Annotated in this window: 50 protein-coding genes and 1 pseudogene (2 of these 51 running past the window's edge); 25 read left to right on the top strand and 26 right to left on the bottom strand. The window is 71.7% G+C overall.

What is annotated here, in order from left to right; all coding sequences use genetic code 11:
• Positions 1-1,560, bottom strand: partial view of a glycoside hydrolase family 35 protein gene (locus QQM39_RS02145; protein WP_301994862.1) — the 5' portion only. 207 nt of this gene lie to the left of the window's left edge; 1,560 of the gene's 1,767 nt are visible here — the first part of the coding sequence; it begins with the start codon at positions 1,558-1,560; its stop codon lies off the left edge, out of view.
• Between the two features lie 37 nt (positions 1,561-1,597).
• Complete coding sequence (locus QQM39_RS02140; RefSeq protein WP_301994861.1) at positions 1,598-2,779, bottom strand: sugar MFS transporter; 1,182 nt, start codon at positions 2,777-2,779, stop codon at positions 1,598-1,600.
• Positions 2,780-2,949: 170 nt separating this feature from the next.
• On the opposite strand from QQM39_RS02140, the gene QQM39_RS02135 reads away from it, so the two are divergent.
• The 3 genes from QQM39_RS02135 to QQM39_RS02125 all read left to right on the top strand — a co-directional run bounded on the left by QQM39_RS02135 (position 2,950) and on the right by QQM39_RS02125 (position 5,239).
• Positions 2,950-3,765 (top strand): transcriptional regulator, encoded by an 816-nt coding sequence (locus QQM39_RS02135; RefSeq protein ID WP_301994860.1) that lies wholly within the window; start codon positions 2,950-2,952, stop codon positions 3,763-3,765.
• Positions 3,762-4,739: a pyridoxal-phosphate dependent enzyme gene (locus tag QQM39_RS02130; RefSeq protein WP_301994859.1), complete on the top strand. Its 978-nt coding sequence runs from the start codon at positions 3,762-3,764 to the stop codon at positions 4,737-4,739. Before QQM39_RS02135 ends, QQM39_RS02130 begins: the two co-directional genes overlap by 4 nt.
• A 143-nt stretch (positions 4,740-4,882) precedes the next feature.
• A complete protein-coding gene (locus tag QQM39_RS02125; RefSeq protein ID WP_302003447.1) occupies positions 4,883-5,239 on the top strand; it encodes a cupin domain-containing protein in 357 nt (118 codons plus the stop codon).
• A 51-nt stretch (positions 5,240-5,290) separates the two neighbouring features.
• Here the strand turns inward: QQM39_RS02125 and QQM39_RS02120 are convergent, their stop codons facing one another.
• The 5 genes from QQM39_RS02120 to QQM39_RS02100 all read right to left on the bottom strand — a co-directional run bounded on the left by QQM39_RS02120 (position 5,291) and on the right by QQM39_RS02100 (position 10,958).
• The gene (locus QQM39_RS02120; protein ID WP_301994858.1) at positions 5,291-6,265 is read right to left on the bottom strand and encodes an NAD(P)-dependent alcohol dehydrogenase; all 975 of its coding nucleotides are present in this window, start codon (positions 6,263-6,265) and stop codon (positions 5,291-5,293) included.
• Between the two features lie 230 nt (positions 6,266-6,495).
• Positions 6,496-7,854 carry a VWA domain-containing protein gene (locus QQM39_RS02115; protein ID WP_301994856.1) on the bottom strand — a complete coding sequence of 453 codons (1,359 nt, stop codon included), beginning with the start codon at positions 7,852-7,854 and terminating at the stop codon, positions 6,496-6,498.
• Entirely contained in the window at positions 7,851-8,726 is an 876-nt protein-coding gene (locus QQM39_RS02110) for a MoxR family ATPase (RefSeq protein WP_301994855.1), read from the bottom strand. Before QQM39_RS02110 ends, QQM39_RS02115 begins: the two co-directional genes overlap by 4 nt.
• Before the next feature lie 126 nt (positions 8,727-8,852).
• Positions 8,853-10,163 (bottom strand): FtsX-like permease family protein, encoded by a 1,311-nt coding sequence (locus tag QQM39_RS02105; RefSeq protein WP_301994853.1) that lies wholly within the window; start codon positions 10,161-10,163, stop codon positions 8,853-8,855.
• A gap of 3 nt (positions 10,164-10,166) precedes the next feature.
• Positions 10,167-10,958 (bottom strand): ABC transporter ATP-binding protein, encoded by a 792-nt coding sequence (locus QQM39_RS02100; RefSeq protein ID WP_301994852.1) that lies wholly within the window; start codon positions 10,956-10,958, stop codon positions 10,167-10,169.
• A gap of 252 nt (positions 10,959-11,210) precedes the next feature.
• Here QQM39_RS02100 and QQM39_RS02095 point away from each other — a divergent pair, with 252 nt between their 5' ends.
• The gene (locus QQM39_RS02095; protein ID WP_301994851.1) at positions 11,211-12,749 is read left to right on the top strand and encodes an FAD-dependent oxidoreductase; all 1,539 of its coding nucleotides are present in this window, start codon (positions 11,211-11,213) and stop codon (positions 12,747-12,749) included.
• 17 nt (positions 12,750-12,766) lie between these two features.
• On the opposite strand, the gene QQM39_RS02090 is transcribed toward QQM39_RS02095, so the two are convergent.
• The 6 genes from QQM39_RS02090 to rhaI all read right to left on the bottom strand — a co-directional run bounded on the left by QQM39_RS02090 (position 12,767) and on the right by rhaI (position 20,519).
• Positions 12,767-13,417, bottom strand: a complete 651-nt coding sequence (locus QQM39_RS02090) for an LUD domain-containing protein (RefSeq protein ID WP_301994850.1) — start codon at positions 13,415-13,417, stop codon at positions 12,767-12,769.
• Entirely contained in the window at positions 13,414-14,892 is a 1,479-nt protein-coding gene (locus tag QQM39_RS02085; RefSeq protein WP_301994849.1) for a LutB/LldF family L-lactate oxidation iron-sulfur protein, read from the bottom strand. Before QQM39_RS02085 ends, QQM39_RS02090 begins: the two co-directional genes overlap by 4 nt.
• Positions 14,889-15,644 (bottom strand): (Fe-S)-binding protein, encoded by a 756-nt coding sequence (locus QQM39_RS02080; protein ID WP_301994848.1) that lies wholly within the window; start codon positions 15,642-15,644, stop codon positions 14,889-14,891. Before QQM39_RS02080 ends, QQM39_RS02085 begins: the two co-directional genes overlap by 4 nt.
• Before the next feature lie 87 nt (positions 15,645-15,731).
• Positions 15,732-17,168, bottom strand: coding sequence for a rhamnulokinase family protein (locus QQM39_RS02075; protein WP_302003446.1), 1,437 nt, complete (start codon positions 17,166-17,168; stop codon positions 15,732-15,734).
• A gap of 8 nt (positions 17,169-17,176) precedes the next feature.
• Complete coding sequence (locus QQM39_RS02070) at positions 17,177-19,216, bottom strand: bifunctional aldolase/short-chain dehydrogenase (RefSeq protein ID WP_301994847.1); 2,040 nt, start codon at positions 19,214-19,216, stop codon at positions 17,177-17,179.
• A 142-nt stretch (positions 19,217-19,358) separates the two neighbouring features.
• Complete coding sequence (gene rhaI / locus QQM39_RS02065; RefSeq protein ID WP_301994846.1) at positions 19,359-20,519, bottom strand: L-rhamnose isomerase; 1,161 nt, start codon at positions 20,517-20,519, stop codon at positions 19,359-19,361.
• 282 nt (positions 20,520-20,801) lie between these two features.
• On the opposite strand from rhaI, the gene QQM39_RS02060 reads away from it, so the two are divergent.
• The 10 genes and pseudogenes from QQM39_RS02060 (at position 20,802) to sigJ (ending at position 31,585) form a co-directional block, all read left to right on the top strand.
• The gene (locus QQM39_RS02060; protein ID WP_301994845.1) at positions 20,802-22,319 is read left to right on the top strand and encodes a sugar ABC transporter ATP-binding protein; all 1,518 of its coding nucleotides are present in this window, start codon (positions 20,802-20,804) and stop codon (positions 22,317-22,319) included.
• Complete coding sequence (locus tag QQM39_RS02055) at positions 22,316-23,356, top strand: ABC transporter permease (RefSeq protein WP_301994844.1); 1,041 nt, start codon at positions 22,316-22,318, stop codon at positions 23,354-23,356. The genes QQM39_RS02060 and QQM39_RS02055 overlap by 4 nt, the downstream gene beginning before the upstream one ends.
• Positions 23,349-24,338: an ABC transporter permease gene (locus QQM39_RS02050; protein ID WP_301994843.1), complete on the top strand. Its 990-nt coding sequence runs from the start codon at positions 23,349-23,351 to the stop codon at positions 24,336-24,338. The genes QQM39_RS02055 and QQM39_RS02050 overlap by 8 nt, the downstream gene beginning before the upstream one ends.
• Before the next feature lie 121 nt (positions 24,339-24,459).
• Positions 24,460-25,539, top strand: coding sequence for a rhamnose ABC transporter substrate-binding protein (gene rhaS / locus QQM39_RS02045; protein WP_301994842.1), 1,080 nt, complete (start codon positions 24,460-24,462; stop codon positions 25,537-25,539).
• A gap of 17 nt (positions 25,540-25,556) precedes the next feature.
• Positions 25,557-25,877: an L-rhamnose mutarotase gene (locus QQM39_RS02040; RefSeq protein WP_301994841.1), complete on the top strand. Its 321-nt coding sequence runs from the start codon at positions 25,557-25,559 to the stop codon at positions 25,875-25,877.
• A gap of 51 nt (positions 25,878-25,928) precedes the next feature.
• Complete coding sequence (locus QQM39_RS02035; protein ID WP_301994840.1) at positions 25,929-27,359, top strand: BNR repeat-containing protein; 1,431 nt, start codon at positions 25,929-25,931, stop codon at positions 27,357-27,359.
• 87 nt (positions 27,360-27,446) lie between these two features.
• Positions 27,447-28,472 (top strand): LacI family DNA-binding transcriptional regulator, encoded by a 1,026-nt coding sequence (locus QQM39_RS02030; RefSeq protein ID WP_301994839.1) that lies wholly within the window; start codon positions 27,447-27,449, stop codon positions 28,470-28,472.
• 101 nt (positions 28,473-28,573) lie between these two features.
• Positions 28,574-29,877 (top strand): annotated as a pseudogene (locus QQM39_RS02025) (alpha/beta fold hydrolase).
• A 28-nt stretch (positions 29,878-29,905) separates the two neighbouring features.
• A complete protein-coding gene (locus QQM39_RS02020; RefSeq protein ID WP_301994838.1) occupies positions 29,906-30,649 on the top strand; it encodes a PIG-L deacetylase family protein in 744 nt (247 codons plus the stop codon).
• A gap of 33 nt (positions 30,650-30,682) precedes the next feature.
• Positions 30,683-31,585, top strand: a complete 903-nt coding sequence (gene sigJ / locus QQM39_RS02015) for an RNA polymerase sigma factor SigJ (protein WP_301994837.1) — start codon at positions 30,683-30,685, stop codon at positions 31,583-31,585.
• 11 nt (positions 31,586-31,596) lie between these two features.
• Here the strand turns inward: sigJ and QQM39_RS02010 are convergent, their stop codons facing one another.
• Positions 31,597-31,797 carry a DUF5999 family protein gene (locus tag QQM39_RS02010; protein ID WP_301994836.1) on the bottom strand — a complete coding sequence of 67 codons (201 nt, stop codon included), beginning with the start codon at positions 31,795-31,797 and terminating at the stop codon, positions 31,597-31,599.
• A 140-nt stretch (positions 31,798-31,937) separates the two neighbouring features.
• On the opposite strand from QQM39_RS02010, the gene QQM39_RS02005 reads away from it, so the two are divergent.
• A complete protein-coding gene (locus tag QQM39_RS02005) occupies positions 31,938-32,780 on the top strand; it encodes a pentapeptide repeat-containing protein (protein WP_301994835.1) in 843 nt (280 codons plus the stop codon).
• On the opposite strand, the gene QQM39_RS02000 is transcribed toward QQM39_RS02005, so the two are convergent.
• Positions 32,742-34,277, bottom strand: a complete 1,536-nt coding sequence (locus tag QQM39_RS02000) for a cytochrome P450 (protein WP_301994834.1) — start codon at positions 34,275-34,277, stop codon at positions 32,742-32,744. The two genes, QQM39_RS02005 and QQM39_RS02000, sit on opposite strands and share 39 nt — an antisense overlap.
• Positions 34,278-34,384: 107 nt before the next feature.
• Between QQM39_RS02000 and QQM39_RS01995 the strand changes: the two genes are divergently transcribed.
• Both QQM39_RS01995 and QQM39_RS01990 read left to right on the top strand, forming a co-directional pair.
• Positions 34,385-34,993 (top strand): TetR/AcrR family transcriptional regulator, encoded by a 609-nt coding sequence (locus QQM39_RS01995; protein ID WP_301994833.1) that lies wholly within the window; start codon positions 34,385-34,387, stop codon positions 34,991-34,993.
• A gap of 118 nt (positions 34,994-35,111) precedes the next feature.
• Positions 35,112-35,837 (top strand): DUF2470 domain-containing protein, encoded by a 726-nt coding sequence (locus tag QQM39_RS01990; RefSeq protein WP_301994832.1) that lies wholly within the window; start codon positions 35,112-35,114, stop codon positions 35,835-35,837.
• Here the strand turns inward: QQM39_RS01990 and QQM39_RS01985 are convergent.
• The 3 genes from QQM39_RS01985 to QQM39_RS01975 form a co-directional block, all read right to left on the bottom strand.
• Positions 35,805-37,025 (bottom strand): lactonase family protein, encoded by a 1,221-nt coding sequence (locus QQM39_RS01985; protein ID WP_301994831.1) that lies wholly within the window; start codon positions 37,023-37,025, stop codon positions 35,805-35,807. The genes QQM39_RS01990 and QQM39_RS01985 overlap by 33 nt on opposite strands.
• Before the next feature lie 144 nt (positions 37,026-37,169).
• Positions 37,170-38,228: a hypothetical protein gene (locus QQM39_RS01980; protein ID WP_301994830.1), complete on the bottom strand. Its 1,059-nt coding sequence runs from the start codon at positions 38,226-38,228 to the stop codon at positions 37,170-37,172.
• 46 nt (positions 38,229-38,274) lie between these two features.
• A complete protein-coding gene (locus QQM39_RS01975; protein ID WP_301994829.1) occupies positions 38,275-39,528 on the bottom strand; it encodes an aromatic acid exporter family protein in 1,254 nt (417 codons plus the stop codon).
• Positions 39,529-40,017: 489 nt separating this feature from the next.
• On the opposite strand from QQM39_RS01975, the gene QQM39_RS01970 reads away from it, so the two are divergent.
• On the top strand, positions 40,018-41,166 hold the full coding sequence (locus QQM39_RS01970; protein ID WP_301994828.1) for an erythromycin esterase family protein: 1,149 nt from the start codon (positions 40,018-40,020) through the stop codon (positions 41,164-41,166).
• A 14-nt stretch (positions 41,167-41,180) separates the two neighbouring features.
• Here the strand turns inward: QQM39_RS01970 and QQM39_RS01965 are convergent, their stop codons facing one another.
• Positions 41,181-41,675, bottom strand: a complete 495-nt coding sequence (locus QQM39_RS01965; protein ID WP_301994827.1) for an FBP domain-containing protein — start codon at positions 41,673-41,675, stop codon at positions 41,181-41,183.
• 93 nt (positions 41,676-41,768) lie between these two features.
• Here QQM39_RS01965 and QQM39_RS01960 point away from each other — a divergent pair, with 93 nt between their 5' ends.
• Positions 41,769-42,692 carry a DUF3626 domain-containing protein gene (locus QQM39_RS01960; protein ID WP_301994826.1) on the top strand — a complete coding sequence of 308 codons (924 nt, stop codon included), beginning with the start codon at positions 41,769-41,771 and terminating at the stop codon, positions 42,690-42,692.
• Here QQM39_RS01960 and QQM39_RS01955 read toward each other — a convergent pair.
• Positions 42,623-43,267, bottom strand: coding sequence for a PAS domain-containing protein (locus QQM39_RS01955; protein ID WP_301994825.1), 645 nt, complete (start codon positions 43,265-43,267; stop codon positions 42,623-42,625). The genes QQM39_RS01960 and QQM39_RS01955 overlap by 70 nt on opposite strands.
• 141 nt (positions 43,268-43,408) lie before the next feature.
• Here QQM39_RS01955 and QQM39_RS01950 point away from each other — a divergent pair, with 141 nt between their 5' ends.
• From QQM39_RS01950 to QQM39_RS01935, 4 genes are all read left to right on the top strand, one after another.
• Complete coding sequence (locus tag QQM39_RS01950; RefSeq protein WP_301994824.1) at positions 43,409-46,585, top strand: cytochrome P450; 3,177 nt, start codon at positions 43,409-43,411, stop codon at positions 46,583-46,585.
• 24 nt (positions 46,586-46,609) lie between these two features.
• Positions 46,610-47,572, top strand: coding sequence for a phosphotransferase family protein (locus QQM39_RS01945; protein WP_301994823.1), 963 nt, complete (start codon positions 46,610-46,612; stop codon positions 47,570-47,572).
• 59 nt (positions 47,573-47,631) lie between these two features.
• Entirely contained in the window at positions 47,632-48,921 is a 1,290-nt protein-coding gene (locus QQM39_RS01940) for an ROK family transcriptional regulator (RefSeq protein ID WP_301994822.1), read from the top strand.
• 83 nt (positions 48,922-49,004) lie between these two features.
• Positions 49,005-49,244, top strand: a complete 240-nt coding sequence (locus QQM39_RS01935; protein ID WP_301994821.1) for a hypothetical protein — start codon at positions 49,005-49,007, stop codon at positions 49,242-49,244.
• 60 nt (positions 49,245-49,304) lie between these two features.
• Here the strand turns inward: QQM39_RS01935 and QQM39_RS01930 are convergent, their stop codons facing one another.
• The 5 genes from QQM39_RS01930 to QQM39_RS01910 form a co-directional block, all read right to left on the bottom strand.
• A complete protein-coding gene (locus QQM39_RS01930; protein ID WP_301994820.1) occupies positions 49,305-50,333 on the bottom strand; it encodes an SDR family oxidoreductase in 1,029 nt (342 codons plus the stop codon).
• Between the two features lie 77 nt (positions 50,334-50,410).
• Positions 50,411-51,373 (bottom strand): SDR family NAD(P)-dependent oxidoreductase, encoded by a 963-nt coding sequence (locus tag QQM39_RS01925; RefSeq protein ID WP_301994819.1) that lies wholly within the window; start codon positions 51,371-51,373, stop codon positions 50,411-50,413.
• A 291-nt stretch (positions 51,374-51,664) separates the two neighbouring features.
• On the bottom strand, positions 51,665-52,804 hold the full coding sequence (locus QQM39_RS01920) for an aromatic acid exporter family protein (protein WP_301994818.1): 1,140 nt from the start codon (positions 52,802-52,804) through the stop codon (positions 51,665-51,667).
• Positions 52,805-52,893: 89 nt separating this feature from the next.
• Complete coding sequence (locus QQM39_RS01915; RefSeq protein ID WP_302003445.1) at positions 52,894-53,583, bottom strand: HAD family hydrolase; 690 nt, start codon at positions 53,581-53,583, stop codon at positions 52,894-52,896.
• A 57-nt stretch (positions 53,584-53,640) separates the two neighbouring features.
• Positions 53,641-54,687, bottom strand: a complete 1,047-nt coding sequence (locus QQM39_RS01910) for a PHP domain-containing protein (protein WP_301994817.1) — start codon at positions 54,685-54,687, stop codon at positions 53,641-53,643.
• A gap of 112 nt (positions 54,688-54,799) precedes the next feature.
• Here QQM39_RS01910 and QQM39_RS01905 point away from each other — a divergent pair, with 112 nt between their 5' ends.
• The gene (locus tag QQM39_RS01905; RefSeq protein ID WP_301994816.1) at positions 54,800-55,036 is read left to right on the top strand and encodes a hypothetical protein; all 237 of its coding nucleotides are present in this window, start codon (positions 54,800-54,802) and stop codon (positions 55,034-55,036) included.
• 6 nt (positions 55,037-55,042) lie between these two features.
• Here the strand turns inward: QQM39_RS01905 and QQM39_RS01900 are convergent, their stop codons facing one another.
• Positions 55,043-56,272: a family 16 glycosylhydrolase gene (locus tag QQM39_RS01900; RefSeq protein ID WP_301994815.1), complete on the bottom strand. Its 1,230-nt coding sequence runs from the start codon at positions 56,270-56,272 to the stop codon at positions 55,043-55,045.
• Positions 56,273-56,491: 219 nt separating this feature from the next.
• On the opposite strand from QQM39_RS01900, the gene QQM39_RS01895 reads away from it, so the two are divergent.
• Positions 56,492-56,663, top strand: the beginning of a protein-coding gene (locus QQM39_RS01895) for a sulfite exporter TauE/SafE family protein (RefSeq protein WP_301994814.1). It continues 605 nt past the right edge of the window; 172 of the gene's 777 nt are visible here — the first part of the coding sequence; its start codon is at positions 56,492-56,494; its stop codon lies off the right edge, out of view.

Below are 56,663 nucleotides of genomic sequence, written 5' to 3'. Positions count from 1 at the left end.
CAGGGCGAGGAAGGTGTCGGCCGGGGCGTCCACCTCGAAGGTGCCGTGGTGGAAGGCGGGTTCGGCGGCCGCGGTCGCCTCGGACGGCTCGAACGGCACGGCGTCCAGGGTGTCGAGGGGCAGGGGGTGGCAGTCCCAGCCGCGCAGGGCCGTGCCGTTGAAGGAGACAGGGCCGAGGAGGCCTTTGGGAGCGCCGATGCGGGGGCCGTAGTTGACGCCGCCCATGTTCTCGACGAGGACCTCCAGCGTGGCGCCGGGGCGCGGGACGCGTACGGGGAGGGCCTCGTCGTGCCGTTCGCGTTCGAGGACGCCGACGGGGGCGCCGTCGACGAAGACCTGGGCGCGGTCGCCGACACCGCCCGCGAAGTGCAGCAGGCCGTCGCCCGCCGCCTCGAAGGTCGTGCGGTAGAGGGCGTAACCGGTCTGCAGGCCCAGGTCGTTCATCGTGGCCGGGTCGTCGGAGCGGACCGGCTCGGCGAGGGTGGACGCGTGCGGGAGGAGCGGGGCCCGGCGGTCCAACTCGACTGTCGTGGGCGGGAGTTTGGGCGCGGGCGCGGGGGCCGGCTCGTCGGGGACGGGCGCGTGGCGGGCGATGACCTCGCGGAAGGCGTGGTACTTGGGGCCGGGGTCGCCGCACTCGGTGAGGGCCGCGTCGTAGTCGTAGGACGTGACGGTGGGCTCGTAGGCGTGCTTGTGGTTGGCGCCGTTGGTGAAGCCGAAGTTGGTGCCGCCGTGGAACATGTAGATGTTGACCGAGGCACCCGCGGACAGCAGCCGGTCCAGATCGGCGGCGGCGTCGGCGGCGTCCCGCACATGGTGGGGACCGCCCCAGTGGTCGAACCAGCCGATCCAGAACTCCGCGCACATCAGGGGGCCCTCGGGCTGGTGCCGGCGCAGCTCCGCCAGGTTCTGGTCGACCCGGCTGCCGAAGGTGGCCGTGGCCAGGACCCCGGGGAGGCTTCCGGTGGCCAGGTGCTCCGGGTCGGCCTGGTCGCAGGTGAAGAGCAGCTCCTCGACACCGCGGGAGCGGAAGGCCTGTTCGAGGTGCTTGAGGTAGGCGGAGTCGTCGCCGTAGGCCCCGTACTCGTTCTCCACCTGTACGGCGATCACCGGGCCGCCCGCCGCGGCCATGTGCGGCAGCAGCGCAGGCAACAGAGCGTCGAGGTAGCGGTCGATCGCCCCGGTGAAGCGCGGGTCGCCGGTGCGCAGCCGGATGTCGTGGTCCGCGATCAGCCACGCGGGCAGACCGCCGTCGTCCCACTCGGCGCAGATGAACGGCCCCGGGCGCAGCAGGACGTGCAGGCCCTCGTCGCGGGCGAGGCGCAGATAGCGGGGCAGGTCGAGGAAGCCGTCGAGGACGAGGGGGCCGTCCGGATCGGGCTGGTGGAGGTTCCACGGCACATACGTCTCCACCGAGTTGAGCCCCATGAGGCGGGCCTTGCGCAGTCGGTCGGCCCACTGGTCGGGGTGGATCCGGAAGTAGTGCATCGCGCCGGAGATGATCCGGAACGGCTCGCCGTGCAGCAGAAAACCGTCGGGGGACGTCGTCAGAGCGGACATACGGAAGCTTCCCTTCACCATGAAGTGCGCAGCGGGTTCAGCGAGTTCGGGTACTGCGGATCAGCCAGAGCGTGGCGGCCAGGCACAGTGCCGAGACGCCGGACAGCAGGAGCGGGACCGCGCGGATCCCGGACCACTCGATGGCCTTGCCCAACGCCGGACCCGCCACCACGCCGCCGGCCATGGAGGCGGCGATGACCACCGCTCCCGCCCTGCGAGCCTGCGGGGCCGCCCGGTTGAGCCACGGCAGGCCGGTGGGGAAGATCGGCGCGATGAACAGGCCGACCCCGGCGTACGCGTACGGGGCCAGTGCCGGGATGGTGGCGAGCAGCAGGCACACCGTCATGCCCGCGCAGGAGACCGTGATGATGGCCTGGGCCGAGAAGCGCAGCGCGATCGGGGCGACCAGGAAGCGGCCGACGGTCATCATCAGCCAGTACGCGGACGTGGCCGTGGCGGCGAATCCGGCGCTGTGGCCGACGGTCTGCAGATGGGTCGGTTCCCAGCCGCCGACACCGGCCTCGATGCCGACGTGCAGGACATACAGGGCGACGAAGACGGCGAGTACGGAGCCGAGGCTGCGGGCGAGGACCTGGCCGCCGTAGGACTCGCCGGTCGTCTCGGACGGCTGCGGTGCCCGGTCGCGCACGCCGCGCAGGCACAGCAGCAGCGGCAGGTTGGCCAGCGCGAAGCCGAGGAAGACGGCCGGGTAGTGCTGGGCACCCACCACACCGATCAGCACCGGGCCGAGGATCGCGCCGATGCCGAAGTGGGCGTTGAGGATGTTGAGCATGGCGGTTGAGCGGTGGCCGAAGCCGACGGCGAACAGCTGGTTGAGGCCGTAGTCGATACCGCCGAAGCCGAGCCCGGCCAGCAGGGCCATGGCCAGGGCGGCCGGCCAGTTCGGCGCCAGCGCGAAACCGGCCGCGCCGGCGGCCATCAGCAGATACGAGGCGCCCAGGATCCGCCGGTTGCCGATGCTGCCGTAGAGCCGGTCGAAGAGCAGCACGCCGGCCACCCCGCCGACGAAGTGCGCGCTCAGCCCGAGGCCGGCCGCCGACGGTGACAGGCCGAACTCCTCGCGGAAGGCGGGGATCGCGGGGCCGTACAGGGCCTGGAGGACGCCGATGAGCATGAAGCCCACGCAGGAGGCGACTACGGCGGCGGGGCTGAACACCCGGGGCGCCCGGGGGTGCGGGGGTGCCGACGTCACTGTCATGGGCGTGATGTTACCGGTAACATCACGGCGCTCGTCAAGATCCGTGCCGTACTCCGGGGGAGATGGCATCCTGGACTGTGCGTACAGGATCTGGACATGTAGTCTAGAGGCGGCTTGATGGACGGCTGGAGGGGCGGAACGCCGGCCCGACGGCGGACGGGGAGTGCGCGATGGCGGCCGAACAGGCCCTGGAATCCGAGCGGGACGCGATCGTCGCCGCGCTGACGCCGGTCGCAGACGGGCTCGCGGCCACGTTCGGGCCGATGTGCGAGGTGGTCCTGCATGACTACCGGCGGCCGGAGAAGTCCGTGGTCGCCGTGGCCGGTTCGGTGACCGGGCGGGCCGTGGGCGGGGCGATGAGCGAGATCGGCATGCGGATCGTCGCGCGCGGCGACGGGGCGGGTGACGAGCTGAACTACGTCACCCGGACCCGTAACGGCAAGCTGGTCAAGGCGTCCACCATGGTGCTGCGGGACTCCACCGGCACCGTGTTCGGCGCCCTCTGCGTCAACCTCGACGTCACCGCCGTCAGTGACGCCCACGCCCTGCTCGGCGCCCTCGCCGGCATCGGCGGCACCCCGGCCGAGGTGCCGGTCACCACCTTCGGCAACGACATCGACTCCGTCGTCGACGCCATCCTCGACGCCCACCAGCTCCGGCAGAACGGCAGTTGGGCCGCTCTCGACCGCGCCCACCGCCTGGAGCTGTTCCGTGGCCTGGACGAGCGGGGCGTCTTCGGGGTGCGGCGCGCGATCGAACAGGTCGCGGCACGGCTCGGCATCTCCCGTGCGTCCGCGTACAGCTATCTGTCGCAGGCGCGGGCCGATGCCCGGACGGCGACGGACCGGGTGACGGACCGGGTGACGGACCGGGCGGCGGCAGACGGAGCGACCGATCGAGCGCCGGACCGCGCGACCGACCGCACAACCGACCGCGTGACCGACCGTGCAGCCACCGACAAGACATCCCCTGGAGGACACGCGTGACGACCACCACCCCGCCGGTCACCCTCGACGACGTCCGTGATGCCGCCGCGCGCCTCAAGGGCGTCGCGCACCGCACGCCGGTGCTGCGCTCGCGGACACTCGACGAACTCGTCGGTGCCGAGGTCTTCCTCAAGTGCGAGAACTTCCAGCGCGTCGGCGCCTTCAAGTTCCGCGGCGCCTACAACGCGGCCTCGCGGCTGACGCCGGAGCAGCTCACCCGCGGAATCGCCGCCTACTCCTCCGGGAACCACGCCCAGGCCGTCGCCCTGGCCGCCCGGGAACTCGGCACCACCGCGGTGATCGTCATGCCCGAGGACGCCCCGCCGTCGAAGCGGGCGGCGACCCTCGGCTACGGCGCCGAGATCGTCACGTACGACCGCTACACCGGGGACCGCGTCGCGATCGGCGAGGCCCTGGCCGCCGAGCGCGGCCTCGCCCTCATTCCGCCCTACGAGCACCCGCATGTCATCGCGGGTCAGGGCACCGCGTCCCTCGAACTGCTCGAAGAGGTGGGGGAGTTGGGCGCACTCATCACGCCGGTCGGGGGCGGCGGACTGATCGCCGGCAGCTCCACGGTGGCCAAGGGCCTGCACCCGGACATCCGGATGATCGGCGTCGAGCCGGAGGCCGGCGACGACACCAAGCGATCCCTGGAAGCGGGGCGGCGCATCAGCATCCCGGTGCCGCACACCATCGCCGACGGGCAGGCCCTGCACACACCCGGGGAGCTGACCTTCTCCGTGAACCGGCGGCTCGTCGACGAGATCGCGCTGGTCGGCGACGACGACATCCGGGACGCGATGCGGTTCGCGTTCGAACGCCTGAAGATCGTCGTCGAGCCGAGCGGGGCCACCCCGCTGGCCGCCCTGCTCACCGGCCGGGCGGGTGCGCTGCCGCGCCGGGTCGGCGTGATCGTCTCCGGCGGCAACGTCGACGCCGAGCGCTTCGCCGAACTCTGCGGGAAGCGGGCCTGAGCGGGCGTTCCCCGATTGGCGGCTCCGGATGGACGGGCGGACGATGGAGTGGTAGGGGGCCGACCGCCGACGGCGATGCCCAGGGCCGCCGGGGAGACCGGCCCAGGCCGCGGTGAACCGCGGCCGGAAGGGAGTGCGTCATGGTGTTGGAAGTGAAGCCGCTCGAGAAGCCCGACGAGCGCCGTGATTTCCCCCGCGGCCACCTCGAAGCCGTCCACATGACGGATCTCGACTTCGCCGTGGCGACTTTCGAGCCCGGCTGGCGCTGGTCGGAGTCCGTGGGCCCGATCGCGGGCACCGAGAGCTGTCAGATGCACCACAACTGCTACATGGCCCAGGGCCGTCTGCACATCCGCATGGACGAGGGCGGCGAACAGGAAGTCGGCCCCGGAGACGTCTTCGTCTGCTCCCCCGGTCATGACGCCTGGGTCGTGGGTGACGAGCAGGTCGTGGTCTACGACTTCCAGGGGCAGACGGCGAGGGAGTACGCGAAGAAGTAGCCGGCGAGGGAGTACGCGAAGAAGTAGTGCCGGCCGTCCCGCGCCGGCTCGTCACACGGTGACGACGACCTTCGCGCGCGCGTGCTCCACCTCCACGTACCGGATCGCCTCGGCCGCCTCGCTCAGCGGATACGTCCGCTCGACGACCGGGGCGATTTTCCCGGACTCCGCGAGTTCGCGCAGCGCCGCGAGGTTCGCCCTGCTCTGCCTGGCCGGGAGTTCGAGCAGCCGCTGGCGGGCGAAGGGCGCCGCCAGCCGCCTCTTGAAGAAGAGCCCCATCGGTCCGACGACGCTGCCGCCCTCGTACACGCCGCCGCCGGACAGCACGAGCGTGCCGGTGGGAGTGATCGCGCGCCGGAACTCGGCCAGCGAGTGGTTGCCCACCAGGTCCAGTACGACGTCGTACCGCCGGCCGCCCCGGGTGAAGTCCTCGCGGGTGTAGTCGATGACGTGATCCGCGCCGAGTGAGCGGACCAGGTCCACGTTCCTCGTGCTGCACACCGCGGTCACCTCGGCGCCGTACGCCTTGGCGAGCTGCACGGCGAACGTGCCCACACCGCCCGACGCACCGTTGACCAGGACCGTCTGGCCCCGCTGCACCCGGCCCACGTCCCGCAGTCCGATGAGGGCGGTGTTCCCCGCCAGGGGTATCGCGGCCGCCTGCTCGAAGGTCAGGTTGGCCGGCTTCGGGCCCACCATGCCGTCCTTGGCGCACACGAACTCCGCGAAGGCGCCGTCGGCCTCGCCGAACACCTCGTCGCCGGGCTCGAGCCCCACGACCCCGCTGCCCACCGCTTCGACGCGGCCGGCGAAGTCCCGGCCCCGGACCCTGGCCTTCGGCCTGGAGAGTCCGAACGCCAGACGGGCGATCTTCGGGTCGCCGTGCATCAGGTGCCAGTCGTAGGCGTTGACCGAGGCCGCGTGCACCCGCACCAGCACCTCGTCGGCCGCCGGCACCGGAGTGTCGAAGTCCCTGAACTCCAGCGTGTCCGCCGAGCCGTAGCGGTCCTGCACCACTGCCTTCATGGAGTCCCCCTCTGTTGCCGGCGACAGTACGCAATGCCCACGGAACCGGATATCGGGGATGAACCCTGATTTTCTCCGGGGCCGATCCCGGCCTTACCCCGGGGAACCGATCGGTTTACACTGCCTCCGAGTCGCCCCATCTCGCGGCAGGTCAAGGCCGGCCCGGCGGCCGGTCCGGTCGCCGTCTCCCCACGGCTCGCCGCCGCCTGACGCCCCCTGATCGCCCCTGATCACACCGGCAGCAGGCGCGCCACCAGCGTGCTGAGCTGCCGGGCGGTGCGGCACTCGTGCATCTCGACCAGCTCGGCGTAGGCGGGCGCGGCGGAGTCACCGGTGCCCCAGCGGGAGCGCTGTTCGGGGTTCAACCAGTAGACGCGGCGCGCCCGTTCGGCGATCTCCCGGACGGCCGGCAGGTTCGGGTCGCTCATGTTGGTGCGGGCGTCGCCGAGGACGAACACGGTCGTGCGCGGGCCGACCGCGTCGCCGTAGCGCTCGGCGAATTCGCCCAGCGCCATGCCGTAGTCGCTGCTGCCGTGGTAGCCGGTGAGCGTGGCCTCCGCCTCGATGCGAGCACTGAGCCCTTCCGGGTCGGCGGTGCCGCGCTCGAGCAGCCCGGTCACCTCGTCGATCCGGTTGACGAAGGCGAACACGCGCACCTTGCTGAACTGGTCGTGCAGAGCCTGCACCAGCAGCATCGTGAAGTCCGAGAACCCGGACACCGAGCCCGACACATCGCACAGCAGCACCAGTTCGGGCCGGACGGGACGCCGCCGGCGCAGCACCGGCTTCATCGGCACCCCACCCGTCGACAGCGACCCGCGCAGGGTCCGCCGTAGATCGATCGAGCCCCTGGAGGCACGGCGGCGACGGGCCGCGAGCCGGGTCGCGAGCTTGCGGGCGAGCGGCTGAACCGCCCGGCGCAGCTCGGCCAGTTGAGCCTTCCCGGCGAACAGGAAGTCCACCCGGTCGGCGGTCGGCGTCACTGCCCGCCGGGCGATCTCGTCGCGGCCGCGCCGCTCGGCGACCCGGCGCCGCGCCTCCGCGGCCACCATCGCCCGGAACACCTCGATGCGCTGCCGGATCTCGTCCTCCAGCAGCCGGTCGGCGAACCCCGAACTACCGCCCCGCGACCGGACGTTGTCGCGGACGCGGGCGAGCAGGGTCTGCGGGCGCAGCCGTTCCAGTGCCTGGTACGACGACCAGCCGTCCGACTCCGGCGAGGAACCGTAGCCACCGAAACCGTCGACCGCCTCGACCGCCAACCGGCTCATCATCGCCCGGTCGTCGGCGGTGAGTGCGGCCGCCAGCCGTTCGCGCAGATCGTCCCGTCCGGCGGCCTTCTGCTCCGGACCGCCGACCCCGCGCGGAAAGTACAGGTCGAAGACCGGGTCGAACACCTGCCGCTGGCCGGTGCCGTGCAGCAGTGTCGCCGCCAGCCCCTCGCGCAGCAGCTCCCGGTCCGCGAGGCCGAGCGCCTCCACCGCCCGCGCCGCGTCCACGGTCTCGCCGGTACCGATCCGGACGCCGTGCGCGCGCAGGGCGCCGACGAGGGACGTCAGCCGCTCGGCGACGCCCGCGGGTGTGGTCACAGGGCGTCCAGGGTGTCCAGGGTGTCCAGGTCCAGCTTGGCGGACGCCTTGAGGATGTCGTCCTGGTGCTTGAGGAGCACGCCGAGGCTGGCCTGTACGACCGTCTCGTCCAGGGTGTCGGCGCCGAGCGCGAGCAGCGTGCGCGCCCAGTCGATGGTCTCGGCGACCGACGGCACCTTGCGCAGGTCCATCGCCCGCAGCGCACCCACGACCCGTACGACCGAGCGGGCCAGCGTCTCGTCGAGCCCCGGCACCTTCAGCCGTACGATCCGGCGCTCCAGCTCCTCGTCGGGGAAGCCGAAGTGCAGGAAGAGGCAGCGGCGGCGCAGCGCCTCGGACAGCTCCCGGCTCGCGTTGGAGGTGAGGACGACGAACGGGCGGCGCGTCGCGGTGATGGTGCCCAGCTCGGGCACGGTCACCTGGAAGTCGCTGAGCACCTCCAGGAGCAGGCCCTCCACCTCGACGTCCGCCTTGTCGGTCTCGTCGATCAGCAGCACCTTGGGGTCCTCGCCCCGGATGGCCGTCAGCAGCGGCCGGGTGAGCAGGAACTCCTCGCTGAAGATGTCCGTGCGCGTCTCGTCCCACGTCTCGTCGCGGCCCGCGCTGATGCGCAGCAGCTGCTTGGCATGGTTCCACTCGTACAGCGCCCGGGACTCGTCGACCCCCTCGTAGCACTGCAGGCGCACGAGCCGCGCCCCGGCGACCTCGGCGACGGCCTTGGCCAGCTCCGTCTTGCCGACCCCGGCGGGGCCCTCCACCAGGAGTGGCTTGCCGAGACGGTCGGCGAGGAAGACGGTCGTGGCGACGGCGGACGAGGCGAGATAGCCGGTCTCGGCCAGACGTGCGGAGACGTCGTCGACGGATGTGAACAACGGGGCCTCCAACTCGGCGGCGACAGTCGGAGCACCTATCTAAGCGCTTGTTCAGCGATGTTGTCACGGGGGTTCCGCGTAAGGGGCGGCCGCCGAAGCAGCCGCCCCCCCCCGTGGTCGCTCTCCTCATGACGCCACCGCGACCGCCCCGACCGCCGCAGTGCGCAGCATCCGCCGGGCCGTGACCAGGCTCGTCCCCAGCGTCACCGCCGCCGCGGCCGCGACCACCGCGGCACCGATGCCGTAGACCTCGCCCGGCAGCACCCCGTCGGTGCGGACCATGGTGAACGGGACGATCCCGGCCAGCGCGGCCACCATGCCGAAGAGGACTCCGGTGACGGTCAGGATCAGCGTCTCGGCGCCCACCATCCCGAGCACCTGTCCCGGGGTCGCGCCCGCCAGGCGCTGTTGACCGAACTCCCGGACGCGGTAACTCGTCGCCGCGTAAAGCGAGTTGATCAGCATCACCCAGACGAAGACCACGATGATGCCGACGACCGTGAGGTTGAGCGTCTCGAGGTTCTTGGCGTCGACCGACTTCGTCAGGCCGGAGGCCTCTACGGCGTCGCTCTCCACCGCCTGCATGGTGAGCGTGGCCGTGGCCACCGCCGTGAACAGGATCAGCGACACCAGGATCCCGGCCAGTTGACCGGCCCGCTCCCGCAGATTCCGTACGGCCAGCCAGCCGCTCGCCCCGCTCAGCGGCAGCCGGGCCGACACGCCCTCCAGCAGCCGCGGCGCCATCAGCGCGAAGCCCACCGACAGCAGGATCGCCCCGTAGGCGGGCGGCGCCATCAGGGCCGCGTCCGTCGCCGAGAAGACGAAGGTGGAGGAGACGGACACCGCACCGGTGAGCAGCGCGGCGTACGCGAGGAACTTCCGTGCCCCGCCTCGCCGTTCTTGCCCGCGCGTCGCCCGCCGTACGGCGAGGAAGGCGGCGCCCGCCGACGCGAGCAGCGTGATGTCGATGCCCGTGATGAGCGCGATCGGGCCGAAGGAATGGTCGACGGACTCGGCGACCTGGCCGCTGTCCTGGAACACCTTCAGCAGCGCCCGACCCCCCAGCATCGCCGGGCCGATCGCCAGCGCCGCGCCCACCACCGCCACGACCACCGCCTCGCCGACCACCATCCGCTTGAGCTGCGCCGGAGTCGCCCCCGAGCAGCGCAGCAGCGCCAACTCGGCAGCGCGCTGACGGACGTTGACCGTCAGGGCCGAGGCGACGGCGAAGAACACCAGCAGGGTGCCGTAGCCGCCGACGACGCCCGCCGCGGTGGACAGCGTCTCCGCGCTGGTCGCGTCGACGCCGTCCTGCGCCGCCGTGTCGTGCATCGAGTTGAACGTCATGATGATCGCCGCGCCGAGGAACGCGGACAGCAGGGTCGCGAGGAACCGCCCGGGACGGTGCCGTATCGACCGCATGGCCGGCAGGAACATCGTTCAGACCCCCGTCCCCACGTTGTCGCCCAGGTGCGCGAGGCGTTCGGCCACCGCGTCGGCCGCCGGGGCGTCCATCCGGCCCGCCAGCCGGCCGTCCGCCAGGAACAGCACCGAGTCCGCGTACGAGGCGGCGACGGGGTCGTGGGTCACCATCACCACGGTCCGGCCGTGCACCCGCACCGCCTGCTGGAGCAACCGCAGTACGTCGCGTGCGCTGCGCGTGTCCAGGGCGCCGGTCGGCTCGTCAGCGAAGATCACCCGGGGCGCCGTCACCAGGGCACGGGCGATCGCCACGCGCTGCCGCTGACCGCCGGACAACTGGCCGGGGCGGTGCCCGAGCCGGTCGCCGAGGCCGACGGAGGTCAGGACCTCCTTGGCCCGCTCGCGGTCCACGCGCTGCCCGGCGAGCTTGAGCGGCAACACCGTGTTCTGCGCGACGGTCAGCGTCTCCAGCAGGTTGTACTGCTGGAACACGAATCCGATCCGCCCCCGCCGGAACTTCGTCAGCTCGGCCTCGCCGCCCCCGGTCAGCTCGGTGCCGTCCACCCGCACGATGCCGCTGTCGGGCCGGTCGAGCCCGGCCGCGCAGTGCAGCAGCGTGGTCTTGCCGGACCCCGACGGCCCCATCACCGCCGTGAAGGTGCCCCGCCCCAGACCGAGGGTGACCCCGTCCAGAGCGGTCACGGCGCTGTCGTGTGAACCGTAGGTCTTGGTGACCTTGACGAGCCGGAGCGCCTCGGCGGCGGGCTCCTTGTCGTGCGTCGTTCGCGAGCCTGCGCGAAACATCGTCATCACTCTCCGTCCGGCACTCCCTGTGCCCTGCCGAAGAAGCTACGGAGGCGGCGACGTGACCACACTGGGCGCAGAACCCGTGTTGCGGGGTGTACTCAACGACACCCCGGACCTGGGGTCAGCCGCTGCCGCGGCGGCTGCGGGGCAGCGTGGACCAGTGGGCGCGGCGGAAGACCGACGGGCGCGAGGTTGCATCGTTCAACCGGTCGGCGCCGCCGTGTGGCCCGGCCGGTCCGGGGGAACCCGGGAGCCATGGACGATCAGGCCCGCACCCACACCTCGTACTGGATCGAGACGGCACCACCCGGCGACCTCGCGCCCCCACCGGACGGCGACCTCACCGTCGAGGTCGCCGTGGTGGGCGCGGGCATCGCCGGGCTCAGCACGGCCTGGGAGCTGGCCCGGCGGGGCCACGAGGTCGCCGTACTGGAGGCGGACCGCGTCGCCACCGGCGTCACCGGGCACACGACGGCCAAGCTGAGCGCCCAGCACACCTTGATCTACGACCGGCTGCGCCGCACCCGCGGCAAGGAGGGGGCGCGTCTGTTCGCGGCCTCGCAGATGGACGCGATCCGGCACGCCGCCGAGACCGCGGACGCGCTCGGCGTGGACTGCGACTGGGAGGGCACGGCGGCGTACACCTTCGCCGAGGAGGGCGACCGCACCGACGAGCTGCGGGCCGAGGCCGCCGCGGCCCGGGAGGCGGGGCTGCCCGCCGAGTACGTGACCGACACGGACCTGCCGTTCCCGGTCGCGGGCGCGGTGCGGGTCGAGGAGCAGGCGCAGTTCCACCCCCGCAAGTACCTGCTGGCGCTGGCCGAGGACCTGCGCCGCCTGGGGGGCCGCGTGCACGAGCACACGCGTGTGGTCGGTCTCTCCGAGGGCGATCGGTGTGTCCTCACGACCGAGGACGGGGTGAAGGTGACCGCGCGATCCGTCGTGGTCGCCACCCACTACCCGATCTTCGACCGGGCCCTGCTGTTCACCCGGCTCTCGCCCCGCCGCGAACTCGTGGTCGCCGCTCCCCTCGACGCGGCCGCCGCTCCGACCGGCATGTACATCACCCCCGAGCAGAACACCCGCTCCGTCCGCACGGCACCCTACGAGGACGGAAAACGCCTGCTCATCGTCACCGGAGAGCACTTCACCCCGGGCACCGGCGGCGATGTCGAGGCGCGGTTCGAGACCCTGTCCGCGTGGGCGGTCGAGCGCTTCGGAGACCTCGACTTCACGCACCGGTGGGCCACGCAGGACAACGACCCCACCGACTCCGTACCCCTGGTCGGCCCGCTGCACCCCGCGAGCCGGCACACCTACGTGGCCACCGGCTTCGGCGGCTGGGGACTGGCGAGCGGAGTCATGACGGGCCGCCTCCTGTGCGATCTGATCACCGGCCGCGAGAACACCTGGAGCGACCTGTACGACCCGCGCCGCGTGACGTCCGTCCTGCGCGAGGGGAAGGACTTCCTCAGGCACCAGGCCGACGTGGCACGCCACTTCGTCGGCGACCGGCTCCAGCACCTGCCGGGCCCCTCGGCCACGTCGGTGGACGAGATCGCCCCCGGCGACGGCGCGGTCGTCCATGTGTCCGGGAAACGCTGCGCCGTCCACCGCGACGAGGACGGCAAGGTGCACGCCGTCTCCGCGAAGTGCACGCACCTGGGCTGCATCGTGGCGTTCAACCGCGCGGAACGGGCCTGGGAATGCCCGTGCCACGGCTCCCGCTTCGATCCGGACGGCCATGTGGTGCAGGGCCCGGCGGTGCGGCCCCTGGAGCCGCGGGACATCTGAGGCCCAGGGGCACGGCCTCAGCCGACCAGGACGACCTCCAGCGTGCGCGGACCGTGCACTCCCTCGACCCGGTCCAGCTCGATGTCGCTGGTCGCCGACGGACCGGAGATCCACGTCAGCGGGCGACCCGGGTCGAGGCGTTCGAGTGCCTGCGGGACGGAGGAGACGACCTGTTCGGGGACCCGTACGACACAGATGTGGTGGTCGGGGACGAGGGTGATACGTCGACGGCCCTGGTCGGCCGAGCCGTCCAGGACGATGGTGCCCGTCTCGGCGACGGCCACCGCGCACGCCGTGATCACACTGTCGACGCGGTCCAGTTCGTGCGGGGTGCTCTCCGTCCGGTCCGGGACCGGCTCCGCGTCGGTCGCCGAGAGCCACTCGGGCTCCAGCCCCGGCGGCACGAGCACCGTCTTCGCACCCCGCGCGGCGAGCATCCCGGCGATCGTCGCCGGAAGATCGGCGGCCGAGCAGCGGTGCACGACGGCCCGGTAGTCCGCCAGGTTCTCCGCCAGCAGCTCGACGGTCTCCGCGACAGTCCGCTCCCCGTGCTCGCGCAGATAGTCACGCGGAACCGCCTGCTCGTACGGCGTGTCGTCCTGCCGTACGTCCGCCACGTCCGCCAGCGCGCGCCGCACCCGGCCCAGGATCCGTTCCCTGCTGCTCACTTCGCACCGTCCTTTCCGCCCCGCGTACGCTGCCACCAGTCCCGGAAGGGCTCCGCGGGCACCGCCGGCAGATCCCGGCTGCCGCTCCACGCCTTGCCCGGACCCGGCAGCGACCGCGGATGCAGGCGCCGGGTGCGCGAGGCGAGCCGCTGACCGGTGCGCAGGACACCCGGGTGGCGGAAGGCCCAGCGCGCCGCCCGCATCGCGGCCCGCTCGGCGGCATGCCCCTTCGCGGGCTTCAGCACCACCTTGTTGCCCTGCGAGGTGACTTCGCCGCCCTGTACGACCCGCTCCCGCAGATGCACCAGCACCTCGGGGATGTCGATGGCGACCGGGCACACCTCGTAGCAGGCACCGCACAACGACGACGCGTACGGCAGCGAGGCGTCGATCTCGCTTGTCACGCCCCGCAGTTGAGGGCTGAGGATGGCGCCGATCGGACCCGGGTAGACCGAGCCGTACGCGTGCCCGCCGGCCCGCTCGTACACCGGGCACACGTTCAGACACGCCGAGCAGCGGATGCAGCGCAGGGCCTGGCGGCCTACCTCGTCGGCGAGGGTGTCGGTGCGGCCGTTGTCGAGCAGGACGAGGTGGAAGTGCTTCGGCCCGTCGCCGTCCGTCGTACCGGTCCACGTCGACGTGTACGGGTTCATGCGCTCGGCCGTCGAGGAGCGGGGGAGCGTCTGCAGGAACACCTCCAGGTCCCGCCACGTCGGCACGATCTTCTCGATGCCGACGACCGAGATCAGCGTCTCGGGCAGCGTCAGGCACATCCGCCCGTTGCCCTCGGACTCGACGACCACCAGCGTGCCGGTCTCGGCGACCATGAAGTTGGCGCCGGAGACGCCGACCTTGGCGCGCAGGAACTTCTCGCGCAGGTGCAGGCGGGCCGCCTCGGCGAGTGCGGCGGGCGTGTCCGTGAGGCCCTCGGGGGCCGGGCGGCCCCACTCGCTCATCTCGCGTTCGAAGATGTCCCGGATCTCGCCCCGGTTGCGATGGATGGCGGGGACGAGGATGTGCGAGGGCCGGTCCTTGCCCAACTGCACGATCAGCTCGGCGAGATCGGTCTCGTAGGCGCGGATGCCCTCCGCCTCCAGGGCCTCGTTCAGCCCGATCTCCTGCGTGGCCATCGACTTGACCTTGACGACCTCCGACTCACCGGTCGCCTTGACGAGTTCCGTCACGATCCGGTTGGCCTCGTCGGCGTCGGCGGCCCAGTGCACCGTGCCGCCCGCCGCCGTGACCGCGTCTTCCAACTGCACGAGGTAGCGGTCGAGATGACGCAGCGTATGATCCTTGATCCGCTTCCCGGCCTCCCGCAGCTCCGCCCAGTCGGACACCTCCGCGACGGCGCCCGCCCGCTTGGCGCGGATCGTGTGCGTGGCATGCCGCAGATTGCCGCGCAGGGTCTGGTCGTGCACGGCCTCGTGCGCGGCCTTCGGAAAGGCCGGCATCCCTACGAACGTCCCGCTCATACGGCCGGCTCCTCCTCCGTGCTCGCCAGGATCTCCGCGATGTGCACGGGCCGCATGCCGGTGCGCAGCCGGGCCATGGTCCCGCCGATGTGCATCAGACAGGAGTTGTCGGCCGCGCACAGCACCTGGGCGCCGGTCGACTCGGCGTTGCGGACCTTGTCGGCACCCATCGCCGCCGAGACATCGGCGTTCTTCAGGGCGAAGGTGCCACCGAACCCGCAGCACTCGTCCGCACCCGGAAGCTCGGCCAACTCCAGCCCCTTGACGGCCTGGAGCAGCCGCCGGGGCCGCTCGCCGAGCCCGAGCCCGCGCAGTCCGTGGCAGGTCGGGTGATAGGTCACCTTGTGCGGGTAGTACGCCCCGACGTCCGTCACCCCCAGCACGTCCACCAGGAACTCCGTCAGCTCGTACGTCTTCGGCACCACCGGCGCGAGAGTCGCCGCGAGCGTGTCGCCACGCCCCTCGGCCCGCGCCCGCTCACCCATCCGCGGATACAGCTCCCGCACCATCGCCCCGCATGAGCCGGACGGGGTGACGATCGCCTCGTACTCGCCGAAGACATCGGAGAAATGCCGGGCGAGAGGCTCGGCCTCATGCCGGTATCCGGTGTTGTAGTGCGCCTGCCCGCAGCAGGTCTGGGCCATCGGGAAGTCCACCTCGACGCCCAGCCTGGTCAGCAGTTTCACCACGGCGCGCCCGGTGTCCGGATAGAGCGTGTCGTTGACACAGGTCAGGAACAGGGCGACACGCATCGCGGCTCCTTGTGATCGATCATCGGATGAGTGCAGGGTAGTGCGGGCGCGCGGCCCGGGGGAGCCCCCGCTCACCGTCGGGTGAGTTCACCCTCGGACGAGCCGGGCCTCCGCCTCGCTCCAGCGCGCCGCGTCCCCCTGCGGCTCGTACCGGGTCAACGGCTGCGTACGAGTGAGCAGCCGCCGCCCGTCGGCAAGGTCGCCGACCAGCCCGTGGGCCCGTGCCTGGACCAGGACGTTCCCCAGGGCGGCGGCCTCGGTCGGACCGGCCACCACCGGCAGCCCGCAGGCGTCGGCGGTCAGCTGGCACAGCAGAGCGTTGCGCGTGCCGCCCCCGACGACGTGCACGACGTCGACCGGATGGTCGGCCAGCCGCTGGGCCTCGGCGATCGCCCTGCGGTGGGCGAGGGCGAGCGAGTCGAGGATGCAGCGCGTGATCTCGGCGGGCGAGGCGGGCACCGGCTGCCCCGAGGCACGGCACGCCTCGGCGATCCGCTCCGGCATCCGCCCCGGTGCCAGGAACGCCGCGTCCCCCGCGTCCACGACCGACCGCAGCGCCGGCACCTTGGACGCGTCGAGCAGCAGTCCGCCCAGATCGGGGGCGTCCCAAGCCCGTACGCACTCCTGGAGCAGCCACAGCCCCATGATGTTCCGCAGATACCGGACCGTGCCGTCCAGCCCCAGCTCATTGGTGAAGTTGGCGGCCCGGCTCTCCTCGGTCAGCACGGGGGCGCTCAGCTCCAGCCCCGCCAGCGACCAGGTGCCGGTGCAGATGTACGCGAACCGCTCGCCCCCGGCCGGGACGGCGGCCACGGCGGAGGCGGTGTCGTGCGACCCGACCGCCGTCACCGGCACGGGACCGGTGAGCCCGGTCTCCTCCAGCACCGCGCCGCGCAGCAGCCCCGCGGAATCGCCGGGTTGCCTGAGCGGCGCGAACAGGTCCAGGTCGATGCCGAGCCGGGAGGCGATGTCGTACGACCACTCGCGCGTCCGGGGATCGATCAGCTGGGTGGTGGAGGCGTTGGTGAGCTCGGTGCCCTGCTCGCCGGTGAGCCAGTAGGTCAGCAGATCGGGGATGAGCAACAGGCGCTTGGCGTACGGCAGTTGGGCCGAGCTCCGAGCCGCGGCCAGCTGGTACAGCGTGTTGAAGGGGGCGTACTGCAACCCGGTGGCCGCGTACAGCTCCTCCGCCGGGACGGTCGCCCACACCTTCTCGGCGACCCCTTCCGTCCGGGAGTCCCGGTAGTGCACGGGATTGCCGAGCAGCGCCCCGTCGGCGTCCAGCAGCCCGTAGTCCACGGCCCAGCTGTCGATGCCGACGGAGTCGACCTGCCCGGCGGCCTTCAGCCCCTCCAGGACACCCGCGTACAGCGCGAGCACGTCCCAGCGCAGCCCTTCCGGCACCCGAACCGGGCGGTTCGGGAAGCGGTGCGCCTCGCTCAGCTCCAGCGAGTCCGGGCCCACGCGGCCGACCATGACCCGCCCGCTGGAGGCGCCCAGGTCGACCGCGGCGTACGACTTCACGGACGCGCTCACCGCAGGAAGGCGGCCGCGACGCCGGCGTCGACCGGGATGTGCAGTCCCGTGGTGTGCGTGAGGTCCCCGCCGGTCAGGGCGAAGACGGCGTTGGCGACGTGGGCGGGGAGCACCTCGCGCTTGAGGATGGTGCGCTGGGCGTAGAACTCGCCAAGCTTCTCCTCCTCGACCCCGTACACGGCGGCCCGCTTGGCCCCCCACCCACCGGCGAAGATCCCGGACCCGCGCACCACACCGTCCGGGTTGATCCCGTTGACGCGGATGCCGTGCTCACCCAGCTCGGCGGCGAGCAGCCGTACCTGATGGGCCTGGTCGGCCTTGGTGGCGGAGTAGGCGATGTTGTTGGGTCCGGCGAAGACGGCGTTCTTCGAGGCGATGTAGACGATGTCACCGCCCAGCTCCTGAGCGATCATCACCCGCGCCGCCTCCCGCGACACCAGGAAGGAACCGCGCGCCATGATGTCGTGCTGGAGGTCCCAGTCCTTGGCCGAGGTCTCCAGCAGCGGCTTGGAGATGGAGATACCGGCGTTGTTGACCACCAGATCGACCCCGCCGAACGCCAGCACGGCCGCCTTGAAGGCCTCGGTGATCTGCTCCTCGGACGTGACGTCGACCGTCACCGCGACGGCCTTGTCCGGCCCGCCCAGCTCCTCGGCGACGGCCTGGGCGTTCTCGGCGTTGAGATCGGCGACGACCACACACGCGCCCTCGGCGACGAGCCGCTGCGCGATGGCCTTCCCGATCCCGCTGCCCGCGCCCGTCACCAGCGCGATGCGCGTCGCGAGCGGCTTGGGCTTCGGCATCCGCTGAAGCTTGGCCTCCTCAAGCGCCCAGTACTCGATACGGAACTTCTCGGACTCCTCGATGGGCGCGTAGGTGGAGACGGCCTCGGCGCCCCGCATGACATTGATGGCGTTGACATAGAACTCGCCGGCCACGCGCGCGGTCTGCTTGTCCTTGCCGAAGCTGAACATGCCGACCCCGGGGATCAGCACGATCGCCGGGTCGGCGCCGCGCATGGCGGGGGAGTCGGGCAGGGCGTGCCGCTGGTAGTAGGCGGCGTACTCCTCGCGGTACTCGGCGTGCAGCTCCTTGAGCCGGGCGACGGCCTCGTCGAGGGGAGCGGTGGGCGGCAGGTCGAGGACGAGCGGCCGGACCTTGGTCCGCAGGAAGTGGTCCGGGCACGAGGTGCCCAGGGCCGCGAGACGCGGGTGCTCGGCGCTCGCGAGGAAGTCGAGGACGACCTCGGAGTCGGTGAAGTGACCGACCTGCGGCCGGTCCTGGGAGGCGATGCTGCGGATGACCGGCGCCAGCGCCGCGGCCCGCTCCCGCCGCTCGACGGCGCCGAGCGCCGCGTACCCCTCGATCACCGGCCCGAAGGGCTCCGGCTTCCCGCGCTCGGCGAGAAACGCCTCGGCGGTGCGGATGATGTGCAGCGAGTTGCGCTCGCACTCCTCCGAGGTGTCACCCCAGGCGGTGATGCCGTGCCCGCCGAGGATGCACCCGATCGCCTGCGGGTTGGCCTCCTTGACCGCGGCGATGTCGAGCCCGAGCTGGAACCCGGGCCGCCGCCACGGCACCCACACCACGGTGTCACCGAAACACTCGGCGGTCAGCTTCTCGCCGTCGGCGGCACAGGCCAGCGCGATCCCGGAGTCGGGGTGCAGATGGTCCACGTGCGCGGCCTCGACGAGCCCGTGCATGGCGGTGTCGATGGACGGAGCCGCCCCACCCTTCCCATGCAGGCAGTAGTCGAAGGCGGCGACCATCTCGTCCTCACGCTCGACGCCCGGGTACACGTCGACGAGCGCCCGCATCCGGTCCAGCCGCAGCACCGCCAGCCCCGCCTCGGTGAGCGTCCCGAGGTCACCACCGGACCCCTTGACCCACATCAGCTCGACGTCACCACCGGTGACGGGATCGGTGTCGGTGCCCTTGGCGGACGCGTTTCCGCCGGCGTAGTTGGTGTTGCGGGGGTCGGAGCCGAGCCGACGGGAACGGGCGAGGAGGGCGGCGGCTTCGGGGTGGGGTGCCATTAGTGTTCAGTCCTATCTGAGAGAGGGTGCGGGGAGCGCCCCACAGGGGCGGGGGGCTGTGTTGAATTTGCGGCTACCGCCGCGCGGGCGCGACCGGCCACATCCGGCCCGCAGCCCGAAGACAACAGAACTTGGCAGACGCTTACGCCCCCCACCCGGCCTGCTCCCCACCAACCCGCTCGGCCACGATCTTCTCGGCCCACCCGGACCGGCGGTACGCGGCAATGGGGTCGGCATCGAGACCCATCTCTTCCCGCACCTCACCCAGCAACGGCCGCACATCCGTGTTGTACGCGTCCATCAGCACGGCATTCGCCTCCAGCACGTCACCAGAGGCCTGCGCCTCGGCCAGAGCGACGCGGTCAACCAGCAACGCCTTCGCCGTGGCCTCCTGCACATTCATCACCGACCGGATGATCGCCGGGATCTTCGCCTCGATGTTGTGACACTGATCGAGCATGAACGCGACCTCGGGCGAGAACCCGCCCCCACGCACGACCTCGTACATGATCCGGAACAGCTGGAACGGGTCCGCGGCCCCGACCATCAGGTCGTCATCGGCATAGAACCGAGAGTTGAAGTCGAACCCCCCGAGCTTCCCCTCCCGCAACAGCGTCGCGACGATGAACTCGATGTTGGTCCCCGGCGCATGGTGCCCGGTGTCCACGACGACCTGCGCCTTCGGCCCGAGCTTCAGACAGTGCGCATACGCCGTCCCCCAGTCCGGTACATCCGTCGAGTAGAAGGCCGGCTCGAAGAACTTGTACTCCAGCAGCATCCGCTGCCCGTCCCCGAGCCGCTCGTACACCTCGGCCAGGCCCTCGGCCAACCGGTCCTGCCGCGCCCGGAGGTCGTCCTGCCCGGGGTAGTTCGTACCGTCCGCGAACCACAGCTTCAGATCGGCGGAGCCCGTCGCGTCCATGATGTCGACGCACTCCAGCAGATGGTCGACGGCCTTGCGTCGCACAACCGCGTCCGGATGGCAGATGCTGCCCAGCTTGTAGTCGTCGTCCTGGAAGGTGTTGGAGTTGATCGCGCCCAGCTTCACGCCGCGCTCCTCGGCGAACTTGGCCAGCGCGCCGTAGTCCTCGACCTTGTCCCACGGAATGTGCAGCGCGACGGTCGGGGCCACACCGGTGAACGCGTGCACCTGGGCCGCGTCCTCCAGCTTCTCGCGCGGCGTACGCGGAACGCCCTGCTGGGCGAAGACCTTGAACCGCGTCCCCGAGTTCCCGTACGCCCATGACGGCGTTTCGACTGCCTGGGACTTGAGTGCGGCCTTCACCGCGGCGAGCTCGGTCACTGAGGGCTCCTGTGACGTCGGGACGGAAGTCGGACGGTAGACATCTGAACGGCTTCGCTGTGAAACGATTCAAGAGGGGAACGTATGAGCCGTCCGGTGGGGTGTCAAGCCCTGTGGCCAAGGCTGTTTCCCGTGACTCCCCCGTGACCTTGTCTCATCGAAATTTTTTCGACACGGACCCATTGACGTGACATGCGCTCCATGCCTAACGTCCCGGCAACCAAGTTGAAACCTTTCACGACGCCGAGAGGGCCGTCCCGCCGGCGTCGTCGAGGAGCCCCCATGACCCACCCGTCCAAAACGGGTCCGGCCCCGGTTCTGGCGCTCAGGGACATCTCGAAGTCCTTCGGCGCGGTCCGTGCCCTGCGGGACGTCTCCCTGGAGCTGTTTCCCGGGGAGGTGCACGCCCTCGCCGGCGAGAACGGCGCGGGCAAGTCGACCCTCATCAAGACACTCGCCGGAGTGCACCGGCCCGACGCGGGCCAGGTGCTGCTCGACGGTGCGCCCGTCGTCTTCCACGGCCCCGGTGACGCCCGCGACGCCGGTATCGCCGTGATCTACCAGGAGCCGACTCTCTTCCCGGACCTGTCGATCGCCGAGAACATCTTCATGGGCCGCCGGCCGCGGCGCGCGCTCGGCCGGATCGACCACAAGGCCACGCACGCCGCGACCCTGGCCCTGATGCAGCGCCTCGGCGTCGAGCTCGACCCCGACCGCCCCGCGCGCGGCCTGTCCATCGCCGACCAGCAGATCGTCGAGATCGCCAAGGCGCTCTCCTTCGACGCCCGCGTCCTGATCATGGACGAGCCGACCGCCGCCCTCACCGGCAGCGAGGTCGCCCGCCTCTTCGGCGTCGTCCGCGCCCTGCGCGAACAGGGCGCCGCCGTCCTGTTCATCTCCCACCGGCTGGAGGAGATCTTCCAGATCTGCCAGCGGGTCACCACCCTGCGCGACGGTGCCTGGATCGGCAGCGAACCGCTGGACGGCATGACCGAGGACGACCTCGTACGCCGCATGGTCGGCCGAGACCTCGACGAGCTCTACCCCAAGCAGGACGTGAAGCCGGGCGAGGTCGCCCTGAGCGTGCGCCGGCTCACCCGCGAGGGCGTCTTCACCGACGTCTCCTTCGACGTACGACGCGGTGAGATCGTCGGCCTCGCCGGGCTCGTCGGCGCGGGCCGTACCGAAGTCGCGCGGGCCGTGTTCGGCATCGACCGCTGGGACGCCGGCGAGGTCACCATCGACGGCAGGGCCCTGACCAACGGCGCCCCGTCCACCGCCATGGCCTCCGGCCTGGCCCTCGTCCCCGAGGACCGGCGCGCCCAGGGCCTGGTGATGGACATGTCCATCGAGCGCAACATCGGCCTCACGGGTCTTCGTACGACCGTCAAGGCGGGCCTGATGGACCGCGGCGCCGAACGCAGCCGCTCCCTCGACTGGGCCGTCAAGCTCCAGGTCAAGTACGCCCGGATCGCCGACACCGTCTCCACCCTGTCCGGCGGCAACCAGCAGAAGGTCGTCCTCGCCAAGTGGCTCGCCACCGGCCCCAAGGTGCTGATCGTCGACGAGCCCACCCGGGGCATCGACGTCGGCACCAAGGCCGAGGTGCACCGGCTGCTCAGCGAACTGGCCGCCGACGGCGTCGCCGTCCTGATGATCTCCTCCGACCTGCCCGAGATCCTCGGCATGGCCGACCGCGTGCTCGTGATGCACGAGGGCCGCCTGACCGCCGAGATACCGCGCTCCGACGCCACCGAGGAAACCGTGATGGCCGCAGCAACCGGGAGGGCCGCCGCATGACGGTGATCACTCCCAAGCAGGCCCCTGTCACCGACGTACCGAAGTCCCACGGCACCCGCCTGGTCGACCGCGTCTTCAAGATGCGCGAACTCGCCATCCTGGTCGTCTTCGTGGTGATGATCGCCGTCACCCAACTCGGCAACAGCGAGTTCCTCACCGAGCAGGGCATCAAGGACCTGCTCCTGAACGCGACGATCCTCGTCCTGGTCGCCACCGGCCAGTCCCTGGTGGTGATCACGAGGAACGTCGACCTGTCGGTCGGCTCGACCCTCGGCATCAGCGCCTTCGCCGCCGGCATGTATCTGCAGGGCGGCGGGAACCCCGTCGTCGCCGTGCTCCTGGCGGTCCTGATGGGCATCGCCTTCGGTCTGCTGAACGGCCTTCTCGTCAGCCTCGGCCAGGTACCGGCCCTCGTCGTCACCTTGGGCACGCTCTACATCATCCGCGGCATCGACTCGATCTGGGTCGGCTCCCGGCAGATCACGGCGGCCGACCTCCCGGACGGCTTCGTCGACTTCGGCTCCGGCGGCATCTCCGCGGTGCCCTGGCCGGCGCTGATCGCCCTCGCCGTCCTGGTGGCGACCGCGTACTACCTCAAGCACTTCGGCAGCGGCCGCGAGCTGTACGCCCTCGGGTCCAACCCGGAGGCCGCCCGCCTCGCCGGCATCCCGGTGCGCAAGCGGATCCTCGCCGCGTACACCTTCTGCGGTGCGCTGGCCGGTCTCGCGGGCGCCATGTACCTGGCCCGCTTCGGCAACGTCGACTCCGGCACCGGCAACGGCTACGAACTCACCGTCGTCAGCGCGGTCGTCGTCGGCGGCGTCGTCTTCACCGGCGGCTCCGGCAGTGTCTACGGCGCGGCGCTCGGCGCGCTGCTGCTGACCTCCATCAACAGCGTGCTGCCCGCCCTCGGTGTCAGCTCCGTCTGGGTGCTCGCGATCAACGGCATCCTGCTCCTCCTCGCCATCGCGGTCGACCGGATCGTCGCGCTGCGCGTGGCCTCCGCCCTGAAGAAGAGGAACGCTCGCCATGGCTGACTTCTCCCTGAGCCGAGCGATCCGCTGGGACACGGTCGTCGGCGCGCTGCTGATCGTCGTGCTCCTGCTGTCCTTCGGAACGGTCGATGGTTTCGGAAACGCTCTCAACCTGTCCTTCCTGATCGGAAACACCCTTCCGATCGCCTTGATCGCCCTGCCGATGACGCTTCTGGTCGTCTCGGGCGAGATCGATCTCTCGGTCGCCTCCACCGCCGGTCTCTCGGGCGCGGTGATGGGCGCCCTGTGGAACCAGGGCATGACGATCGAGACGATCATCCCGATCTGTCTGGTGCTCGGCGTGGTGTGCGGACTGATCAACGGTCTGCTGGTGACCAAGCTGGGGCTGCCGTCGCTCGCCGTCACCATCGGCACTCTCGCCGCCTACCGCGGCATCGCACAGATCATCCTCGGTTCCGACGCGGTGACCGACTTCCCCACCCAGTACCTGGACTTCGCGGCCGGACGTATCGGGGACACCTTCATCCCGTACGCCTTCCTGCCCTTCCTGGTGCTCCTCGCGATCGCCGTGATCGCCCTGCACGCCACCCCGTTCGGTCGGTCGGTCTTCGCGACCGGCGCGAGCGAGGAGGCCGCGAGGTTCGCCGGTATCCGGGTCAAGCGACAGAAGCTGATCCTGTTCACGGTCACCGGGCTGATGGCCTCGCTCACCGGGATCTTCTGGGCCCTGCACTACGCCAGCGCCCGCTACGACAACGCCACCGGCCTCGAACTCTCCGTCGTCGCCGCCGTGTTGCTCGGCGGCATCGACTTCGACGGCGGCAAGGGCACGTTGGGCGGTGCGATCGCCGGAGTGTTCCTGCTGGGGGCGCTGCAGAACGTGATGAGTCTGCAGGACGTTTCCGCCCAGTCGCAGATCGTCGTGACCGGCGTACTGCTTGTTCTCTCGGTTCTCGGTCCTCGGGTTGCGCGTCAGATCGCCGTCACGAGGGCGGGCCGTAGAGCGCAATCACTCGGCTCATAGGGCCGTCCTCAATCTGCCGGCCGTCTGTGGCTGGTCGCGCCCACGCGGCGGAGCCGCATACCGATACAGACCCGCGCCCCTTTCGGGGCGCTCCACCTCACCACCGTAAAAGGAACCCAGCATGCGCAAGTCATCCCTCCGCCGTACCTGCGCGGCCCTCGCCGCCGTCACATCCCTCGCCCTGGCCGCCACCGCCTGCGGCGGCACCACCAAGGAGGACGTCAAGAGCGAGGGCGCCTCCGCCGCCACCGGCGGTTCCGCGAACCCGAACGCCGAGCTGAAGAAGGGCCTGACCGTCGGCTTCCTGCCCAAGCAGGTCAACAACCCCTACTTCACCTCCGCCGACAAGGGCGGCGAGGCGGCCCTGAAGGAGCTGGGCTCCAGCTACAAGGAGGTCGGCCCGTCCAGCGCCACCGACACCGCCGGCCAGGTCTCCTACGTCAACACGCTCACCCAGCAGCAGGTCGACGCGATGGCCGTCTCCGCGCAGGACCCGGGCGCCCTGTGCACCGCGCTCAAGCAGGCCATGAAGAACGGCATCAAGGTCGTCACCTACGACTCCGACACCACCGCCGACTGCCGCAACGCCTTCGTCTCGCAGGCCTCCGCCGAGGACCTCGGCCGCACCGAGGTGCAGCTGCTCGCCGAGCAGATCGACTACAAGGGCGAGATCGCGATCCTGTCCGCCGCCCAGACCGCGACGAACCAGAACATCTGGATCGACTTCATGAAGGACGAGCTGAAGGACCCCAAGTACAAGGACATCAAGCTCGTCAAGGTCGCCTACGGTGACGACGACGCCCAGAAGTCCTTCCAGCAGACCCAGGGCCTGCTGCAGGAGTACCCGAACCTGAAGGGGATCATCTCCCCGACCACCGTCGGCATCAAGGCGGCCGCCCAGTACCTGTCGGGCTCCAAGTACAAGGGCAAGGTCAAGCTGACCGGCCTCGGCACCCCGAACGACATGCGCAAGTACGTCAAGAACGGCACCGTCGACGCCTTCGAGCTGTGGGACCCGTCGAAGCTCGGCGACCTGGCCGCCCGCACCGCCGTCGCCCTGGTCTCCGGCCAGATCACCGGCAAGGAGGGCGAGACCTTCAAGGCCGACGGCACCACGTACACCATCGGCAAGGACGGCGTGATCAGCCTCGGCAAGCCGACCGTCTTCGACGCCAAGAACATCGACCAGTTCAACTTCTGACATCCGGAGGGTTGTTGATGCAACGCGTGTGCTTCCTGCTGAAGGTCAGGGCGGACCGCCTCGACGAGTACCGTGAGCGGCATGCCGCCGTGTGGCCCGAGATGCTCGAAGCGCTCTCGGCCACCGGCTGGCACAACTACTCGCTCTTCCTGCGCGAGGACGGCCTGCTCGTCGGCTACCTGGAGACCGAGGACTTCGCGGCGGCCGTGGCCGGCATGGAAGCCACCGACGTCAACGCCCGCTGGCAGGCGGAGATGGCGCCGTTCTTCGAGTCGCTGGACGGCGCCCGGCCCGACGAGGCCATGAAACCGCTCACGGAAGTGTTCCACCTGGCCTGACCCCTGAATGTCCCCCTTCCCCGCACCTCGCCGACAACGGAGTCCCCCGAGATGAAGAGACGTACGCTGCTGGGCGCCGCCCTCGCTGGAGCCGTCATGACCCCCGCCCTCGCATCCGGAACCGCCCGTGCCGCCGACCCCGGCCCGTCCCTCACCCTGACCGGCACCACCACACTCGACACGCAGGCCATCTTCTTCGTGTCGTACGACGGCCTGGTCAACAACAACGCCTTCCAGAAGAACGGCCTGCTGACCTACAAGGGCTACCAGTACGCCGTCTGGTACACCGCCGACCGCAACGCCGTCGTCGGCCGCCGCGTCCTCGGCTCCAGCACCTGGTCCACGGTCAAGGTCGGCCACACCCTGCGCTACAACGACTCCCACAACGTCATATCCATGGGCCTCTCCAAGATCGACGGCCGCCTCCACCTCAACATGGACTCGCACAGCGACGGCTTCACCTACGTCAAGTCGGTCGCCGGGCTGATGGACAACCCCGCCGGGCTCAGCTGGGACGCGAGCCGCTTCGGGGCACCGCAGTCCACCCTGGACGGGCTGGCGCTCACCTCGCAGTTCACCTACCCGCAGTTCATCTCGATGCCCGACGGCAAGCTCCAGCTCAGCTACCGCGTCGGCATCTCGGGCAACGGCCGCAACGCGATCGCCGAGTACAACGGCACCTCGTGGTCCAACCTCGGCGAGTGGACCAGCTCCACCGGCACGTACACCAGCGAGCACGGCTCCTCGACGGCCCGCAACATGTACCTGCACGGCATCGACTACGACAAGAACGGCCGACTGCACTCCTTCTTCACCTGGCGCGAGCAGAACGGCGCCGTGATGTGCAACGGCGGCGGCATCACCAACCACGACACCGGCTACGTCTACTCCGACGACCGCGGCCGCACCTGGCGCAACAACGCCGGCGCCGTCGTCGGCACCACGGGCGGCTCCGACAAGGTCGCCGTCACCGACAGCGGTCTGGTGATCGACGCGCTCAACCCGGACCACTCCCTGATGAACCAGGAGAGCCAGTTCACCGACTCCGCGGGCCTGCCGCACGCGATCATCAGTTACGTCCCCGGCCGCTTCGGCCAGTGCACGACGAACTACGTCGCCGACCGCACCGCCAACGGCCGGGCCTTCCACGTCCGCAAGAACTCCTCGGGCACCTGGCAGAAGACCGAGATCCCGGTCCCGCTCAACTCCAGCCAGCGCACCAAGCTGATCCTGGACAAGTACGGCAACGCGTACGCGATCTTCCCGTTCTGCCGGATCGCCGGGGCCTCCAAGGCCTCCGGTTACACGGACTGGTCGGTCCTGTACGACGGTGTCACGGCCGGGCTGAACGCCTTCGGCGAGGTCGTCATCGACGAGACGCGTATCGCGCAGGACAACTTCCTGTCGATCATGTACCAGGAGAAGTCCAGCGGTACGACGCCCTCGGCGCTCCGTAACCTCAACTTCCGCCTGCCTGCCTGATCGAAGCTGTTGTGGGCGGCATGACGGTAATGTGAAGGCCTTCCCGCCGCCCCGCGTCTTACAAGTCTTCCTGGAGGTCCCTGCCCGATGGCCCAGTCGGTGGGTATCAAGGACGTCGCCCGCGCCGCCGGAGTCTCCGTCGGCACGGTCTCGAACGTCATCAACCGTCCGGACACGGTCGCGACCGAGACCCGGGCGCGGGTGCAGTCCGCGATAGACCGGCTGGGCTATGTCCGCAGCGAGTCCGCGCGCCAGCTGCGCGCGGGCCGCAGCCGGATCATGGGGCTGCTCGTCCTCGACATGGGCAACCCCTTCTTCGTCGACGTGGCGCGCGGCGCCGAGCGGGCCGCGCGCGAGGCCGGGCTCGGCGTGATGGTCTGCAACAGCGCGCAGAGCGCGAGCGAGGAGGCCGACTACCTGTCGCTCTTCGCCGAACAGCGGGTGCGGGGCGTCCTGCTGACCCCCGCCGACGCCACCGGCCGCAACATCGAGACGTTCCGGCGGCACAACATCCCCTTCGTCCTCGTCGACCGCGTCGCCGAGGGCACCACCGAGTGCTCGGTCTCCGTCGACGACGTCGCCGGCGGCGCCCTCGCCGTACGGCACCTCGTCGACGCCGGGCACCGCTCCATCGCCTACGTCAGCGGCCCGCCCGGCCTCAACCAGGTCCGCGACCGCCGCACCGGCGCCCTGCACGCGCTTCAGGAGGCCGGCCTCGGCCCCGAGCACCTGCGCGAGCTGCCCACCGAGCGCCTCGACGTCGCCGCGGGCCGCGACGCCGGCGCCCGCCTGCTCGGCCTCGCCGAGCGCCCGACCGCCGTCTTCTGCGCCAACGACCTGCTCGCCCTCGGCGTCCTGCAGGCCATGTACGCGGCCGGCATAAAGGTCCCCGACGACCTCGCGATCGTCGGCTACGACGACATCGAGTTCGCGGCCGCCGCGGCCGTCCCCCTCACCTCCGTACGGCAGCCCGCGGTCACCATGGGCACCCTCGCGGCGGAGATGCTGCTGGAGGAGACGGAGGAGGAGACCGCGCCGAAGAAGCACGAGCACCGGCGGGTCGTCCTGCAGCCGGAGCTGGTGGTCCGGCGGTCCAGTCTCTCGGCCCGCTGATCCGCCGTTCAGTACGATTTCATGATCCCGGGGCTCGGTCGGCGGACGAACATGTGCTGAACTGGGACGCGGACCGAAAACCCTCCGTCCCGGGAGCCCTGTTGACCGTCAGCTACCGCCAGCCCGGCGTCGTCCTCACCGACCGCCACTTCACCGTGCCCCTCGACCACGACGCCCCCAAGGGCGAGACGATCGAGCTCTATGCCCGTGAGGTCGTCGCCGGCGACAAGGCGCACCAGGACCTGCCCTGGCTGCTCTACCTCCAGGGCGGCCCCGGCTTCGGCGCGAACCGCTTCGTCGGACAAGGGCGCCTGGCTGGGCCGCGCGCTCAAGGAGTACCGCGTCCTGCTCCTCGACCAGCGCGGCACCGGCCACTCCACCCCCGCCAACCGTCAGACGCTCCCGCTGCGCGGCGGCCCCGCCCAACAGGCCGACTACCTCACGCACTTCCGCGCCGACTCCATCGTCCGCGACTGCGAGGCGATCCGCCAGGAGGTGACCGGCGGCGCCCCCTGGACCGTCCTCGGCCAGAGCTTCGGCGGCTTCTGCACGGTCAACTACCTCTCCACCGCCCCCGAGGGTCTGATCGCCGCCGTCCTCACCGGCGGTCTGCCCTCCCTCGACGCGCACGCCGACGACGTCTACCGCGCGGCCTACCCGCGCGTCGAGCGCAAGGTCGCCGCGCACTACGCCCGCTACCCGCAGGACGTCGAGCGCGCCCGCCGTATCGCCGACCACCTCCTCGCGCACGACGTGGTCCTGCCGAACGGCTACCGCCTCACCGCCGAGGCCTTCCAGTCCCTCGGCATCGTCCTCGGGGGGCAGCGAGGGCAGCCACCGCCTGCACTACCTCCTCGAAGAGGCCTTCGTGCGCACCCCGCAGGGCCCGGCCCTCTCGGACGCCTTCCAGGAGGAGGTCCAGGGCCTGCTGTCGTACGCGAGCCACCCGCTGTACGCCCTCGTCCACGAGGCGATCTACGGCCAGGACACCCGCCCCACCGCCTGGTCCGCCGAGCGCGTCCGCGCCGAGTTCCCGCAGTTCGACGCGGCCAAGACCCTCGCCGGGGACGGGCCGCTGCTGTTCACCGGCGAGACCATCCACCCCTGGATGTTCGACTGCGACCCGGCGCTGCGCCCGCTGCGCGAGACCGCCGAACTCCTCGCCGCCCGCACCGGCTGGACGCCCCTCTACGACTCCACGCGCCTCGCCGCCAACGAGGTGCCGGTCGCGGCGGCGATCTACCACGACGACATGTACGTCGACACCGCCCACTCGCTCGCCACCGCCCGCGCGATCCGCGGCCTGCGCACCTGGGTCACCGACGAGTTCGAGCACGACGGCGTACGGGCCGGCGGCCCCCGCGTCCTGGACCGGCTGCTCGCGCTCACCCGTGACGAAGCGTGATGTCGGTGTGACGGGTTAGTGTGCGGGCATGACCGAGCCGACGATCACTGAGCTGAAGCCCATGCCCGACGACTGGCGGCGCGCGCTCGCCGTCGTCGCGCACCCGGACGACCTCGAGTACGGCTGCTCGGCGGCGATCGCCGCCTGGACGGACGGGGGCCGCGAGGTGGCGTACGTCCTGGCGACCCGCGGCGAGGCCGGCATCGACACGCTGGAACCGGCGAAGTGCGGCCCGTTGCGCGAACGCGAGCAGCGGGCGAGCGCGGCGGTGGTGGGCGTGTCTGCGGTGGAGTTCCTCGACCACAAGGACGGCGTGATCGAGTACGGCACCGCCCTGCGCCGCGACATCGCCGCCGCGATCCGCCGGCACCGGCCCGAGCTGGTGATCACGCTCAACCACCGGGACACCTGGGGCGGCGTCGCCTGGAACACCCCGGACCATGTGGCGGTCGGCCGTGCCACCCTGGACGCGGCCGGCGACGCCGGTAACCGGTGGATCTTTCCGGAGCTCGTCGAGCAGGGCCTCGAGCCGTGGAACGGCGTGCGCTGGGTCGCCGTCGCGGGCTCCAGCACGCCCACGCACGCGGTGGACGCCTCGGCCGGCCTGGAGCGTGCGGTGCGCTCGCTGCTCGAACACCGTGCCTACATCGAGGCGTTGACGACGCAGGACCCGGAGACGTACGCCCGCGGCTTCCTCACCTCGCACGCCGAGGCGACGGGGGAGCGGTTCGGCGGGAAGCCGGCCGTGGCCTTCGAGCTGTTCAGCCGGTAGACCCGCTCGACCGAAGCGCGAAACGGGGGGAATGTGAACGACACGGATCTGCTGGCGCACCGCTTCGAGGAGCACCGGGGCCGTCTCAGGGCGGTCGCCTACCGCATGCTCGGCTCGACGGCCGAGGCGGAGGACGCCGTCCAGGAGGCCTGGCTGAAGCTGAGCCGCAGCGACGCGGACGACATCGAGAACCTCGGCGGCTGGCTGACCACCGTGGTCGGCCGGGTCTGCCTGGACATGCTCCGCTCGCGCACGCGGCGTCACGAGGAGCCCCTGGACGACACCTTCGTCCCGGACCCCGTGATCAGACCGCTGTCGACGATCGACCCGGAACAGGAGGTGCTCCAGGCCGACTCGGTGGGACTTGCCCTGCTGGTCGTGCTGGAGACACTGGACCCGGCCGAGCGGATCGCGTTCGTGCTGCACGACATGTTCGCCGTGCCCTTCGACGACATCGCCCCGATCGTGGAACGCACCTCGGCCGCCACCCGCCAGCTGGCCAGCCGCGCCCGGCGCCGGGTGAAGGGCGCCACGCCGTCGACCGAGCCGGATCTCGGCAGACAGCGGCAGGTCCTCGACGCCTTCATGGCGGCCTCCCGCGCGGGGGACTTCGAGGCACTGCTCGCGGTCCTCGACCCCGACGTGGTGCTGCGCGCCGACTCCGGGCCGCTGGTCCGAGGTGTCGCGGCGTCCAAGGTGGTGCGCGGCGCGAAGTCGGTGGCCGAACAGGCACTGCTGTTCCGGCAGTTGGCGCAGTCCACGCGGTTCATCCGGTTCGTGCTCGTCAACGGCACGGTCGGGGTCCTCAACGCCCCCGAAGGACAGCCGCAGTCGGTCATGGGCGTCACCATCGCCGACGGCCGGATCACGGAGATGTACATCCTGGCCGACCCCGAGCGCCTCGGGCGCCTGGACCTGACCGGTCTGGAGGCCTGACGCCTTATGGCTCAGGCGGCCACGGCCAGCACGCCGACCGTACGGTGCGGGCTCACCACCCGCCCGTCCGGGAGGAGTTCACCGGTGTCGTCGAAGACGATGGTGCCGTTGCACAGCAGGCTCCAACCCTGTTCGGGGTGGGCCGACACGATCACGGCGGCGTGATGGTCCAGGCTGTCGGCGGTCGGGCACGGGGGCTGGTGGCTGCACATGACGTATCGCCTCGACTCTCTTCGATGCGGTGGTGCTCCTGCTTCCGTCGGCTTGTCTCTCAGTGGTAGCCGAGCTTGTTTTCCGTTGGATGAGAAGACCCCCACAGCCTCGGAAACTCGTCGGTGAGTTTTCGTTCCGTATGCTGAACGTCATGCAAGATCAGACCGTCGACCGGGCGGACCTGCACGGCGACTGCGAGCGGTGCTTCGGGCTGTGCTGCGTCGCCCTGCCCTTCGCCGCCTCCGCCGACTTCGCGGTCGACAAGGCGGCCGGGACGCCCTGCCGGAACCTCCAGGACGACCACCGCTGCGGCATCCACGCCCGGCTCCGCACCAAGGGCTTCACCGGCTGCACGGTCTACGACTGCTTCGGCGCCGGTCAGAAGGTCTCACAGGTCACCTTCGCCGGGAAGGACTGGCGTGCGGCCTCCCGCGAGCACGCGCGGCGGATGTTCGACGTCTTCCCGGTCGTCCGCCAGCTCCACGAACTGCTCTGGTACCTGACCGAGGCCCTCACCCTGCCCGCCGCCCGCCCCCTCCACGCCGAGCTGCGGGGGCTCCTGGAGGCGACCGAGCAGCTCACGCGCCGGACCCCGGAGGAGCTCGGCGCGCTGGACGTGGCCGCTCACCGGCAGGAGGTCAACGTGCTCCTGCTGAAGACCAGCGAGTTGGCGCGGGCGGGCGTACGGGGCCGCAAGAAGAACCGACGGGGCGCGGACCTGATGGGCGCCCGTCTCAAGGGCGCCGACCTGCGCGGCGCGAACCTGCGCGGCGCCTACCTCATAGCCGCCGACCTGACCGGCGCCGACCTGCGTGGAGCGGACCTCATCGGTGCCGACCTGCGCGACACCGACCTCACGGACGCCGATCTGACCGGCGCGTTCTTCCTGACCCAGCCCCAGCTGAACGCGGCCCGGGGCAGCGCGGGCACGCGGCTGCCCGCCTCAGTCGGCCGCCCGGCGCACTGGACAGCGCAGCTCTGAGGGCGCGTCCTCGACGGCCCCCGACGAGGCGGGTGCCGTGATCGCAGTGCCTGCCGCCCGCCGCTCCAGGCGTAGCCGCAGCCCCTCCGGCATCAGCGTCAGCCGCTCCGTCACCCGCAGCCGATAGGCCGGGTCGCTCCTGAACTCGTACCGGCGCAGCAGCAGCCCCAGCACCAGCGTGGCCTCGTGCAGCGCGAACTGGCGCCCGATGCAGGCCCGCGCCCCCGTCCCGAACGGCTTGAAGGTGTGCGGCGGACGTGTCCGTACGGCCTTCGGGTCGAAGCGATCCGGATCGAACCGCTCGGCGTCCGCGCCCCAGACCTCGGGATCGCGGTGCAGCATCGCCGTGAGCACCAGCGCCCACGCGCCGCGCCGCATCGGATGGACCCCGCCGAGCACCGTGTCCTCGCGCGCCTCCCGGGCGAAGGCCGGCGCCGTCGGCCACAGCCGCAGCGACTCGTCGAGCACCCGGCGCACATACCGCAGCCTCGCCACCTGGTCGTAGCCGGGCACCGCCGTGTCGCCCCAGACGCGGTCCACCTCGGCACGGGCGCGCTCGGCGACGTCCGGGTGGCGGGAGAGATAGTGCAGGGCGAAGGAGAGCGCGCCCGAGGTGGTCTCGTGGCCGGCCACCAGGAAGGTGATCACTTGGCGCCGGACGTTCTGTGCGGAGAGCCGTTCGCCCGTCTCCGGGTGGGCCGTCTCCAGCATCCGGTCCAGCAGATCCCCGTCCCCGGGCCCGCTCGCCGTACGGGCGCGGACCAGGTCGTCGACCGTGCGGTCGAGGTAGGCGATGTCGGCCTGGTTGCGGCGTGCGGCACGCCGTAGCAGGGACGGCGCCGGTACGGAGTTGAGGCGCTGGGCGTAGGTGAGTGTGCCGACCATCGCCGTCACGAAGGGATGCGGACGGGCCCGTTCGAAGGAGCCGAAGTCGTGCCCGAACCCGGTGCGCGCGATGGTCTCCAGGGTCAGCTTGGTCATGTCACCGGGCACGTCCACCGCCCGGCCCGCCGTCAGCTCGCGGTCCCAGCGGTCCATGAGCCGGTCGGCCACGGCCAGCATCATCGGGTGGTAGCCCGCCATGGCCTCCCGGCTGAACCCCGGTGCCAGGACGTCGTGCGCCAGCCGCCAGTTCGGCTCGTGGTTGTACGCCGTGAACAGGCCGTCTCCGACGACCGGCCGCAGATTGGCTATGCCGAGCCCCACATGCTTGGCGAAGCGCGACTCGTCCGCCATGTCGGCCACGAGTCCGGCTCCCCAGACGAACACGAACTCCCTGTGGAACGCCCTGCGCCGGAAGATCGGCCCCAACTCCCGTGCGTACCGCAGGGAGTCCTGCAGCGGCGTACGCCGGCTGGCGCCGAGGACGTCGCCGAGCAACGGCAGCCGGTGCGGCGGATGCGGGATGCGGGACAGCTCCGGCCAGCCCTGCTCGGCGCTGCGGAATCCCTTGGGGAGTCCGGTCCCGGCCACTGTCCCGGTCACTGTCTCCGCCATGACGCGATCTCCCTTGATCCAGCGGCAGGTCGAGCTCGTTGTACGTGGGTTCAGTAACGCGTCCAGTCTGGTCCCGCCGTTGAATCCACGTCAAGTAAAGTGCGGTCATGGCCGCGAACCAGGGCGAGCGCACCCGCCGCCGCCTCAGTACCGGGGAACGCCGCGAGCAGCTCCTCGCGGTCGGGGCGCGGCTGTTCTCGGAGAGCCCCTACGACGAGGTGTGGATCGAGCGGGTCGCCGAGATCGCCGGGGTCTCGCGCGGGCTGCTCTACCACTACTTCCCGAACAAGCGGGACTTCTTCGCGGCCGTCGTCGAGCGGGAGAGCGAGCGCATGCTGCGGATGACGGCCGCCGTGCCCGGAGTCCCGGTGCGCGAGCAGCTCGCCGCGGGCCTCGACACGTATCTGGAGTACGTCGAAGCGCACGCGCACGGATTCCGCGCCTTCCATCGCGCCGACGCGGCCGGTGACCAGGCCGTGCGCAAGGTCTACCAACAGGCCCTGGCCGCGCAGGAGAAGCAGATCCTCGCGGCGATGGCGGCGGACCCCGAGTTCGGCCCGGTCTTCGAGGAGCGGCCCGATGTAGCGCTGGCCGTGCGGGGCTGGCTGGCGTTCACCACCGCCGTCTGCCTGGAGTGGCTGAGAGGCCCGGACCTCTCCCGGGAGCAGGTGCGCGACCTGTGCGCCCGGGCCCTGTTGGGCGTCATCACGCCCTGAGTGTCGGGCGAACCGTACCGCCTGCACCTGCAAAGAGATGGCACAGGATCGGCGGGGCCGGTTGGCGTGCGGCCCGATCTTCTGTAGGTTAGGCAAGGCTTACCTAAGGAGGTCTGGGATGGGTGACAGCCAAGCGTGGACGGCCGCGCCTTCCGCGGCGGAGCGGGCCCGGTCGGTGCTCGACGCCGCGTGGTCCTGCGCGGTGACCGCGGAGGGCAGTCGCGAGGAGCTCGTCGGCGCGCACACCGTGGCCGAGGACGGCCGCGTCCTGCTCGACGTGCCGGAGGACAGCGCGCTCGTCGCGGCGGCGATCTGCGCCCCCCGCGGAGAGCCCGCCGCCGTCCTGGAGTTCGCCGACGTCGCCCCCGTACCCGTACGCAAACGGATTCGCGCCCGGCTCTGGCTGTCCGGCTGGTTCACCCCCGAGGAGGGCAAACTGGCGTTCCAGCCTACGCGGGTGGTGCTGCGGCAGCCGTCCGGTGCCGTGGTCGTCGACCTCGACGAGTTCGCCGCCGCCACGCCCGACCCGCTGGCCACCGCCGAGGCGCGGCTGCTCACCCACCTCGCCGACTGCCACCCGGACGCCGTGGAGCGGCTCACCCGCCTCGTCGACTCCGACAGCCTGCACGGCGCCGTCCGTGTGCAGCCCCTCGCCGTCGACCGGCACGGACTGACGCTGCGCATCGAACGCGCCCGCGCCCAGGCCGACGTACGGCTGCCGTTCCACCGGCCCGCCGACGACGTCGCACAGCTCACCGAACGCATGCACATCCTGCTCGCCCAGGCCAGTGCCGCCTCCTGCCCGCGCGCCCTACAGCGGCAGCGCACAGACGGCGACGGGTGACGCGAACGGCTCGCCGGCGAGGCGCAGTTCACCGCTGTCCTCGTCGACGTGGAAGACGCTGACGGTGCTCGACCGCTGGTTCGCCGCGAACAGCAGCGAGCCGTCCGGCGAGAGGGCGATCTGCCGCGGGAAGTCCCCGGACACCGGCACCGTGTCGAGCAGCCGGAGCCGGGCGCCGTCCGCCTCCACCGCGTAGCGCGCGAGGCTGTTGTGGCCCCGGTTGGCGAGATAGGCGTACCGGCCGTTCGCCGTCACCACGATCTGCGCCGGATAGCTGGTGCCCGAGCCCGTACCGGTGGACTGCTCCTTGCCGACGGTCAGCCGGCCCGTGCCGGGGTCGTACGTGCAGACCGCGACGGTGTTGTCGACCTCGTTGGCCAGATACGCGTACCGGCCGCCCGGGTGGAAGGTGAGATGACGCGGGCCCGCACCCGGCTGCGTCTGCGCCCGCGCGACCTCGGTGAGCGTGCCCGCCTTCTGGTCGAGGCGATAGGTGTACACGGTGTCCGTGCCGAGGTCCACGGCGAGCACATGGCCGCCGTCGGGGCTCGTGATGAACTGGTGGGCGTGCGGGCCCTCCTGGCCGGGGCCGGGCGGCGGACTCGAGTGCGTGACCAGCTCGGTGCGCTCGCCGAGCGCCCCCGAGGCGCCGATCGAGTGCACGGCGACGCTGCCCCCGCCGTAGTTGGCGCTCAGCAGCCAGCGTCCGCTCGGATGCACCGACAGATGGCAGGGCGCCGCCCCGCCGGTGCTCCGGCTCCCCAGAATCTTGCGGTCGGCGAGGCGGACGGCGGTCACGGCACCGTCGTCGCGCTCGTTGACCGCGTACAGCGTCCGGCCGTTCGGGTGCGGTGCCAGATACGACGGGTCGCCGATCCCGGTGATCGTTCCGGTGCCGGTGACGCGGCCCGTCGCCGGGTCGTAGGTGGCGAGGCCGATGCCTGTGCCGCCGCTCTCGACGGAGGTGTAGGCGCCGAGGTAGAGGGGGCGCGGGCCGGACGGCTCGCGGCTCTCGGTCTGGGCGCTCGGACGGGTCCCGGGAGTGGTCGCCTCGGGGGCCGCCGTGCCGGCCGTGTCCGCCGGGGCCGGCGCGTCGTCGCACGCCGTGGCCGCCGGGAGGGTCACGCCGGCGGCCGATCCCGCGAGGGTTCCCACGAATCGGCGCCTGCTCAGCCCACCACTGCCCATGTCCACACCTCAGGTCGTCGGTCGTCGTGGTCGCGACAGCCACCTTGGCGTGGACCACCCGTCGAGCGCAAGAAGAGCAACGATCGTTGCGCACAGTGCAACGAAGGGGGTGGCTGCGCACCGTCCGCGCGGGGCAGCGGGGTGCTACCAGTCGCCGTCCTGCACCGGCTTGCCCGGCGCGTCCTTGAGCGGCGTCACCTGGCCCGGTGAGGGCGCCTGCCAGGGCTCGTGGTCGTCGCCGAGCCAGTCGCCGACCGGCTTCACCGACCCCAGCGGGTCCGTGGGGGCGAGATCCTCGGCGTCCTGGTCGTAGTAGTCGAACCAGGGCAGCCCCGCGCGCGTGTACGCCGCCCGGTCCACCGGCGAGGGCGGGGGAGCCTCGCCGGTGATCCGACGCCACTCCGGGGGCGTCACCAGATGGACGAAGACCCGGCCTGCGGGGCCCTCGGACCAGTCCGACAGCGGCCGGTCGTCCTCGTAGACCTCCTGGCGCAGCGAACCGCCGACGCCCAGGCCCATCGCCGCGGCGGCCCGGCGCGCGGGACCGGCCACAGCGGCCGCGGGCGCCGGAACCCCGCCCTGCGGAGCGGGCGCCGCCATGGGCATGGCGGCACCGTAACCGCCGTACGAAGGCATCACCCGCGCCTGCTCCGCCCGGCGCCGCTCCTCCTCACGCCACCTCGCCAGCTGGGGCTCCTTCAGCGCGAACGACTGCAGCTGTACGCCGCCCCAGACCTCCTCGCCGGTCACCTGGCCCTCGACGGTCGCCCCGAGCCCCAGTGGCACGGCCACGAACTGGCGGACCGTGCCCTTCCCGGAGTTGATGCCGTCCAGCCAGGGCTGGCGGGGCAGTACGACGTAGTTCTGCGGCTCGCGGGACAGCCGGTCGCTCCACGGCTTCCCCGAGACCGCGCACACCTTGCCCACCCCGACCTGCAACGCGGCCGGCTCCGTCGTGCCCCCGAAGCTCAGCCACATCGCCTCGCGCAGGTACACCGGCAGCATCACACCGCCGCGCTGCCGCCATGCCTCGGGAACGCTGTCCGCGTAGTCCGCCACCCGCCGGACCGGGAACTCGCCGAGCCCCGGAGGCAGCGGGTGCGTGCCCGACTCGGGCAGCCGCAGCGTACGGACGAACCGCACCGCCACCCCGCCCGGCAGCCGCAGCGTGTTCCCGTCGATCCGTACGCTCGTGTCGGCCATCCGCCCGCTCCCTCGCTTCCGGCGCCGGCCCCGTCCCGGCGCTCCCTCACGAAGAACGCCCGCCGAACCCCGTGCGGTTCCGCCACAGCTGCTCCTGAACCCCCATGCGCTCGCGCAACCGGGTCAGGCGCGGCATCCGGGCGCGCTGCTCCTGCGACACGCGGTCCAGTTCCTCCAGCAGCCGGTGCGAGCGGTGCTCGGTGTCGAGCTCGTCGAGGATGCGGTTCACCTCGGTCAGTACGGCGCCGAGCAGCTGCCAGTGCCGGTCCTCGCGCTCGGCCTCCTCACGCAGCAGCAGGGCCAGCTTGTCGCGGGTGCCCGCCGCCGCGCGCAACTCGGCGGCGAGCCGGGACTCCGCCGCGTCGGCGTTGCTGCTGACATGGGTGGTGACCAGCACCGAGAAGCTGACCACCGCGTCGGCGATCTCCGACAGCAGCTGCTCCACGACGGCGCCGGTCTCCTTCGCGAACAGCGGCTCGGGCTCCCGCTCCTTCGCCAGGTCGGTGAGGGTGCGCGCGAGCACCCGCAGGACCACCGTGCAGATCTCCAGCGTGTCCAGTCCGGTGCGCAGCACCACCCGGTGCAGCAGGCTGTCGCGCACGCGCGGGTTGAGCCGCAGGCTGTCCTCGGCCTGCTTCAGCGCCGCGTCAACCTCGACGATGTCGTGGTCGAGCCGGCGCGCCTCGTGCAGCCGGGCAGCGGCCTGCTCGAACGGTGTGCGGCCGGCGGCCTCCTCGCCGATGCGCAGCATCAACTGCCGCAGCCGACGGGCCATGCCCTCCAGCGACTCACCGGCCTCCTCCACCCACACCGGTGGCGCGAGGAGCAGGTTGAAGCCGAGCCCGACCACCGCGCCGATCAGCGTCTCCAGAATCCGCGCCCAGGCCGTGTCCCCTACGGTCGTGACCCCGAGGACCAGCATCGCGCTGATCGCCACTTCGGGCACGTACTCGTCGACCCGCACCAGATGTCCGACCACCAGCGAGGCCACGATCAGCAGCGCCAGACTCCACCAGGTCAGGCCGACCAGGAGGCTGAAGGCGATGGCGACGAGGACGCCGGCCACCACGGAGTTCACCCGTCGGATGCCGTTGGTGAGCGTGGCGTACAGCGTGACCTGGACGACCAGCAGCGCGGTCAGGGGCGCGGTCAGCGGCGCCGCCTCGGGGCTCAGGCGCAGTGCGATGACGTACGCGATCGTCGCCGCGGCCGCCGACCGCAGCGTCTGGACCACCACCGGGTCCCGGCGCAGCTTCCCGAGCCGCTCCAAGGACACCGACCCCTCAGGTACCTCTCGCATCCTTGGGCTGTTCCCTTTCCACAGACGCTTCCCACACACTGCTCGCGGAACGTGACGGTCCGCGAGGAACCCCCAGACTGAGCGCAGCGGTCGTGGTGCGGCAAGGGGCCGGGCTGGTGATCATCGACACCCGCGCGACGCGAGGACGGACGGCCGACCGGGTCCGGGACTGAGAAAACCCCCGCCGTCACCCCCTGGTTGTCCGCACTCGGGGACGGAGGACCGCCGGATGGTCTTCGCCCCGGCCGGGGCGCAAGCCTTGGATCATGAAACGGCATCCGACCGGATCGGCACTGCCCCTCTTCATCATCCTCGCCGCCCTGACGACCGGCATCCCGGCCACTGCGGCACCGACCCCCACCACGGTCGTCGAGGCGCTCGACCGCGCCGCCCACCCTCCCCCACTCTCGGCTGCGCTCGAGCGGGGGGGACCCCCATCGGACCGTCGAACCGGTCGGCGACACCGGCGACCTGCGCCCCCTGCACCGGATGATCGGCGACGCGCGGGTCGTCGGCCTGGGCGAAGCCACGCACAGTTCGCACGACTTCCTGGCCCTCAAGGACCGCGTCTTCCGCCACCTCGTCGAGGAACGGGGCTTCCGCACCTTCGCCGTAGAGGCCCCCTGGAGCACCGGCCTGCGCCTCAACGACTATGTGCTGTACGGCAAGGGCGATCCGCGGCGCATCATGCGCGAGGAGTTCCAGCGGGACTACCTGTGGTGGAACAACACCGACTATCTGCGGCTCGTGGAGTGGATGCGCGCCTACAACGTCCGGCACCCCGGCGACCCCGTCCGCTTCATGGGCGACGACATCGCCTGGACCGGACCCGAGCTGTACGACGCCGTCGAGGACCACGTGGCCGACGCCGCTCCCGAGCTGAGTGCCCGCCTGGCCGAGCTCTACCGCGGACTGCGGCCGACCGTGCCGACCGGGGCGTACATCGAGCAGTATCTGAGCCTGCCGTACGCCGAACGCAGGGAGCGGGCGGCGCGTACGGGCGAGGCGCTGCGGCTGGTCGAGCGGATGGCCCCGGGTGCCGACCGTGCGGCGTACGACTGGGCGATCCAGCACGCGACGGTCATCGACCGGACCGCCCGGCAGTACGCCTTCGACTTCGAGGACCCCGCACAGATCGCCGAGGCCATGCGCTACCGCGACGGGGCGATGGCCGCCAACGTGGGGTGGTGGCAGCGGCACACCGGCACCAAGGTGCTGCTGTCGGCGCACGACAACCACGTCGGCTATGTCCCGGAGGAACCCGCCGAGAACCCGAAGGTGCAGGGCGCGTTCCTGCGCGACCTCCTCGGCGCGGGCTATGTGAGCGTGGGCCTGACCTTCGACCGCGGCTCGTTCAACGCCACCGGCAGTGACGACGAGGTCGTGCGCCGCTGGACCCTGGGCCCGGCGGGCCCGGGCAGCAACGAGGGGACCCTCGACCGGGTGCGGCACCGCGACTACGTACTCGACCTGCGGACCGCCGCAGCTCCGGCCCGTGACTGGCTGCGGCAGGCGCGCCCGACGCGCAGCATCGGCACCGCCTACCCCGACGGCCCGCACGACATCGCGCTCGCCCGCAGCTACGACGTCCTGATCCATCTGCACCGGGTGGAGGCGGCGCGGCTACGGGACCGATAGCCGCCCGGATCCCGTCAGACGTACAGCTTGTCGAGGAAGGCGGTCAGATTGCCCGTGGTCCGGGCGATCTGCTCCTCCAGCGTCAAACTCTCCTCGAAGCGGCTTCCGGACTCCAGGTTCTTCTTGCCGCGGATGTACAGCGAACAGGCGAGGTCAGTGCACATGTACAGACCGACCGAGTTGCCCTCACGACCCGCCGTGCCCGCCTTGCGGGCCGTCATCAGCGAGACGCCGCCGCCCGGATGCGTCGTCAGGCAGAGGGAGCACATACTGCGGTGCAGGAAGCCGCGCTGCGAGGACGGGAAGCGAAGAGTGACGCCCACCGGCCGCCCCTCCCGCTCGGTGACCAGATGGCTGCGATCGGGGGCTCCCGGATCCCGCCAGCCGAGGAAGTCGAGATCGTCCCAAGGGCGTTCGTCGAGATCGCGGGGGAGGGACAGGCGCTTGGCCTCGCCTTTCGAGCAGTTGACGAAAGAGTTGCGGATGTCCTGCTCGGTGAGCGGCTTCATGGGAGTCTCCTGGAGCGTACGGGCGTTGGACCGACGAAAACCTAGGGGGTCTAGGTTCAAGGCTAGGGTAGGCAGCTCAATGAGGGGGAGCCAGTGAATTTCGGCCCTGTCGGGTCGCCTCGGGCCCGGGCGGCCCTACGGCATGTCGCGGCCACTTCCGCGGGGCCTGCCGTCGACCCCGACGTGCGCATCACCCTCAACTTCCACCCGGACCGGCTGGCGCGGGGCGCGCCGATCCTGCGCGCGTTGGCCCTGGACGGCACCTACCACTCCCAGTTCGTCACCGGCACCAGCAACGGCGGACTCACCGCCCATCCCGGTGGCGACCGCCGGCGCTGGGAGAGCCGGATCTTCGGCGGGGTGTACGACGACGCGGACGCGCACGAGCGGCCCGTGTACGGCGCGCTGAACTTCCGCCGCCAAGTGGTGGGCGCCGCCCCACGGTTCGGTTCCTCGCACTTCAGGCTGAACGGTGCGGCACTCGCCCGCGCCACCTTCTGCTACCCCGACAGCGCCGCCGAACCCACCGACTTCGGAGTCGCCGCCGGCATGCACCTCATCGCGCTCGCCGAGGCCGACGAACTGGACGCCCTCAACGATTACGTCGAGGCCCAGGTCCACGGCGGGGTCGTCCTCGCCCGTGACGTCGAGGCTGTCGTCCTGGACGCCGCCTACCGCGGCACGCCCGTCGAGGCCGCGGCCCGTCTGCTGCCGTTCCCGGTCGAGTGGCACCCCGGCTACCGGCTCACCGTGGCCGACCTGCACCGCCACGCCGACTACCGAGGCCGGGAGTACGCCGAGCTCGGCGCCCGCATCGCCGAGGACGGCCGTATCGACCCGCGCGTCATCGGCGACGCGGCGCGGACCGGCTGTCATGACCTCCAGGACCTGAAGATGGTGTGGCACACCCTCGCCCGCTTCGGCGCCCCTGAGGGTGCGGGGACCGCCTACTCCGGTCCCTCCGCGGCGGCCGGCGCCGGCGGCCACACCCCGGCAGCCAGCACGCCCAGCGCATAGGCGCGGGCGACCAGTTCCGTGCGGTTCGTCGCGTTCCAGCGGGCCGACAGGCGTCGCAGGTGGTAGTTGACGCCGTCCACGGTGAGGCCGGTGTCGCGGGCGGCCTGGGCGGTGGTGGCGCCGCCGGCGAGCAGGGCCAGGATGTGTGCCTCCATCGGCGCCGCCTTCGCGGGCCGGCGGCGATGTGGCTCGCTTTCGTCCAGGACGCGGAGCATCACCAGCAGCGCCGGCGTCTCCTCGACGGTGTCGCTCACCGGGTCCGCCGTCAGCTCCCCGTACCGCTCAGCACCGTCGGGCGCCGGCCAGCGCACCGAGACCTGGTACCGCGACCGGTGCCGCAGCCGCAGTGCCTCGGCGATGCGCTCCACCTGCGTCGCCTCCTGCGGCCGGAACAGCTCCAGTACCTCCCGGCCGCGCAGCCGCCCCGGGGTCGTACCGCACTCCGCCGCCATCGCCGGATTGGCCAGCAGGACCGCGCCGTACACATCGCAGACCGCGATCGGCACCGAGACGCGGTCGAAGACCATCAGGGCGCGGTTGCGCCACACCACGGCCTCCGGGTGAGTCCAGTCCATCAGCACCTCCGGTTCCTCGGCGCAAGAGCGACGCCCATCCATGCACTACACAATCATGTAGTGCGGGGGTGCGGGCGGCCGGGGGCCGTCGATCACGCTGGACCGCAGTAGTCCCGTACCGCGAAAGGCAGTTGTCGCGCCATGCCCCCCACCGCGTTGCACCCGCAGACCCTCGACACCCTCCCCGGCGTCCCCGTCGTCGACATCACCGCCGTCGGACCCGGCCGCACTCCGATCCAGCAGGTCATGGAGCTGATGCGGGAGCACGGGCCGGTGCTCGTGCGGCGGCTGCACGGGCGGGACACGCTGTTCGCCGCCGACCTGGACCTGGTGGCCGACCTCGCGGACGAGAAGCGGTTCGCCAAGCATGTGGGGCCCGCCCTGGAGAACGTCCGGGAGTTCGCCGCCGACGGCCTGTTCACGGCGTACAACGACGAACCGAACTGGGCCAGGGCGCACGACATCCTCATGCCCGCCTTCGCGCTCGGCGCGATGCGCACCTACCACCCCGTGATGCTGAAGGTGGCGCAGCGGCTCATCGGGTCGTGGGACCGTGACGCCCGTGCCGGACAGCCGGTCAACGTTCCCGACGACATGACCCGCATGACCCTCGACACCATCGGGCTCGCCGGCTTCGGCTACGACTTCGGGTCCTTCGAGCGGGCCGAGCCCCATCCCTTCGTCGAGTCGATGGTGCGTTGCCTGGAATGGAGCATGAACCGCCTGGCCCGCGTCCCGGGCCAGGACTACTCCGCGGCCGACGCGGCCTTCCGGGACGACGCCGCCTACCTCGCCCAGGTCGTCGACGACGTCATCGCCTCCCGCGCCGGCACCGACCAGCGTGCCGCCGAGGACCTCCTCGGCCTCATGCTCACCGCCGAGCACCCGCAGGACGGCACCGGCCTCGACGCCGCCAACATCCGCAACCAGGTCATCACCTTCCTGATCGCCGGCCACGAGACGACCTCCGGCGCGATGTCCTTCGCGCTGTACTACCTCGCCAAGCACCCGACGGCGCTCCAGCTCGTGCAGCGCGAGGTCGACGAGCTGTGGGGCGACCGGACCGACCCCGAGCCGACGTACGACGAGGTCGGCAAACTGACGTACACCCGCCAGGTCCTCAACGAGGCGCTGCGGCTGTGGCCCACGGCCGCAGCCTTCAGCCGCCACGCGCTGGAGGACACGATGCTCGGCGGCCGTGTTCCGCTGCGCGCCGGGCAGTCCGTCACCGTCCTCGCCCCGATGCTGCACCGGCAGCCGGTCTGGGGCGACAATCCCGAGCTGTTCGACCCCGCCCGGTTCGCGCCCGAGGCCGAGGCGGCGCGGTCGGTGCACGCCTTCAAACCCTTCGGTACCGGTGAACGTGCCTGCATCGGGCGGCAGTTCGCGCTGCACGAGGCGACCATGCTGCTGGCGATGCTGGTCCACCGCTACCGGCTGCACGACCACGCCGACTACCGCCTCACCGTCAAGGAGACCCTGACCCTCAAGCCCGACGGCTTCACCCTCACCCTGACCCCGCGCACCCCTGCCGACCGCGTGCACACCCCGCTGCCCGGCGCCGCCCCCGCCGCCACGCAAGCCGTCTCCGACACGGCCGCCCTTCCCGCCCGCGTCCGCCCCGGCACCAGCGCCCTGTTCCTGCACGGCAGCAACTACGGCACCTGCCGCGACTTCGCCGCCCAGCTCGCCGACGAGGCCGCCGCCCTCGGCTGCGAGACGCAGATCGCGTCCCTCGACGACTACGCCGGCGGCCTGCCCACCGACCGCCCGGTCGTGATCACCGCCGCCTCCTACAACGGCCGCCCCACCGACGACGCCACCGCCTTCGCCACCCGGCTGGAGGAGGCCGCCGACGCCACGGACGTCACCTACGCCGTCCTCGGCGTCGGCGACCGCAACTGGGCCGCCACCTACCAGCACGTCCCGACCCGCTTCGACGACCGCCTCGCCGAACTCGGCGCCACCCGTCTGATCGACCGCGCCGCCGCCGACGCCTCCGGCGATCTCACCGGCGCGGTACGGGACTTCACGGTCAGGCTCCGCACGGCGCTGCTGGAGCGGTACGGCGACCCGGACGCCACCGCACCGGCCGACGACGAGCCCGCGACGGGGTACGAGGTCCGCACCCTGACCGGTGGCCCCCTGGACGCCCTCGCCGAACGCCACGGCCTCCTCCCCATGACGGTCACCGAGGCCCATGACCTCACCGCACCCGGCCACCCCCGCCGCAAGCGCTTCGTCCGCCTCGCCCTACCGGACGGCGTCACCTACCGCACCGCCGACCACCTCACCGTGCTGCCCGGCAACGCGCCGGCCCTGGTCGAGCGAGCCGCCGCCGCGTTCGGCGTCGACCCCGACACGGTCCTGGACATCCGGGCCACCCGCCCCCGCCGGGACGGGCTCGCCATCGACCGGCCCCTGACGGTACGCCAACTCCTCACCCACCACGTCGAGTTGCAGGAGCGCCCGAGCGCCGCCCAGCTGTCCGTGCTCGCCGCCGCCAACCCGTGCCCGCCGGAGCGCATGGCGCTGGCGGACCTGACCGACGACCCGCGCACTCTCGTCGAGGTGATCGAGGACTTCCCGGCCCTGCGGGGCGCCCTGGACTGGCCGACGCTGCTCGACCTCCTCACCCCGCTGCGCCCCCGCCACTACTCCATCTCCTCCTCGCCCGCCGTCGACCCCGGCCACGCGGACCTGATGGTGTCCCTGCTGGAGGCTCCGGCCCGCTCGGGCAAGGGCCTCTACCGAGGCACCGGATCCGGACACCTCACCACCGTCCAGCCCGGCGACACCGTGTACGCCCGTGTCCAGCCGTGCCGGGAGGCCTTCCGGATCGACGGCCCCGAACCGGTCGTCATGGTCGCGGCGGGTACGGGCCTCGCCCCGTTCCGCGGCGCGATCGCCGACCGTACGGCGGCACGAGCGGCGGGCGCCGAACTCGCCCCCGCTCTCTGCTACTTCGGCTGCGACGCCCCCGACGCCGACTTCCTGCACGCCGACGAACTGCGCGCCGCCGAAGCCGCCGGCGCGGTCGCGCTCCGCCCGGCCTTCAGCGCCGCCCCGCAGGACGGCGTGACTTTCGTCCAGCACCGCATCGCCGCCGAGGCCGACGAGGTCTGGGAGCTGCTCGACGCGGGCGCCCGGGTGTACGTCTGCGGGGACGGTTCGCGAATGGCTCCGGGAGTGCGGGAGGCGTTCCGTACGCTGTACCGGGAGCGCACGCCGGGCGCCGACGACGAGGCGGCCGGGCGGTGGCTCGACGGGTTGATCGCGGACGGCCGTTACGTCGAGGACGTGTACGCGGCCGGCTGACCGAAGAAGAGGGGTGGGCGCACGGTGGTGGACTCCTGGGAGCGGGCCCGGCAGGTCCTGGAAGCGGCGGGCCTTCCGCCGGGGCACCTCGCCCACCTGCGCCCGCTGTCGGGCGGCACGTACAACACGGTCGAGGAGCTGGTCCTCGTCGACGGGCGTCGCTATGTGCTGAAGGTGCCGCCCGCTCCGACCCTCCCGTGCATGACACACGAGCGCGAACTCCTTGTGTCCGAGGCCGAGTTCTACCGTGCGGCCGCGAAGGCGGACGTAGCGGCGCCGCGTGTGGTGAGCCTCGGGAAACATCTCCTGATGACCGCCTGCCCCGGCGAACCCTGGAACGGCTCGCTCACGGACACCGAGAAGACCGCTCTGCGCACGGAGTTGGGCCGTCAGGTCGCCCGACTGCACACCGTCACGGGGCCGGCCTTCGGCTATCCCTCCGGCGCCCTCGGGCCGCTCGCCCCCGACTGGCGCACCGCCTTCACGGGAATGATCGACGCCGTCCTCGACGACGCCCGCCGCTACGAGGCCCGGCTGCCGCGCCCCGCCGACGCCGTCGCCCGTACGTTCCGGGCCGTCTACGACGCGCTCGACGAGGTCACCGTCCCGCGCCTGGTCCACTTCGACCTGTGGCAGGGCAACATCCTGGTGGACCGTGCGTCGGGTCAGGCCCGCATCGGCGGGCTCATCGACGGGGAGCGCATGTTCTGGGGCGACCCGCTGGCCGACTTCGTCTCCTTGGCGCTCCTGGGGGACATCAAGAAGGACGAGGCGTTCCTGGCGGGGTACCGGGAGGCCGGAGGGCGGGCCGACTTCGATGTACCGGCCCGACTCCGCCTGGCCCTCTACCGCTCCTACCTCTACCTGATCATGCTCACGGAGACGGTCCCCCGGGCGGTCGACGCCGCACAGGACCGCTGGGTCCAGGAGGCGGTCGCTCCGGAACTCCTGGCCGCACTGGCCGAGATCGAGGACCTGACGTCGTAGTTCACAATGGGGGGCGGTTCGAACAGGGTGGGGAACAGGGCTGGTCCGAAGGGAGCCGCATGGCGGGGCGGAACGGGCGCACGGTACGCGATCTCAGACGGGGCAACCGTACGGCCGTACTGCGGCGCCTCTACTTCGACGGCCCCCTCAGCCGCTTCGAACTCGGCCCGGCGACCGGACTCAGCTCCGGTTCCGTCAGCAATGTCGTCGCCGAGCTGATCGCCGACGGCCTGGTCGAGGAGGCCGGCAGCGTCGACTCCGACGGCGGCCGCCCCCGCATCCTGTTGCGCGTGGCTCCCGGCAGCGGTCACATGATCGGCGTCGATGTCGGCGAGACCCGGGTGCGGATCGGGCTGTTCGACCTCACCCTCACCGAACTCGCCCGCGCCGAAGGGCCTCTGGCGCGGCAGCGGTACGCGGTGGAGGACATCGCCGGCCATGTACGCGACGGCATCGCCGAGGTGCTCGCGGGCGCCCGCATCAGGCCCGAACGGCTCCTCGGCGTCGGGATCGGCGTCCCCGGCATCGTCGAACACACGCCGCGGCAAGGTGCCGTGGTGCACGGGCAGACGATCGGCTGGGACGCGGTACCGCTGGAGCGGCTCCTGCGTGACGGCTCCGAACTCCCGGACAGCGTCCCGTACTTCATCGACAACGGTGCCAGGACCCTCGGCCTGGCGGAGATGTGGTTCGGCGGCGGACGCGGCGCCCACAGCGCGGTCGTCGTGCTCTTCGGCTCCGGCATCGGCGCCTGCCTGGTCACCCCGGAGGCGGAGCACGGGCGGGCGGTGGAGTGCGGGCATCTGACGGTACGGGTCAGGGGGCGCCGCTGCCGGTGCGGGGCGCTCGGCTGCCTGGAGGCGTACGCGGGCGCCGAGTCGCTGCTGGAACGCTGGCGCGAGGAGGGCGGGAGCGTGCCCGAGGACGCCGACGAGGAGACCGCGCTGGCGGCCATGCTGGCCGGCGCCTGTCCGCCCGGGGGCGGTGCGGCCGACCCGGTGGCGCTCGGCGTACTGGAGGAGACGGCCGAGTACGTGGGCGCGGGCCTGTCCGACCTGATCAACCTCTTCCAGCCCGAGCGCATCCTGATCGGCGGCTGGGCGGGTCTCCGGCTCGGCGCCCACCTCCTGCCCGCCGTACGCCGGCACGCGGCGTCGTACGCCCTGCGGTATCCGGCCCGGAAGGTCACCGTCGACCTGGGCAGGCTCGGCCCGGACGCGGTCACCGTCGGTGCCGCGATCCTGCCGCTCACCGACTTCTTCGCCCGGGGCGGCCGCCGCCCCGAGCCCGTGCCCGAGGAGCCGTCGCCCTCCTGGCGCACGGCCCTGGCGGAGCGGGTGGCGCCCTGAGGTTTCGCCGCTGGTGGGAACGGTACTCGCGGGGCTCACGACGACCTTGGACGATGCGAGGGACGATGCGAGGGAGGTGCACCATGACCGACGAACGTCGCGCGCCGCAGGACAGGACCCGCGAACCCGTGCCGCGGGATCTGCCGGACCAGCAGGCGAACCCGGAGGAGGACCCGTGGGAGGTGTCCGTCGAGCCCGCGGACGACAGCACCGAAGGGGACGACGTCCCCGACACGGACCAGGCGGGCACGGGCCGGCAGGGCGCGGCCCGGTCGGGCACGGTCCACCCGGAACATCCGGCACCTCAGGAGCCGTCCGACTGAGACAGGCCCCCTCCGGCTGAGACAGTCCCCCTGGGCCAGATCCCCGGGTCAGGGCGTGGGTCAGCCCACCTTGCGGCCCCGCATCGGCTCCGTCGGGGCCCCCTCGCCGCGCTGCATGCCGTGCAGGAACTCCTCCAGCACCTCGGGCGCCGTGCGCTCCGGGCGCCAGCCCAGTTCCGTGCGGGCGCGTGTGCAGTCCATCAGCGGCAGCCTGAGCACCGCGTCGAAGAGGTGCGGGGAGGCGGGCAGCAGGTGCAGCCCCCACGCCGCGGCGATCGCCGAGCGGGCCGCCGTGGGCGGGAGCCGGACCGGGCGGGCGCCGAGCATCTCGCCCAGCAGGGCCGCGTCGACCGGGGGCTCGGCCGCGAGGTTGAACGCACCATGGACGTCGGACCGCACGGCGAGCAGATACGCCTCGGCCGCGTCGTCCGTGTGCAGGGCCTGCACCCGCAGACCCGGAATGTCGGGCAGGAACGGCAGCAGCTCCGGGCGCGCCAGCGGCCCCGGCAGGAAGCGGCCGCCGAAGATACGGCGCTGCTCGCTCGCCGACTCCCGCTTGAACAGGAACGCCGGCCGCATCCGGACCACACGCACCCTGGGGTGGGCCCGGTCGAAGGTGTCCAGCGTCCGCTCCAGGTAGGCCTTCTCCCGGCAGTACGCGGCGTCGGGCCAGCCGTGTGTCGGCCACGACTCGTCCACGGCGTCGTCCTTCGGCCCCGGCGAGTACGCGCCGACCGACGACGCGTGCACCAGCGTCGGGACCCTCGCCGCGGCCACCGCGTCGAAGGCCCGGATGCTGCCCAGCACGTTCGTCCGCCAGGTCACGGCCGGATCGTGCGTGGGCTGGAACGCCCAGGCCAGATGGATGACGGCATCGGCGCCCTCGAACAGGGGCACCAGGTCGGCCTGCTCGGACGCCAGGTCGACCGCCGCCCAGTCCGTCTTCGGCGGCGACCACTCGGGAGTCCTGCGGGCCAGCCCCAGCACGGAGTCGACCTCCGGATCCTCCGAGAGGAGCCGTACCACGCTCGTACCGACATTGCCCGTGGCACCGGTGACCACGATCCTGCGGGCCGGTTCGCTGCTCACCTGCGGCTCCTTACGGGAGTGGGGGCGGGAGCGTCCGAGTACCCCGTCCGAGGCGCCCGCACGCTCCGGACCCCGCGCTACGCGGCGAACGCGTTCACGCCCGTCAGCTCCGCCGACAGCTGCCACAGCCGTGCGGCCTGCTCCGGATCGGTCGCCCAGCCCTTGACGCCGCTGCGCTCGTCGCCGTCGGCGGCGGGTTCGGCGATGTCGCAGTCCTCCAGATAGACCCCGCCCATGCCGTCCAGCCGCGGCGAGGTCGCGGCCCACACCTGCGTGGCCGCGCCCTGCGCCGGGCTCTTGAAGCCCTCCGGGGCGAGCACGTTGCCCTGCTCGTCGATCCATCCGCGCGCCACCATCTCCTCCTTCGGGAGGTGGCGCTGCAACGGGGTGAGGATGCCGCCCGGGTGGAGCGAGAAGGCCCGTACCCCGTGGTCGGCGCCGAGCTGGTCGAGGTGGACGGCGAACAGGACGTTCGCCGTCTTCGCCTGCCCGTACGCCTCCCACTTGTCGTAGCCCTGCCGCCAGTGGACGTCGTCCCAGCGCATCCCGGAGAAGTGGTGGGCCCGTGAGGACACCGAGACCACGCGGGCGCCGCCCGGCTCGATCGCCGGCCACAGACGGTTGACCAGGGCGAAGTGGCCGAGGTGGTTGGTCGCGAACTGTGCCTCCCAGCCAGGTCCCACCCGGGTCTCCGGGCAGGCCATGATCCCGGCGTTGCCGATCATGAAGTCGACCGTGCGGCCGGAGGCGAGGAACCGCTCGGCGAAGCCGCGCACGCTCTCCAGGTCGCCGAGGTCCAGCTCGTCCACCTCGACGCCGGTGAGGCCGGCCAGCGCCTCCTCGGCGGCGGCCCGGCGGCGGGCGGGGACGACGACATGGGCGCCCGCCTCGGTGAGCGCCCGGGTGGTCTCCAGACCGAGGCCCGAGTAGCCGCCGGTGACGAGGGCGAGCTTGCCGGTCAGGTCGATGCCGTTCAGGATGTCGGCGGCGGTGCTCGTGGCGTCGAAGCCGGAGCCGATCTTGTGCTGTGCGGTGCTCATGCCGGGGACGCTACGACTGGGAGTGCTCTCGAAGTCAAGCCGAGCCGTGGGCACGCGCCCGGACAGGAGAAAGCCCCGACCGGACGGGGGAGTGCCGGTCGGGGCGGTCAGTGGTGGGTGCGGATGGCGGTCGCCTCTCGGCGAAACGCTCCACAGGGCTTCAGCCGAACGATCGTCCCTGTGGGCAAAAGGTGAGGCCCGGGGACACTGTCCCATCCGCACCCACGTGTCGTTCAACGGGCAACGACCTTTCGGTGTTCCGACGCAAGGGGCGATTTGAGGTGATCCGCGTCACCCCCGCCGACCTGCCGGAACAGTCTCGCTCCACACGTTCTCGGCTTGCAGCAGCAGGGTCCCGAGAACCGTCGTCCGGGCCGCGCCCTGACCGGCGTGATCCCGCAGCAAGTCCTGCAACTCCTGGTGCAGCCGAAGCATCGCGGCCTCGGTCCGGCCGTCCGGACAGGTGTCACCGTCGGCCCCGAGCAGCCGGCGGCTCTCCGTGTGGCAGACCTCGCCGATCAGCTCCAGCAGCCTGGCGTAGGCCCGCAGCGCAGGCCCGTCGGGCGGCAGGGGCGTGCGGCCATCGTCGGCCGCGACGGCCAGGGTCCGGGTGAGCGCCCTGATGTGCCCGGTGACACGGCTCCAGCGTTCGTCCTCCTCCTCCGGCGGTGCCGGCGCGGGAGGGCGCCGAAGGCCACGCAGCGGTCCGGCGGTCAGCCGCAGGCTCTCCCGGCTCCAGCCACGCGCGGACCGCAGCGCCTCCAGCCGGCGCTCCAAGTGTGCCGAGGCACTCGACCAGCCGGCCGCGCTCTGCGCGTTCCATTCGGTCTCCCGCAGATCCACGGCCACGGTGTGCAGGAGGTCTCCCGCTTCCCGGGCCAGCGCCGCGAGGTTCTCCCGTACGTCCCGCAGATGGATCGGCGGCAGGACGAGCGCGTTGACGGCGACCCCGATCACCGCGCCGAGAGCGGCCTGCCCGACCCGGTGCCCGACCGCGGACGCTCCGGCGGCGCCCGACGCGAGGGTGAACAGCGCCGTGGTCGCGCCGAAGACGCCCTGGTCACCGAAGCGCGGCCAGTTGGCCAGCAGCATCAGCAGGGGTATCGACAGGGCAAGCGCGCCCACGGTGCTCCCGGTGAACGCCAGCGCGGCCGACGCCAGTACGGTCCCGGCACAGATCGCCGCGAACTGCTGCGCGGCCCGCAGCAGTGAGCTGTACACGGTGGCCTGCACCAGGATCAGAGCGACCCAGGACGCCATCAGGGCCATCGGATCGCCCAGCCACACGCTCCCCACGAGCCAGGCGAGCAGTGCCGCGGCCGCCGCCTTGAGCGACTGCACGGCCAGGTCCCGCTCCCGGCCCGGCCCGCGCCAGGCGGCGCGGGCGGCCCTGCCGACGGCATGCGCGTCCCGCCGTAGGGCGTCGGTCACGCGGGCCTCCCCGAGCGCCCGCTGTCGTATCGATTCCAGCGTCCGGGCGCCCCGGCGCGTGGGCCGGGGCGCCGCATTCGTGACACGCGTCATCCGCGGTTCGGGTCCGCATCGCCCGGCACGTCGGCCAAGGGGCTGTCCGCCAGGGACGCCAGCAGGTGGGCCGGATCCTCGTAGACCGCCTGCGCGCCCGCGTCCAGCAGGTCGGCGCGGGGGATGCCGCCGCACAGGACGCCCACACAGCGCACGCCGGCCAGGGTGCCGGCCCGCATGTCCCACACGGTGTCGCCGACGAAGACCGCGCGCTCGGCGGGCACCCCGGCCAGTTCCAGGGCATGCTCGACGGGCTCCGGCGCGGGCTTGCCCTCCTCGACGTCGTCGGCGCTCGCGGTGGCGGTGATCGCGTCGTCCGCGGAGAGCGCCCGACGCAGCGCGGACAGCTCGGCGCCGCCCGCCGAGGTCGCGAGGACGACTCGCCAGCCGTTGCGGTCCAGGCGCCGCAGCAGCCGGCCCGCGTCCCGCAGCGGGGGCAGCCGGTCGAAGTACTGCCCGTACAGGGCCTTGTGGGCGGCGCTCAACCCGGCGTCCTGGTCTGTGTCCCGGTCGTCGCCGAGGAGGTGGGCGATCAGGTCGGTCGAGCCGAGACCGACGGCCCGGTGGACGGCGTGCATCGGCACCTGGTGTCCGGCCTGCCGGAAGGCTTCCCACCAGGTCGTGACGTGCAGATGGTTGGTGTCGACGAGGGTTCCGTCGACGTCGAACACGGCCGCCCGTTCCATGTGCTGTCCCTTCCTCACGCGCCGTTCCTCCAGGGCCGGAGCCGCACGAGTACCACGTCAGGCGCCCGCCACTCGGGACGGTGTCCGGCCCGCACGGGTCCAGGCCAGCAGTTCCTCCAGGTCCCAGGTGGTCACCACCCGCTCGGCCGGCACCCCGCACTCCTCCGCGCGGGCGCAGCCGAGGATCTGCCAGTCCAGCTGGCCGGGCGCGTGCGCGTCGGTGTCGATCGAGAACAGCACGCCCGCCTCGACGGCCCGGCGCAGCAGCCCGCGCGGCGGATCCAGCCGCTCCGGACGGCTGTTGATCTCCACCGCCGTACCCGACTCGGCGCACGCGGCGAACACCTCGTCCGCGTCGAACTCCGACTCCGGCCGCCCCCGCCCGGTCACCAGCCTGCCCGTGCAGTGCCCCAGTACGTCCGCGTGCGGATCGCGTACGGCGGTCACCATGCGCCGCGTCATCGCGCGGGCTTCCATGCGCAGCTTGGAGTGCACGGACACCACCACGACGTCGAGCCGCTCCAGCAGCTCGGGTTCCTGGTCGAGCGAGCCGTCCTCGAGGATGTCGCACTCGATGCCGGTGAGCAGCCGGAACGGCGCCCAGGTCTCGTTCAGCTCCGCCACCACGTCCAGCTGCTCGCGCAGCCGGTCGGCCGACAGCCCGCGGGCGACGGTCAGCCGCGGTGAGTGGTCGGTGAGTGCCGCCCACTCGTGGCCGAGCTCCGCCGCGGCCCTGCCCATCTCCTCGATCGGGCTGCCGCCGTCGGACCAGTCGGAGTGCAGATGGCAGTCCCCGCGCAGCAGTGCCCGCAGCCGCCCGCCGGCCCGGCCTTCAGGCCCGGCGGACTCTTCGGCCTCGCCCTCCAGCTTCTCCAGATAGCCCGGCGTCCCACCGGCCAGCGCCTCCCGCACCACCTGGGCCGTCTTCGGACCGACGCCCCTGAGCGACTCCAGCGACCCGGCCGCCGCCCGCTCGCGCACCTCGTCCTCGGGCAGCTCGGACAGGACCCGGGCGGCCGTACGGAAGGCGCGTACGCGATACGTCGGTGCCAGGGACCGCTCCAGCAGAAACGCGATCCGGTTCAGCGCCTCGACGGGATCCATCGCCACCTCCCCCTCCAGGGTTCCCCGGAGCCGCCGCCCCCGCACGACAGCGGACGGACGGGTGGGTGACTCGGAGGATTCGCCGACCCGGATTGCGCTCTACGCTCTATGCATGACCGAAAGCGCGAGCCCGCACATTTCACACCCGCGGATCATGGTGCTCGGGGTTCAGCCGGGCACGCCTCCGTTCCGCATCCTGGAGATCGACGGCGAGGTCGTCGGTCAGGCGAAAACCGTCACCGACGTCCTGGAGGCCGCCGCCGCCTTCGGCATCACGGTCCATGACCTGGACGACCCGGACGTGGTCCGCTGGGTCGGCGGAGACAAGTTCACCTGGCACCACCACTAGGCCCTGTCAGCCGACCGTCCACTTCTGGTTGGTGCCGCCCGTGCAGGTCCAGATCTGCAGCCGGGTGCCGTTGGCCGAGTCGTTGCCGGTCGCGTCGAGGCACTTGTCGGCCTGCGGGTTGACGATGTCGCGCCCCGCGGAGACGGCCCATCTCTGGTTCGGGCCGCCGGTGCACTCCCACAGCTGGACGGTCGAGCCGTCCGCGGTGCCGTTGCCGGTCACGTCCAGGCACTTGCCGAGCGCGCGGAGCGTGCCGTCCGCGCCCGCGGTCCACTGCTGCGCCGCGGAGCCGTTGCAGTCGTGGAGCTGCACGGGCGTGCCGTTGGCGGGGTTCGCACCGGCCACGTCCACGCACTTGCCGGCCAGGCCCCTGATCGCGACGCCGGCGGCCGAGTCGCCTGTCGTCACGGAGACATGGTCCACGACCAGCCGCTGCGGAAAGACCGTGGATCCGTCCGGGTCGCCGGGCCAGTAGCCGCCGACCGCGAGGTTCAGGATCAGGAAGAACGGCTTGTTGAACACCCAGGCCCGGCCGCCCAGGTCGGCGGGGGTGCGCCGCTGGTAGACGTTCCCGTCCACGGACCAGGTGATCGAGTCGGGTGCCCAGTCGACGGCGAAGGTGTGGAAGGCGTCGGCGAAGGCCTGCCCGTTCGGGAGCGAGTACGCGGCCCCTACGCCGCCGGACCCGGAGTAGCCGGGGCCGTGGATCGTGCCGTGCACGGTCGAGGGTTCGAAGCCGACGTTCTCCATGATGTCGATCTCGCCCGAGTCCGGCCAGTCGACCGGTGTGCCGAGCATCCAGAACGCGGGCCACATGCCCTGCCCGCGCGGCACTTTCAGGCGCGCCTCGACATGCCCGTACTGGGCGGTGAACTTTCCCGCGGTGTTCAACCGGGCCGAGGTGTACTGGCAAGTGCCGTACCAGCACTGGTAGTTGGCGGGGTTCTCGCGCCTGGCCGTGATCACCAGGTGCCCTTGGCCGTCCAGGGCGGCGTTCTTGTTGCCCGAGGTGTAGTACTGCCGCTCGTGGTTGTTGACGTTGTCGCCGGTCTCGATCTGCCACTTCGAGGAGTCGACCGCGGCACCGGCGGGCCCGTCGAAGCTGTCCGAGAACGTCACCCCGGCGGCCGTCGCGGTCGGTGGTTCCGCCTGAGCGGGTCCGATCGCGGCGGACGCGACCAGGACGGCCGACAGTGCGGCGAGGAGACCCGTGCGGAGCAGGCGTGGGGTGGCCATCGTGCTCCCTTCCGTACGACGACCCGGTGGACGGGCGCGCCGAGCGAGGTGGGGGTGAAGGGGGGAAGGCGGGGGGTAAAGGTGTCGCCACTTGATTTAAGGAGTGAGATAAGGGGCCGTCAATACCTTGGTACAGACCAGAGTTCGAGCGCGCCGCGGTCGTCGCCGCCCGGCATGATTCGTCCGCCGCCGAAGTGTTCGGTTCCTACGCTGCTCACCATGAACGCCGCACACATCGCCGAGCTCCTCGCCGTCCTCGGCGCGGGCATCGCCGCCGGTGCCGTCAACGCCGCCGTCGGCTCGGGGACGCTGATCACCTTTCCCGTCCTGCTCGCGACCGGCCTGCCACCCGTCACCGCCACGGTCTCCAACGCGCTGGGCCTGATCCCGG

Origin of the sequence: Streptomyces sp. DT2A-34 (assembly GCF_030499515.1) — a bacterium.
Classification (GTDB): domain Bacteria; phylum Actinomycetota; class Actinomycetes; order Streptomycetales; family Streptomycetaceae; genus Streptomyces.
Note: the sequence above shows the minus strand (reverse complement) of the source record. Positions and strands in the feature narration are given on the sequence as shown.

Excerpts from the sequence above, each read along its gene's own strand:
- QQM39_RS02140 (WP_301994861.1), bottom strand. The coding sequence starts at position 2,779 with ATGACAGTGACGTCGGCACCCCCGCACCCCCGGGCGCCCCGGGTGTTC.
- QQM39_RS02135 (WP_301994860.1), top strand. The coding sequence starts at position 2,950 with ATGGCGGCCGAACAGGCCCTGGAATCCGAGCGGGACGCGATCGTCGCC.
- QQM39_RS02120 (WP_301994858.1), bottom strand. The coding sequence starts at position 6,265 with ATGAAGGCAGTGGTGCAGGACCGCTACGGCTCGGCGGACACGCTGGAG.
- QQM39_RS02105 (WP_301994853.1), bottom strand. The coding sequence starts at position 10,163 with ATGTTCCTGCCGGCCATGCGGTCGATACGGCACCGTCCCGGGCGGTTC.
- QQM39_RS02100 (WP_301994852.1), bottom strand. The coding sequence starts at position 10,958 with ATGACGATGTTTCGCGCAGGCTCGCGAACGACGCACGACAAGGAGCCC.
- QQM39_RS02095 (WP_301994851.1), top strand. The coding sequence starts at position 11,211 with ATGGACGATCAGGCCCGCACCCACACCTCGTACTGGATCGAGACGGCA.
- QQM39_RS02085 (WP_301994849.1), bottom strand. The coding sequence starts at position 14,892 with ATGAGCGGGACGTTCGTAGGGATGCCGGCCTTTCCGAAGGCCGCGCAC.
- QQM39_RS02080 (WP_301994848.1), bottom strand. The coding sequence starts at position 15,644 with ATGCGTGTCGCCCTGTTCCTGACCTGTGTCAACGACACGCTCTATCCG.
- QQM39_RS02070 (WP_301994847.1), bottom strand. The coding sequence starts at position 19,216 with ATGGCACCCCACCCCGAAGCCGCCGCCCTCCTCGCCCGTTCCCGTCGG.
- QQM39_RS02060 (WP_301994845.1), top strand. The coding sequence starts at position 20,802 with ATGACCCACCCGTCCAAAACGGGTCCGGCCCCGGTTCTGGCGCTCAGG.
- QQM39_RS02055 (WP_301994844.1), top strand. The coding sequence starts at position 22,316 with ATGACGGTGATCACTCCCAAGCAGGCCCCTGTCACCGACGTACCGAAG.
- QQM39_RS02050 (WP_301994843.1), top strand. The coding sequence starts at position 23,349 with ATGGCTGACTTCTCCCTGAGCCGAGCGATCCGCTGGGACACGGTCGTC.
- rhaS (WP_301994842.1), top strand. The coding sequence starts at position 24,460 with ATGCGCAAGTCATCCCTCCGCCGTACCTGCGCGGCCCTCGCCGCCGTC.
- QQM39_RS02040 (WP_301994841.1), top strand. The coding sequence starts at position 25,557 with ATGCAACGCGTGTGCTTCCTGCTGAAGGTCAGGGCGGACCGCCTCGAC.
- QQM39_RS02035 (WP_301994840.1), top strand. The coding sequence starts at position 25,929 with ATGAAGAGACGTACGCTGCTGGGCGCCGCCCTCGCTGGAGCCGTCATG.
- QQM39_RS02030 (WP_301994839.1), top strand. The coding sequence starts at position 27,447 with ATGGCCCAGTCGGTGGGTATCAAGGACGTCGCCCGCGCCGCCGGAGTC.
- QQM39_RS02020 (WP_301994838.1), top strand. The coding sequence starts at position 29,906 with ATGACCGAGCCGACGATCACTGAGCTGAAGCCCATGCCCGACGACTGG.
- QQM39_RS02010 (WP_301994836.1), bottom strand. The coding sequence starts at position 31,797 with ATGTGCAGCCACCAGCCCCCGTGCCCGACCGCCGACAGCCTGGACCAT.
- QQM39_RS02005 (WP_301994835.1), top strand. The coding sequence starts at position 31,938 with ATGCTGAACGTCATGCAAGATCAGACCGTCGACCGGGCGGACCTGCAC.
- QQM39_RS02000 (WP_301994834.1), bottom strand. The coding sequence starts at position 34,277 with ATGGCGGAGACAGTGACCGGGACAGTGGCCGGGACCGGACTCCCCAAG.
- QQM39_RS01995 (WP_301994833.1), top strand. The coding sequence starts at position 34,385 with ATGGCCGCGAACCAGGGCGAGCGCACCCGCCGCCGCCTCAGTACCGGG.
- QQM39_RS01990 (WP_301994832.1), top strand. The coding sequence starts at position 35,112 with ATGGGTGACAGCCAAGCGTGGACGGCCGCGCCTTCCGCGGCGGAGCGG.
- QQM39_RS01985 (WP_301994831.1), bottom strand. The coding sequence starts at position 37,025 with ATGGGCAGTGGTGGGCTGAGCAGGCGCCGATTCGTGGGAACCCTCGCG.
- QQM39_RS01980 (WP_301994830.1), bottom strand. The coding sequence starts at position 38,228 with ATGGCCGACACGAGCGTACGGATCGACGGGAACACGCTGCGGCTGCCG.
- QQM39_RS01975 (WP_301994829.1), bottom strand. The coding sequence starts at position 39,528 with ATGCGAGAGGTACCTGAGGGGTCGGTGTCCTTGGAGCGGCTCGGGAAG.
- QQM39_RS01970 (WP_301994828.1), top strand. The coding sequence starts at position 40,018 with ATGATCGGCGACGCGCGGGTCGTCGGCCTGGGCGAAGCCACGCACAGT.
- QQM39_RS01965 (WP_301994827.1), bottom strand. The coding sequence starts at position 41,675 with ATGAAGCCGCTCACCGAGCAGGACATCCGCAACTCTTTCGTCAACTGC.
- QQM39_RS01955 (WP_301994825.1), bottom strand. The coding sequence starts at position 43,267 with ATGGACTGGACTCACCCGGAGGCCGTGGTGTGGCGCAACCGCGCCCTG.
- QQM39_RS01950 (WP_301994824.1), top strand. The coding sequence starts at position 43,409 with ATGCCCCCCACCGCGTTGCACCCGCAGACCCTCGACACCCTCCCCGGC.
- QQM39_RS01940 (WP_301994822.1), top strand. The coding sequence starts at position 47,632 with ATGGCGGGGCGGAACGGGCGCACGGTACGCGATCTCAGACGGGGCAAC.
- QQM39_RS01935 (WP_301994821.1), top strand. The coding sequence starts at position 49,005 with ATGACCGACGAACGTCGCGCGCCGCAGGACAGGACCCGCGAACCCGTG.
- QQM39_RS01925 (WP_301994819.1), bottom strand. The coding sequence starts at position 51,373 with ATGAGCACCGCACAGCACAAGATCGGCTCCGGCTTCGACGCCACGAGC.
- QQM39_RS01915 (WP_302003445.1), bottom strand. The coding sequence starts at position 53,583 with ATGGAACGGGCGGCCGTGTTCGACGTCGACGGAACCCTCGTCGACACC.
- QQM39_RS01910 (WP_301994817.1), bottom strand. The coding sequence starts at position 54,687 with ATGGATCCCGTCGAGGCGCTGAACCGGATCGCGTTTCTGCTGGAGCGG.
- QQM39_RS01905 (WP_301994816.1), top strand. The coding sequence starts at position 54,800 with ATGACCGAAAGCGCGAGCCCGCACATTTCACACCCGCGGATCATGGTG.
- QQM39_RS01900 (WP_301994815.1), bottom strand. The coding sequence starts at position 56,272 with ATGGCCACCCCACGCCTGCTCCGCACGGGTCTCCTCGCCGCACTGTCG.